The organism is Dyella flava, from assembly GCF_016904955.1.
GTDB classification, from domain to species: domain Bacteria; phylum Pseudomonadota; class Gammaproteobacteria; order Xanthomonadales; family Rhodanobacteraceae; genus Dyella_B; species Dyella_B flava.
Map to the genome: position 1 here is coordinate 1 of NZ_JADIKE010000029.1, position 55,360 is coordinate 55,360.

At 62.2% G+C, this 55,360-nt stretch carries 60 protein-coding genes and 1 pseudogene (1 of these 61 cut by a window edge); 36 read left to right on the forward strand and 25 right to left on the reverse strand.

Annotated elements, in window-relative coordinates:
• A pseudogene (locus ISP19_RS21240) lies at positions 1-168 on the reverse strand (IS5/IS1182 family transposase); the annotation flags it as partial.
• A gap of 112 nt (positions 169-280) precedes the next feature.
• Between ISP19_RS21240 and ISP19_RS04895 the strand changes: the two are divergent.
• From ISP19_RS04895 to ISP19_RS21615, 5 genes are all read left to right on the forward strand, one after another.
• Positions 281-676: a hypothetical protein gene (locus ISP19_RS04895; RefSeq protein ID WP_204680236.1), complete on the forward strand. Its 396-nt coding sequence runs from the start codon at positions 281-283 to the stop codon at positions 674-676.
• Between the two features lie 125 nt (positions 677-801).
• On the forward strand, positions 802-1,257 hold the full coding sequence (locus ISP19_RS04900; RefSeq protein ID WP_204680237.1) for a hypothetical protein: 456 nt from the start codon (positions 802-804) through the stop codon (positions 1,255-1,257).
• A gap of 243 nt (positions 1,258-1,500) precedes the next feature.
• Entirely contained in the window at positions 1,501-1,983 is a 483-nt protein-coding gene (locus ISP19_RS04905) for a hypothetical protein (RefSeq protein WP_204680238.1), read from the forward strand.
• Between the two features lie 63 nt (positions 1,984-2,046).
• Positions 2,047-2,370 (forward strand): hypothetical protein, encoded by a 324-nt coding sequence (locus ISP19_RS04910; RefSeq protein ID WP_204680239.1) that lies wholly within the window; start codon positions 2,047-2,049, stop codon positions 2,368-2,370.
• Positions 2,371-2,708: 338 nt separating this feature from the next.
• Positions 2,709-3,131, forward strand: a complete 423-nt coding sequence (locus ISP19_RS21615) for an ankyrin repeat domain-containing protein (RefSeq protein WP_204680240.1) — start codon at positions 2,709-2,711, stop codon at positions 3,129-3,131.
• A 50-nt stretch (positions 3,132-3,181) separates the two neighbouring features.
• Here the strand turns inward: ISP19_RS21615 and ISP19_RS04920 are convergent, their stop codons facing one another.
• The 3 genes from ISP19_RS04920 to ISP19_RS04930 all read right to left on the reverse strand — a co-directional run bounded on the left by ISP19_RS04920 (position 3,182) and on the right by ISP19_RS04930 (position 5,393).
• Entirely contained in the window at positions 3,182-3,454 is a 273-nt protein-coding gene (locus ISP19_RS04920; protein ID WP_204680241.1) for an XAC0095 family protein, read from the reverse strand.
• A gap of 446 nt (positions 3,455-3,900) precedes the next feature.
• Positions 3,901-4,797, reverse strand: a complete 897-nt coding sequence (gene rbsK, locus ISP19_RS04925; RefSeq protein WP_204680242.1) for a ribokinase — start codon at positions 4,795-4,797, stop codon at positions 3,901-3,903.
• Positions 4,798-4,916: 119 nt separating this feature from the next.
• Entirely contained in the window at positions 4,917-5,393 is a 477-nt protein-coding gene (locus tag ISP19_RS04930) for a hypothetical protein (protein ID WP_204680243.1), read from the reverse strand.
• Positions 5,394-5,578: 185 nt separating this feature from the next.
• On the opposite strand from ISP19_RS04930, the gene ISP19_RS04935 reads away from it, so the two are divergent.
• Positions 5,579-6,268: a glutathione binding-like protein gene (locus ISP19_RS04935; RefSeq protein ID WP_204680244.1), complete on the forward strand. Its 690-nt coding sequence runs from the start codon at positions 5,579-5,581 to the stop codon at positions 6,266-6,268.
• A 42-nt stretch (positions 6,269-6,310) separates the two neighbouring features.
• Here ISP19_RS04935 and ISP19_RS04940 read toward each other — a convergent pair whose 3' ends face one another.
• The 8 genes from ISP19_RS04940 to lptM all read right to left on the reverse strand — a co-directional run bounded on the left by ISP19_RS04940 (position 6,311) and on the right by lptM (position 12,233).
• Entirely contained in the window at positions 6,311-6,934 is a 624-nt protein-coding gene (locus tag ISP19_RS04940) for a hypothetical protein (RefSeq protein WP_204680245.1), read from the reverse strand.
• 111 nt (positions 6,935-7,045) lie between these two features.
• On the reverse strand, positions 7,046-8,386 hold the full coding sequence (hslU, locus tag ISP19_RS04945) for an ATP-dependent protease ATPase subunit HslU (protein WP_204680246.1): 1,341 nt from the start codon (positions 8,384-8,386) through the stop codon (positions 7,046-7,048).
• Between the two features lie 101 nt (positions 8,387-8,487).
• Positions 8,488-9,021 (reverse strand): ATP-dependent protease subunit HslV, encoded by a 534-nt coding sequence (hslV, locus tag ISP19_RS04950; RefSeq protein ID WP_204680247.1) that lies wholly within the window; start codon positions 9,019-9,021, stop codon positions 8,488-8,490.
• 127 nt (positions 9,022-9,148) lie between these two features.
• Entirely contained in the window at positions 9,149-9,499 is a 351-nt protein-coding gene (locus tag ISP19_RS04955; RefSeq protein ID WP_204680248.1) for a GlpM family protein, read from the reverse strand.
• Positions 9,499-10,389: a tyrosine recombinase XerC gene (gene xerC, locus ISP19_RS04960; RefSeq protein WP_204680249.1), complete on the reverse strand. Its 891-nt coding sequence runs from the start codon at positions 10,387-10,389 to the stop codon at positions 9,499-9,501. The genes ISP19_RS04955 and xerC overlap by 1 nt, the downstream gene beginning before the upstream one ends.
• A gap of 8 nt (positions 10,390-10,397) precedes the next feature.
• Positions 10,398-11,081, reverse strand: coding sequence for a DUF484 family protein (locus ISP19_RS04965; RefSeq protein ID WP_204680250.1), 684 nt, complete (start codon positions 11,079-11,081; stop codon positions 10,398-10,400).
• A 73-nt stretch (positions 11,082-11,154) separates the two neighbouring features.
• A complete protein-coding gene (dapF, locus tag ISP19_RS04970; protein WP_204680251.1) occupies positions 11,155-12,003 on the reverse strand; it encodes a diaminopimelate epimerase in 849 nt (282 codons plus the stop codon).
• 14 nt (positions 12,004-12,017) lie between these two features.
• Entirely contained in the window at positions 12,018-12,233 is a 216-nt protein-coding gene (lptM, locus tag ISP19_RS04975) for an LPS translocon maturation chaperone LptM (RefSeq protein WP_204680252.1), read from the reverse strand.
• Between the two features lie 116 nt (positions 12,234-12,349).
• On the opposite strand from lptM, the gene ISP19_RS04980 reads away from it, so the two are divergent.
• Positions 12,350-13,039, forward strand: coding sequence for a hypothetical protein (locus tag ISP19_RS04980; RefSeq protein ID WP_204680253.1), 690 nt, complete (start codon positions 12,350-12,352; stop codon positions 13,037-13,039).
• A gap of 209 nt (positions 13,040-13,248) precedes the next feature.
• Positions 13,249-13,527, forward strand: coding sequence for a hypothetical protein (locus tag ISP19_RS04985; protein WP_204680254.1), 279 nt, complete (start codon positions 13,249-13,251; stop codon positions 13,525-13,527).
• Between the two features lie 53 nt (positions 13,528-13,580).
• Here the strand turns inward: ISP19_RS04985 and ISP19_RS04990 are convergent, their stop codons facing one another.
• On the reverse strand, positions 13,581-14,057 hold the full coding sequence (locus tag ISP19_RS04990) for a GNAT family N-acetyltransferase (RefSeq protein ID WP_204680255.1): 477 nt from the start codon (positions 14,055-14,057) through the stop codon (positions 13,581-13,583).
• A 274-nt stretch (positions 14,058-14,331) separates the two neighbouring features.
• On the opposite strand from ISP19_RS04990, the gene ISP19_RS04995 reads away from it, so the two are divergent.
• A complete protein-coding gene (locus ISP19_RS04995; protein WP_204680256.1) occupies positions 14,332-15,816 on the forward strand; it encodes a RimK family protein in 1,485 nt (494 codons plus the stop codon).
• A gap of 184 nt (positions 15,817-16,000) precedes the next feature.
• Here ISP19_RS04995 and ISP19_RS05000 read toward each other — a convergent pair whose 3' ends face one another.
• Positions 16,001-16,258: a hypothetical protein gene (locus ISP19_RS05000; protein WP_204680257.1), complete on the reverse strand. Its 258-nt coding sequence runs from the start codon at positions 16,256-16,258 to the stop codon at positions 16,001-16,003.
• A gap of 112 nt (positions 16,259-16,370) precedes the next feature.
• On the opposite strand from ISP19_RS05000, the gene aroE reads away from it, so the two are divergent.
• From aroE to ISP19_RS05025, 5 genes are all read left to right on the forward strand, one after another.
• The gene (gene aroE, locus ISP19_RS05005; RefSeq protein WP_204680258.1) at positions 16,371-17,207 is read left to right on the forward strand and encodes a shikimate dehydrogenase; all 837 of its coding nucleotides are present in this window, start codon (positions 16,371-16,373) and stop codon (positions 17,205-17,207) included.
• 6 nt (positions 17,208-17,213) lie between these two features.
• On the forward strand, positions 17,214-17,471 hold the full coding sequence (locus ISP19_RS05010; RefSeq protein ID WP_204680259.1) for a YkgJ family cysteine cluster protein: 258 nt from the start codon (positions 17,214-17,216) through the stop codon (positions 17,469-17,471).
• 88 nt (positions 17,472-17,559) lie between these two features.
• A complete protein-coding gene (locus tag ISP19_RS05015) occupies positions 17,560-19,332 on the forward strand; it encodes a peptide-N4-asparagine amidase (RefSeq protein ID WP_204680260.1) in 1,773 nt (590 codons plus the stop codon).
• A gap of 102 nt (positions 19,333-19,434) precedes the next feature.
• Positions 19,435-19,731: a hypothetical protein gene (locus tag ISP19_RS05020; protein ID WP_204680261.1), complete on the forward strand. Its 297-nt coding sequence runs from the start codon at positions 19,435-19,437 to the stop codon at positions 19,729-19,731.
• 137 nt (positions 19,732-19,868) lie between these two features.
• Positions 19,869-20,405, forward strand: a complete 537-nt coding sequence (locus tag ISP19_RS05025; RefSeq protein ID WP_204680262.1) for a hypothetical protein — start codon at positions 19,869-19,871, stop codon at positions 20,403-20,405.
• Between the two features lie 3 nt (positions 20,406-20,408).
• Here ISP19_RS05025 and ISP19_RS05030 read toward each other — a convergent pair whose 3' ends face one another.
• Together ISP19_RS05030 and ISP19_RS05035 are read right to left on the reverse strand one after the other, a co-directional pair.
• On the reverse strand, positions 20,409-20,942 hold the full coding sequence (locus ISP19_RS05030; protein WP_204680263.1) for a gamma carbonic anhydrase family protein: 534 nt from the start codon (positions 20,940-20,942) through the stop codon (positions 20,409-20,411).
• Between the two features lie 35 nt (positions 20,943-20,977).
• Positions 20,978-22,738: a patatin-like phospholipase family protein gene (locus ISP19_RS05035; RefSeq protein WP_204680402.1), complete on the reverse strand. Its 1,761-nt coding sequence runs from the start codon at positions 22,736-22,738 to the stop codon at positions 20,978-20,980.
• Between the two features lie 111 nt (positions 22,739-22,849).
• Here ISP19_RS05035 and ISP19_RS05040 point away from each other — a divergent pair, with 111 nt between their 5' ends.
• The gene (locus tag ISP19_RS05040) at positions 22,850-24,907 is read left to right on the forward strand and encodes a M3 family metallopeptidase (RefSeq protein WP_204680264.1); all 2,058 of its coding nucleotides are present in this window, start codon (positions 22,850-22,852) and stop codon (positions 24,905-24,907) included.
• A 108-nt stretch (positions 24,908-25,015) separates the two neighbouring features.
• Here the strand turns inward: ISP19_RS05040 and ISP19_RS05045 are convergent, their stop codons facing one another.
• The 7 genes from ISP19_RS05045 to ISP19_RS05075 form a co-directional block, all read right to left on the reverse strand.
• Complete coding sequence (locus ISP19_RS05045) at positions 25,016-28,360, reverse strand: EAL domain-containing protein (protein WP_204680265.1); 3,345 nt, start codon at positions 28,358-28,360, stop codon at positions 25,016-25,018.
• A gap of 3 nt (positions 28,361-28,363) precedes the next feature.
• The gene (gene cheB, locus ISP19_RS05050; protein ID WP_204680266.1) at positions 28,364-29,428 is read right to left on the reverse strand and encodes a chemotaxis-specific protein-glutamate methyltransferase CheB; all 1,065 of its coding nucleotides are present in this window, start codon (positions 29,426-29,428) and stop codon (positions 28,364-28,366) included.
• Between the two features lie 96 nt (positions 29,429-29,524).
• Positions 29,525-31,873 (reverse strand): hybrid sensor histidine kinase/response regulator, encoded by a 2,349-nt coding sequence (locus ISP19_RS05055; protein WP_204680267.1) that lies wholly within the window; start codon positions 31,871-31,873, stop codon positions 29,525-29,527.
• Between the two features lie 5 nt (positions 31,874-31,878).
• A complete protein-coding gene (locus ISP19_RS05060) occupies positions 31,879-33,348 on the reverse strand; it encodes a CHASE3 domain-containing protein (protein WP_204680268.1) in 1,470 nt (489 codons plus the stop codon).
• 39 nt (positions 33,349-33,387) lie between these two features.
• Complete coding sequence (locus ISP19_RS05065) at positions 33,388-34,047, reverse strand: chemotaxis protein CheW (RefSeq protein ID WP_204680269.1); 660 nt, start codon at positions 34,045-34,047, stop codon at positions 33,388-33,390.
• The gene (locus tag ISP19_RS05070; protein ID WP_204680270.1) at positions 34,044-35,474 is read right to left on the reverse strand and encodes a CheR family methyltransferase; all 1,431 of its coding nucleotides are present in this window, start codon (positions 35,472-35,474) and stop codon (positions 34,044-34,046) included. The genes ISP19_RS05065 and ISP19_RS05070 overlap by 4 nt, the downstream gene beginning before the upstream one ends.
• Positions 35,471-35,932 (reverse strand): chemotaxis protein CheW, encoded by a 462-nt coding sequence (locus ISP19_RS05075; protein ID WP_204680271.1) that lies wholly within the window; start codon positions 35,930-35,932, stop codon positions 35,471-35,473. Before ISP19_RS05075 ends, ISP19_RS05070 begins: the two co-directional genes overlap by 4 nt.
• Before the next feature lie 831 nt (positions 35,933-36,763).
• On the opposite strand from ISP19_RS05075, the gene ISP19_RS05080 reads away from it, so the two are divergent.
• A complete protein-coding gene (locus ISP19_RS05080) occupies positions 36,764-37,651 on the forward strand; it encodes a 2OG-Fe(II) oxygenase (protein WP_204680272.1) in 888 nt (295 codons plus the stop codon).
• A 45-nt stretch (positions 37,652-37,696) separates the two neighbouring features.
• Here ISP19_RS05080 and ISP19_RS05085 read toward each other — a convergent pair whose 3' ends face one another.
• On the reverse strand, positions 37,697-38,713 hold the full coding sequence (locus ISP19_RS05085) for a class 1 fructose-bisphosphatase (protein ID WP_204680273.1): 1,017 nt from the start codon (positions 38,711-38,713) through the stop codon (positions 37,697-37,699).
• 149 nt (positions 38,714-38,862) lie between these two features.
• Here ISP19_RS05085 and ISP19_RS05090 point away from each other — a divergent pair, with 149 nt between their 5' ends.
• The 10 genes from ISP19_RS05090 (at position 38,863) to ISP19_RS05135 (ending at position 47,412) form a co-directional block, all read left to right on the forward strand.
• A complete protein-coding gene (locus tag ISP19_RS05090; RefSeq protein ID WP_204680274.1) occupies positions 38,863-39,483 on the forward strand; it encodes a DJ-1/PfpI family protein in 621 nt (206 codons plus the stop codon).
• 9 nt (positions 39,484-39,492) lie between these two features.
• Positions 39,493-39,780, forward strand: coding sequence for a hypothetical protein (locus ISP19_RS05095; protein ID WP_204680275.1), 288 nt, complete (start codon positions 39,493-39,495; stop codon positions 39,778-39,780).
• A gap of 49 nt (positions 39,781-39,829) precedes the next feature.
• Complete coding sequence (locus tag ISP19_RS05100; protein ID WP_204680276.1) at positions 39,830-40,234, forward strand: GFA family protein; 405 nt, start codon at positions 39,830-39,832, stop codon at positions 40,232-40,234.
• A 25-nt stretch (positions 40,235-40,259) separates the two neighbouring features.
• Positions 40,260-40,910 carry a glutathione S-transferase family protein gene (locus ISP19_RS05105; RefSeq protein WP_204680277.1) on the forward strand — a complete coding sequence of 217 codons (651 nt, stop codon included), beginning with the start codon at positions 40,260-40,262 and terminating at the stop codon, positions 40,908-40,910.
• Positions 40,911-41,081: 171 nt separating this feature from the next.
• Positions 41,082-41,786 carry a helix-turn-helix transcriptional regulator gene (locus ISP19_RS05110; protein ID WP_204680278.1) on the forward strand — a complete coding sequence of 235 codons (705 nt, stop codon included), beginning with the start codon at positions 41,082-41,084 and terminating at the stop codon, positions 41,784-41,786.
• Positions 41,787-41,988: 202 nt separating this feature from the next.
• Positions 41,989-42,606, forward strand: coding sequence for a ParB-like protein (locus ISP19_RS05115; protein ID WP_204680279.1), 618 nt, complete (start codon positions 41,989-41,991; stop codon positions 42,604-42,606).
• The gene (locus ISP19_RS05120; protein ID WP_204680280.1) at positions 42,603-44,255 is read left to right on the forward strand and encodes a SulP family inorganic anion transporter; all 1,653 of its coding nucleotides are present in this window, start codon (positions 42,603-42,605) and stop codon (positions 44,253-44,255) included. The genes ISP19_RS05115 and ISP19_RS05120 overlap by 4 nt, the downstream gene beginning before the upstream one ends.
• 17 nt (positions 44,256-44,272) lie before the next feature.
• Entirely contained in the window at positions 44,273-46,039 is a 1,767-nt protein-coding gene (locus tag ISP19_RS05125) for a DUF885 domain-containing protein (RefSeq protein WP_379945692.1), read from the forward strand.
• A 167-nt stretch (positions 46,040-46,206) separates the two neighbouring features.
• Positions 46,207-46,605 carry an MbcA/ParS/Xre antitoxin family protein gene (locus tag ISP19_RS05130; protein WP_204680282.1) on the forward strand — a complete coding sequence of 133 codons (399 nt, stop codon included), beginning with the start codon at positions 46,207-46,209 and terminating at the stop codon, positions 46,603-46,605.
• A gap of 114 nt (positions 46,606-46,719) precedes the next feature.
• On the forward strand, positions 46,720-47,412 hold the full coding sequence (locus ISP19_RS05135; RefSeq protein WP_204680283.1) for an RES family NAD+ phosphorylase: 693 nt from the start codon (positions 46,720-46,722) through the stop codon (positions 47,410-47,412).
• A gap of 96 nt (positions 47,413-47,508) precedes the next feature.
• Here the strand turns inward: ISP19_RS05135 and phhA are convergent, their stop codons facing one another.
• Positions 47,509-48,402: a phenylalanine 4-monooxygenase gene (gene phhA, locus ISP19_RS05140; RefSeq protein WP_204680284.1), complete on the reverse strand. Its 894-nt coding sequence runs from the start codon at positions 48,400-48,402 to the stop codon at positions 47,509-47,511.
• 138 nt (positions 48,403-48,540) lie between these two features.
• Here phhA and ISP19_RS05145 point away from each other — a divergent pair, with 138 nt between their 5' ends.
• The 10 genes from ISP19_RS05145 to ISP19_RS05190 form a co-directional block, all read left to right on the forward strand.
• The gene (locus ISP19_RS05145) at positions 48,541-49,017 is read left to right on the forward strand and encodes an Lrp/AsnC family transcriptional regulator (protein ID WP_204680285.1); all 477 of its coding nucleotides are present in this window, start codon (positions 48,541-48,543) and stop codon (positions 49,015-49,017) included.
• Positions 49,018-49,135: 118 nt separating this feature from the next.
• Positions 49,136-49,936: a lysophospholipid acyltransferase family protein gene (locus ISP19_RS05150; protein WP_204680286.1), complete on the forward strand. Its 801-nt coding sequence runs from the start codon at positions 49,136-49,138 to the stop codon at positions 49,934-49,936.
• Positions 49,933-50,952: a YheT family hydrolase gene (locus tag ISP19_RS05155; RefSeq protein ID WP_204680287.1), complete on the forward strand. Its 1,020-nt coding sequence runs from the start codon at positions 49,933-49,935 to the stop codon at positions 50,950-50,952. The genes ISP19_RS05150 and ISP19_RS05155 overlap by 4 nt, the downstream gene beginning before the upstream one ends.
• Positions 50,953-51,020: 68 nt before the next feature.
• Entirely contained in the window at positions 51,021-52,316 is a 1,296-nt protein-coding gene (locus ISP19_RS05160) for a glycosyltransferase (RefSeq protein WP_204680288.1), read from the forward strand.
• Between the two features lie 165 nt (positions 52,317-52,481).
• Positions 52,482-53,105, forward strand: a complete 624-nt coding sequence (locus ISP19_RS05165; protein WP_204680289.1) for a YbhB/YbcL family Raf kinase inhibitor-like protein — start codon at positions 52,482-52,484, stop codon at positions 53,103-53,105.
• Between the two features lie 153 nt (positions 53,106-53,258).
• A complete protein-coding gene (locus ISP19_RS05170; RefSeq protein ID WP_204680290.1) occupies positions 53,259-53,414 on the forward strand; it encodes a DUF1328 domain-containing protein in 156 nt (51 codons plus the stop codon).
• Positions 53,415-53,484: 70 nt separating this feature from the next.
• A complete protein-coding gene (locus ISP19_RS05175; protein WP_204680291.1) occupies positions 53,485-53,856 on the forward strand; it encodes an ElaB/YgaM/YqjD family protein in 372 nt (123 codons plus the stop codon).
• Positions 53,857-53,887: 31 nt separating this feature from the next.
• Positions 53,888-54,352, forward strand: a complete 465-nt coding sequence (locus ISP19_RS05180) for an ABC transporter ATP-binding protein (protein WP_204680292.1) — start codon at positions 53,888-53,890, stop codon at positions 54,350-54,352.
• Entirely contained in the window at positions 54,349-54,660 is a 312-nt protein-coding gene (locus ISP19_RS05185) for a hypothetical protein (protein WP_204680293.1), read from the forward strand. Before ISP19_RS05180 ends, ISP19_RS05185 begins: the two co-directional genes overlap by 4 nt.
• Positions 54,657-55,360 carry the 5' portion of an AI-2E family transporter gene (locus ISP19_RS05190; protein WP_204680294.1) on the forward strand. Its footprint extends 478 nt past the window's final position, so the window shows 704 of its 1,182 coding nt (coding positions 1-704); it begins with the start codon at positions 54,657-54,659; its stop codon lies beyond the right edge, outside the window. The genes ISP19_RS05185 and ISP19_RS05190 overlap by 4 nt, the downstream gene beginning before the upstream one ends.

Consider the following 55,360-nt stretch of genomic DNA (forward strand, 5'->3'; position numbering starts at 1 on the left):
GCCAGTGCTAGCGGGCTCGACGCTTTCGAACCCCAGCGTGCCAAGGTCCAGTTCTTCGACAAAGACGTCGATGACTCGAACGGGATTGTCCTCGTTGATATAGTCTTCCAGCCGCTCGGGGAAAAGCAGGCTCTGTGATCGGTCCAGTCCTTCCACGAATCGCTTCATGAGACACTCCGCCTGGGGCGAGATCAGAATAGGCGGTTCGTTTTACGGGGGGGTTTTCACACAGCCTGGACCCATAGCGGCCTTAGAACCGGGATTTGAAAGGGAGAGAAGAATGGGAAAGTGGGTTTCCGGACCGACAGGTGTGCTGATCGGGGTTTTACTTCATGTGATTGCGGGACCTCTCCACGCCAGTGACGCGAAGCCCTCCTGCGCTAGGGTCGAGAATGCAGCGGTACTCGATAGCCAGCGGGCCAAATTCAACCAAAGCCTAAAGCGACTTGGACTTACGCATGAGTTCAGTTCTTGCAAGATGCTTGTCGAATTGCATCAGGACGTCGGCGATGAAAGCTTTGGTGGCATCTGCACCCTGAATGGCACTCCCATGCGGGACATTCTTGTTTGCGATGACACGATGATTGGGAAATTCACGATTAAGGCTTGGGGCTTCGCCGAGACGTTTGAGGAAGTAGCTGCTTTTACGCAAACAAATTGTCCGGGCGGCGGCTGATTTTAGCGGAACGACCTTGTCCGCTTCCGCAATCCGAAACGGACAGTCTTAGTCACACGACAGAATCGAGTGGACAGCACAGAGTGGCTTCTCTGTGAGTCATGCCACTTGGAGGGTAAGGAGATATGTCGGAGAACTGGACCTATTTAATTCCCGACGACCCACATTTCATTCCAGAGACGTCAAAACAAGAGGCCGCGCGTCGCAAGTTTTGCGAAATCGCTCGTGGGGCAAAAGAAATCGAGCTTTCCGTTAACGAGCACGTCAAGTTTCAAGATTGCGGCGCCAATTTTGAGCGCATTCGTTGTCCGGGTTGCTGCGCCGAGATCCCTATGTCGTGGTGGCTCGCGTGCATGAAGGAAGACTTTGATGGCCAAGGTTTCAGAATTGCGGTTTATGCCACGCCTTGTTGCGCATCGAACACCAGCTTGCACAACCTCGCCTATGAATGGCCTCAGGGAATGTATCGCTTTGCTCTCGGGTCAATGAATGGGAGCTTCGGGCGGCTCGACGATGGTCATCGGCAAGAGATCGAAGAGATCCTTGGTTGTAAGTTACGAGTGATTTATCAACATGTCTGACACTTAAGGTCTGCTTCCGACCGAGGCTGTGTGAAAACAGAAAGCGGAATTTTTCATTGAGCAATGCCTGATCAAGTTCGGCGACGTAGATGCGATTCTGACGAACTCGAGATCAGTAATTCGGCCAAATTTCGTGTAGGAGGCACATCGTAAGCGGTCAACTTGCGTTTTCACACAGCCTGGACCCGGAGCGGACATGTGCGTTTTGGGGTCAATGTTGCTTGGTGGAATAGGGGAAAACTGATGAAGAAGCTCTTTTCATTGAATTGGGGTAAGCCAGAGCAAGAGGATGTCACCCTTGAGCTGGCCGAACCTTTGGATCAGGCAGCAGCGGCGCGCATCGATAGCTACGCCGAAAGCGTGCTAGCGACTTTGCGAAAGGGCGTTCCGGAGGCGAATTACGGCGGTAGCTCCGTTGATCGTCTTGCAAAGGATCTAACTGCAAATAGCTCGCGCTATTCCCCTGATCAGCGAATCCAGATTGCAAACATGTATGGAGCGTTTCTCGGGCGATCGATCATCGCTGCATATCCCGAGCTCTCTGGCACTTGGGTGCGATGGAAAGGAGACATCGGTATCGAGTTTCCCAGTCGCGGCAAGGGGCCGAGCAAGATCCTCTTCCCGATTAACAGGACATTCAAGCATATAGAGAACGGTCCGGCTGACTCGATATACGATCTCTTTTCTGCTGTTCCGGACTTCGTCAATTCCAATCCGGCGACTTAGCGCCCTGCGCAAAGTGGCGCGGATACTTCATATCGCGATGTCCGCGTCCGACCCGGAGCGGGCATGGTCAATAGACGTTTGGTCTTTCTTAAGCATCGCTGGGAGTTAGAGATGGCTGTTTCTAAGCAGGATCGATTCAAGTTCGTAAACGAGGTTGGATACGAAGCATTCCAGCTCATTACCAAGCGGATGGAAGAGCTTGGCCCAGTTGCGTTCGCAGAGCTTTTTCCTTCACTAGTAGGAGCTGCGACAGTTTGCCTTGCCAATGTGTTGGGGCAAGCCGTTGAAGCGGCAAACAATCGTTCTCTCGCGGCTGACAATCTAGTTACATCAAGCGCAAAGCAGGTCCGGTCGTTTTTACAGCCGGTGGTTGCGCAGCAATCATGAGGCGGCCTAATAGCTAACCCATGCAAACCTGTTGATCGCGTGTCATCTAACGCGGGTATTAAACGTCCGCTTCCGACCGAGGCTGTGTGAAAACACAAAGCGGAATTTTTCATTGAGCAATGCCTGATCAAGTTCGGCGACGTAGATGCGATTCTGACGAACTCGAGATCAGTAATTCGGCCAAATTTCGTGTAGGAGGCACATCGTAAGCGGTCAACTTGCGTTTTCACACAGCCTGGACCCGAAGCAGACATTCCTTGGACTTATGATTGCCCTGCCTTTACACACTTCATGGAGCGGCTATACCTCAATGGCCTAGTAAAGATTCTTCCCCAGTTGTGGATGCCGATGGCCGTTCGATGCTTTGGCACGCAGCCGCTAGCGGGCAGTTGGCCAATCTGGCCGAATGCCTGTCTGCGGGATTAGATCCAAGCGCTGGTGATAAGGCTGGGCTAACACCTCTGCACGTGGCAGCACAGAACGGCCATTTGGAAGCAACTGCCTTCCTGCTTCTGCAAGGGGCAAATGCCAACGCCCACGACAAGTACGGAAATGGACCGCTGTGGACGGCAACTCACCACGCGTGTCTTGCAGTCGCGACGGATGCAAATTTGAAGATAGTTGAGGCTTTACTGCAAGCGGGTGCAAATCCCGATCACCGAAATGTAAGTGGCAGATCTCCTCTCGATATATCCATCCGAAGCACAAAAGTTCGCGCCGTATTTGAACGGCACGATACTGGTATCCAAGGTGAACTTTAGAATTGGAATGGTCGCTTCCGACCCATCGCTGACACTGCAAATTCAGCTGATCAATGCCGCACCGGGCTTTGCCGCTCGATGTGATTGCGCTTCTCCAAATGCTCCAGGGCCTCGCCAATCAGCCCACTGATGAGTCGAAAGGAGAGTTGTACTTCCCAGCGGGGAATGGTCGTGGGCTCGCTTTCGATGGCCTGCTGGTCCTCGTCGTAGGCGACGTCGGCCATGATCAACAGCAGTTGCTGGAGGTTTTTCAGTTGGTCGTATTCTTCTGCGGTCAGCAGATAGTCGCGCGGCCCGGACGGGTCGCCGTAGATGTCTTCCATGAGTGTTCTCCACGCGCTGAGGTCGAACCGCGCGTTGCGCGCGGTGCGAAGGGCCTGCAGGAAACATCCTGCTCGTTGTGGGCGGAATCAGACGATTCCGATTGGACGATTACCCAGTTCGGGCTCGACGTCGCGCCGTCGGCGCAGCGGTGAAGTAAGGGGATTGCACCAGGGCGGGGTCACGCAAGCGTGCGGGTGCCTTAAAATCGAGCGTAGCCATCATTGACTCCGGTAATGAGTTGATTGTGGTCAGCGGATCGTTTGGGCGGCAATCCCAGGCGATCCGCGCTTACCTCACTAGTGTCGGGCGTGCCGTTTACATCTCGGGGATGGGCACGCCCGACACGCATACATTCTCATAAGTCCCTCCACGAAGTCGCGTCAGGAGAAGCGGATTTATGCCGAAGAAAAAGCTGACACGCTCTAGTCTTCGTTGATCGGCGTGATCAACTGTGCTGGCGCGCCAACAATGCATCCACTTCCGCAGGATGCGGCATGCCGCCACGTGCTCCCAGGCGCGTCACGGATAACGCCGCTGCCGCACAGGCCTTGCGCACCGCGAGTGGCAAGCCTTCATGCAGAAAGACGGCGAGCGCGGCGTTGAAGGTATCGCCGGCACCGGTGCTGTCGACGGCTTCAACATTGAAGCCGCTTTGGTGCTGCGGCTCCCCTCCTTCGCGAAACCACGCGCCTTCCACGCCGCGTGTGAGCACCACCGGGCACGGAGCGCGACGCATCAGGTCGCGAAAATCGTCATTCGGATCCGCGCCGAGCAAGGTGGCGAGTTCGTGCTGGTTCGGCGTGATGTAACGCGCGAGTTTCAACCACTCCACCGGCAATCGTTGCGCGGGTGCAGGATTGAGGATGACCGGCACGTGTTTGTGATGCGCCATGCGCAGGGTTGCTTCCACGGCTTCCAGTGGAATTTCCATTTGCACAAGCACCGTGTCGGCACCAGCGATCAGGTCTTGTGCGCGGGTGATGTGTGACGGCGTGACGTGTGCGTTGGCGCCGGGCACCACGACGATCTGATTTTCGCCGCTGGCCACGGTGATCGAAGCGGTTCCGCTGCTGCAATCTTTGATACGCGCAACGTGCTCGATGTCGACGCCTTCCGCCGCGAGCGCTTCGCGCAGTGGCTGGGCAAAGTCATCGTCACCTACCGCGCCGACCATATGCACTTCGGCGCCGAAACGCGCCGCAGCAACTGCCTGATTGGCGCCTTTGCCGCCGTGCACGGAAAGAAAGCGTTCGCCGAGCAGGGTTTCGCCGGGCGCCGGAAACCGCTGCGCCACCGTGACCAGGTCCATGTTGATGCTGCCGACGACGACAAGGCGTGTCATGGGTTGCTCTCGCGGAATTCGTTGTCAGCAAGAGCGTAAAGCCAGCGGCGGGGATGTGGTAGCCGCGGACTCATCGCACACCGACGGCGAATCGGTGTGCGATGAAAAAGCAGCGTGCGTTAGTTGCTGCCGTTGTTGGAGCTGGAGCCGCCATTACTGCTGCTGGAGCCGCCATTGTCGGCACCGCCGCCGTTATGTCCGTTCTGCATGCGGTTGCGCATCTGCTGCTTCATCTGGGTGTACTGCGTCAGCTGTGCAGGCGTCAGCACGGCGTTGATCTGGGTGTCCGTGTCCTCGCGGATGGCGTGCATTTTGGCGCGACGATCATCCTGCGACATGGAGCTGTCGCCGCGCAACGCGGTCATCTGCTGCTGCTGGTTCTGCAGGATGGTGGTGATCTTGGTGGTCTGATCGGCGCTCAGTCCCAGGCGGCTGGTCAGGCGGGAGGCCTGCTGCTGCGGGTCCGGCGCGGCATGTTGATGCCCTTGCCAGCCACCGCCGCCCGAGCCGTTGTCCTGTGCCAACACAGCGGGTGCGAGGCTGATGGCGCTTAGCGAGAGGGCCAGCAGGGCGAAACGCGAGGCGAGAGTATTCATGCAATGTCTCCAGATTCCGTGGGTGAGGCGCGCCGGCAGCCGGCAAGTGGGGAAACGAGGAACAGCGCGCGACGTTTACCACAACGCGTATTTTCTTCTTCGACCGTAAGTTCGTGCCGATCGCCTCGCCTTGAAAGACCCATGCCCGGCCCCGACGCTGTGGCTTTACGTTCCGGAATCGTTTCATGATCGAGCTGTATTACTGGCCCACGCCAAATGGCCACAAGATCACCTTATTCCTGGAAGAAACCGGCCTGCCCTACACCATCCAGCCGGTGAACCTCGGCAAGGGCGAGCAGTTCGAGCCAGATTTTCTGCGGATCTCACCCAATAACCGGATGCCGGCGATCGTCGACACGGCACCGCTCGACGGTGGCGAGCCGGTCAGCGTGTTCGAATCGGGCGCAATCTTGCAGTATCTGGCCGAAAAGACCGGCCTCTTCCTACCCAAGGACGTGCGCGGACGCACCATCGTCATGGAATGGCTGTTCTGGCAGGTCGGTGGCCTGGGACCCATGCTGGGCCAGAACCATCACTTCAATCGCTATGCGCCGGAAAAGATCCCTTACGCGATCGACCGCTATACACGCGAAGCGCATCGCTTGTATGGCGTGCTCGACAAGCGCCTGGAAGGGCGTGACTTCGTCGCCGGCAAGGACTACAGCATCGCCGACATGGCGGCATATCCGTGGACGGTGTCGTATGCCAATCAGGGCATCGACATCGACGAGTTCCCGCACTTAAAGCGCTGGTTCGAACATATTCGCGAGCGTGCCGCGACCAAGCGCGCCTATGCGATCGGCGACACGATCGAGGGCAAATTCGATCTGCAGACCGACGAGGAAGCGCGGCGGAATTTGTTTGGGCGTCCCTGACAAAGGCCACAAAAAAGCCCGCCGATTGGCGGGCTTTTTTAGTTATCGCGAAGGCTCCGTGCGGCCAACGCCGGCATCGCCTTGCAACAGCGGCGGCGGCGCACCGGCGACGGCGAGCAGCGATTGCGCGTAACCGTCTTCCATGGTGACCGTCGACACTTCGTCCCAGCTGAAGAAGGACGCCTCACGCAGCCACTCGGCATCGGGCGTGATCTCCTGCAGATTGAAGCCGTCTTCCTCGACGCTGACCAGGCGGCCGATGTAGCAGACTTCCGACTCGTCCTCGCTGTCCACATGCACGCCGATCACCGGCGCCATCGCGCTGGCGGCCTGCACCACGTCGCGGATGCTGTCGAGCGGGAAGCTGCGCGGCAGGCGCGGCACCAGGTTCTTGAGCACCAGCGCCTTCTCCATGAAGAGACTGTGCTTGTCCGGCGTTTCCAGCTCGGTGATGTCGCGATGCCGCATGACATACATGCCGTCGTAGGTGATGCCGTCGCCGACGACCCACAACAGGAAAAATTCCCGACCCACGCTGCCGACATAACCGCAGAAGCTGCCGTGTTCGAGTTCGCCGCGCCACAGACGCACCAGCTGCTGGTTTTGTTGCGCTTCGCGGAGCTGCGCACGCTGGCCGGTGGTCTTTAATTCAATGATCTTGCCCATGGCGAATATTTTACCAGAGGGGGGTCCGGCAACTTGTTTATAGCCCGCTAAGTGAAATTGGTTGTTGAATTTTTCTTTTAAAAACAGTTATCTACAAAAACTGGCGCGGCCTTACAGGATGTACCGGCTGAGATCCTCGTCGCTGACCAGGCTGCCGAGGTTTTTATCGACATATTCGGCGTTGATCAGGTAATTTTGGCCGGATTTGTCAGCAGCTTCGTAGGAGATCTTCTCCAGCAGCCGCTCCATCACGGTATGCAGGCGGCGGGCGCCGATGTTCTCGGTCCGCTCGTTCACTTGGTAGGCCACCTCGGCCAGCCGGTCGATGCCGGACTCGTCGAAGGTAAGGGTCACACCCTCGGTGCCGAGCAAGGCCACGTACTGCTTGGTGAGCGCGTTGTGCGGCTCGCGCAGGATGCGCTTGAAGTCGTCGACCGACAGCGCGGAAAGCTCCACGCGGATCGGCAGGCGGCCCTGCAACTCCGGAATCAGATCCGAGGGCTTGGCCAGCGAGAACGCGCCGGAGGCGATGAAAAGCATGTGATCGGTCTTGATCGGGCCGTACTTGGTGGACACGGTGGAGCCTTCCACCAGCGGCAGCAGGTCGCGCTGCACGCCTTCGCGGCTGACGCCCGCGCCGCCCCATTCGGAGCGCTGCGCGATCTTGTCGATCTCGTCGATGAAGACGATGCCGTTCTGCTCGGCCGCTTCCATCGCCTGCGCGCGGACTTCCTCGTCATTGAGCAGGCGCGCCGCCTCCTCTTCGATCAGCAGCGGACGCGCGGCCTTGATCGCCAGCTTGCGCTTCTGCGTCTTGTTGCCGCCGAGGTTCTGGAACATCTGACGCAGCTGCTGGCCCATTTCCTCCATGCCGGGCGGCGACATGATTTCCACGCCGACATTCATGCTGACATCGAGCTCGATCTCGCGATCATCCAGGGCACCTTCGCGCAGCTGCTTGCGCAGCTTCTGGCGCGTGTCGCTTTCGAGCGAGTTGGCCGGCGCAGGATCGTGGTTCCAATCGCTGGGCGTCTGGCGGCGCGGCAGCAGCGCATCGAGGATGCGATCCTCGGCGCGGTCTTCCGCCTGCGTGCGCACGCGTTTCATCGCCTGCTCGCGGGTGAGCTTGTAGGCGACGTCGGCCAGATCGCGCACGATCGATTCCACGTCCTTGCCGACATAGCCGACCTCGGTGAACTTGGTCGCTTCCACCTTCACGAACGGCGCGTTCGCCAACGTCGCCAGGCGGCGCGCGATTTCCGTTTTGCCCACGCCGGTCGGGCCGATCATCAGAATGTTTTTCGGCGTCACTTCCTCGCGCAGCACCGGCTCGAGCTGCATGCGGCGCCAACGGTTGCGCAGCGCAATGGCGACCGCGCGCTTGGCGTCATGCTGGCCAATGATGTAGCGGTCGAGTTCGTTGACGATTTCGCGTGGGGTCAGTTCGGACATGGTGGCTCTTCGAGCAGTAAACGGGGAACAGGGAACGGGAAAGGTGCAACGGTCGGAACGGGGTGATCTTCACCGTTCCCTGACGCTCTTTCCCGCTTCTATCAAAGCTCTTCGATGGTGGTGTTGTGATTGGTGTAGATGCAGATATCGCCGGCGATCTTCAATGCGCGCTCCACGATGGCGCGCGCATCCAGATCGGTGTTCTGCATCAGCGCCAGTGCGGCCGATTGTGCATAAGGGCCGCCGGAGCCGATGGCGATCAGGCCGTGTTCGGGTTCGAGCACGTCGCCGTTACCGGAAATCAGCAGCGAGGCTTCTTTGTCGGCGACGGCAAGCATGGCTTCGAGGCGGCCGAGGCGGCGATCGGTGCGCCATTCCTTGGCCATCTCGACGGCGGCACGCGTGAGGTTACCGCTGTGCTTGTCCAGCTTCTGCTCGAACAGCTCAAATAAAGTAAAGGCATCCGCCGTGGCGCCGGCAAAACCTGCCAGCACATCGCCCTTACCCAGGCGGCGGATCTTGCGTGCGTTGGCCTTCATCACGGTATTGCCCAGCGTGACCTGGCCGTCGCCGCCGATCACGACGCGGCCTTCGCGGCGTACCGAGACAATGGTGGTGGCGTGGAACGATTCCATGAAAATCTCCGAAAGAAAGCCTAGCTGCGAAACGTGGGGCCGTCGCACGCTTTTCCAAGATGGGTCGATCGGGAGCCCGGGCCCTAGGGCAGGTCCTATGGCCTTCTTTACCGGCGGATGTCGGGGATCAGTGCTTCTGCCACAACAACACCGCCCCGGCCGCCACCACGCACCATATACCTAACGCGACAAGCAGGGCCGGCACCAGCCGCAAACGATCGACCAGCCAATAGAGGCTTGTCAGATAAGCGAGGTAGGGCACGACCGCCCATATGCCGAACAGGATGGTGGCTTTCAGATCGGCTGTGCCGCGCTCGCTGCCGACGATGTAGTGCGCCATCAGCGCGAAGGTCGGAAACAGCGGCAGCAGTCCGGCGATGTAGTAGTTGCGCGTGCGTGACAGCACGCCAATCAGCAACACCATCAATGCGCCGATCAGCGCTTTGACCAGCAGGTTCGCGCTGGATGCGGACAACATCAGGACCCTTTGCGCCGCGCACGCGGATGCGCTGCGTCGTACACCTTGGCCAGATGCTGGAAATCCAGATGCGTGTAGATCTGCGTGGTGGCGATGTCGGCGTGGCCGAGCAGCTCCTGCACCGCACGCAGATCACCCGACGATTCCAGCATGTGGCTGGCAAAGGTATGCCGCAGCAAATGCGGATGCACGCGCTTGGCGAAACCCTGGCGCAGCGCGAGCGTCTTCATGCGTGCCTGCACGGTACGCGGACTTATCGGCGCGCCGTTGCGGCCGCGGAACACCGGCGAATCCGCTTCACATCCTTCGGCTTCACCCAGCGCGCGCAGCGCTGCAATCGCATGCCGGCCCACCGGCACGATGCGCGTCTTGCGCCCTTTGCCGAGTACGCGCACTTCACCGGCGTTTAGATCCAGATCGAGCCAGCGCAGGCCGGTCAGTTCCGACAGACGCAGGCCGGAAGAATAAAACAGCTCCAGCATGGCGCGATCGCGCCGATTCAAGGCATCGTCGCCCCCGCCTTCCACCAATGCGGTGGCTTCGTCGACGTCCAGCACTTCCGGCAATTTGCGATGGACCTTGGGGCCGCGCACGCCGGCGAGCGGATCGTGCGTCAACAAGCCTTCGCGGGTGAGCTGGCGAAACAGGCTGCGGCAGGAAGACAGCAAGCGCTGCAAACTTTTGGGCGAGAGGCCGGCGCGATGCTCCGCGGCAATGAAGCCGCGCATGCGATTGGGAATCAGCGCATCGAAGGACGTGATCTGCTGCGTCTGCATGAAACGCACCAGCTTCGCCAGATCACGGCGATAACCATCGAGGGTATGCGGTGACGCTTTGCGTTCACTGGCCAGTCGCGTGAGCCATGCATCGATCTGGCCTTGAACGTCCATGCTTGTGCTCAGGCGCCATCCCTCAGGCGCGCGAGGGCTGCGGTGACGGTGGCCGAGATCATCTTCAGGAACATCGTGCCCATGCCGGGCTGGAAATGATCCGGATCGTGACTGCCGATCGCCAGCAAACCCAGTTCGCCCAGCGGCATCACCGCGGCCGAACGAATCTCCGGCGCGTGCTGGCCGAACAGGCGATAGAGGCGTTCGGCGGAAAGCCGCCCGGAAATCGGGTCATGGTGCGCCAGGAAGTCGACAAATTCCGGCATCGACGCGCGGCCGCCCGGTTCCTGCAGCAACCAATCGGCCGGTGGCAGGCTCAGGTCGCCGAACAGCACCAGCCGGATCTGGTCGGTGCCGAAATCTTCCGCCAGCCTCGCCACCACACTGCGTGCGGCGATGGCCGGTGTGTTGGCGCGCAACACCGCGACATTGAGTTCATGCACGCGGTGCATCAGGCGTTCGTTTTCCGCTGCGATCGCCTTCAGCTCGGCCAGCTTCTGTTCCAGCTCGCCATTCTTGTCGCGCAGCGTCTGCAGTTGATAGGCCGCCAGCGATGCCACCGCGCCCTGTTCGCGTGGCATGGTCAGCAAGGTGGCCAGTTCTGGGTAGTCGCTGAGAAAGCCGGGATGCTGGCGCAGGTAAGCGGCCACATCGCTGGCTTTGATCGTGTCGTCGAGCAGGGCATTGGTCATGCGCGAAACCTCGAACCGGAAGCTTGGGACGGCAAGTCGCCTGGCCTGAGTTTGCGATGGACGCGGCTGCGCATCAATCGCTGTGTTGCGGGTCGAGCCACTCGCCTTCGTAGACGAAGCTGGCCGGGCCGGTCATCCACAGCCGTTCGCCGGGTCCGGCCCAGTCGATGTGCAGGCTGCCGCCGGGCAGGTCCACCTGCACCTGGGCGTCCACCTGGCCCCGTTGCCGCAATACCGCCACCGCCGCGCAGGCGCCGGTGCCACAAGCCAAGGTCCAGCCGGCGCCGCGCTCGTGCACCCGCAGGCGCACGTGGTGGGCGCTTAGCCTTTGAACGAAACCGGTGTTGGTGCCTTCGCGAAAGCGTGCGTGTCCGGTCAAGGCGGGACCGAGCCGGGCCAATGACGGATCAGCCAGGTCGTCCACCGTGACGACTGCGTGAGGATTGCCCATCGACACGGCGCCGATATCCAAGGCCTGACCGTCCACTTCCAGGGTGTAGCGGTCAGCCGCGTGCGGGGCATCGAAGGGAATGCGCGCTGGATCGAAGATCGGCTCGCCCATATCCACCGTGACCCGATGGGCATCCGCCAGGCGCACGGCGACCGGGCCGGACGGACTCTGGATCTGTACCGTGTCGCCCAGCGCCAACGCGCCCGCGCGATGCAGCCACGCCGCCACGCAGCGCACGCCGTTGCCGCACTGTCCCGAGGGTGAGCCGTCGGCATTCCAGATGCCGTAATAGAACGCGCTGCGGCCATCGCGTGCCGGCTCCACGCTCAGCAACTGGTCGAAGCCGATGCCGGTGTGGCGATCGGCCATGGCGCGGATCAAGGCGGGACTCAACGCGAGTGCGCCACCGCGCCCATCGATGACGACAAAGTCGTTACCGCTGCCATGCATCTTGGAAAAACGTAGTGCCATGACGTGCGACGAACTCAGTTTCCGCTCAGCGGCTTGGTGACGACACTGCTCGAACTGGCCGGTTGTGCCGCCGTGCTGGCGTGCGCCGGTGCCGGTGTGGGAGCAGGCGCGGGCTTGGCCGGAGCGGGCTTGGGCGTCGCCTGCGGGTAGTACAGGGGACCTTTGTTGCCGCAGCCGGAGATCGCGACGAAAGCGAGGCAGGCCGGCAACAGCAGGATCAATCGGCGCATGGTGCAGAGTCCTTGGGTGACCAACGCAGTATAGCCAAGCCATCAGGACGCCATCGCTGTAGCGTTTATCATGCGCACCAGCACTGCACAGGATGTGCGGGTATCTGGAGTCGTCGATGAACTGGAACGAATTACTGCGTCTGCCGGCGACCTTGCTCGCCATCCTGGCCGCGATCATCCTGATCGTCGCCCTGGTGCAACTGCTGACCGCGCGCCAGCATGTGCACGACCACCGTCCTTTCGCCGCGGCTGCACATAGCTTGCTGATGCTGATCTTCGTGGTGCTGGCCGTGTTGATCGGCGCGCTGGCCATGTCGCTGCGCGGTTACCGCTTCCTCAGCGAGGAGATTCCGGTGGTGCAGATCGACTCGCGCATCCTCACGCCGCAGCGCTGGGCACTGACGCTGACCTGGCCCGATGGCGCGACGCGCCAGGTCATGCTCGCGGGCGATGACTTCCAGGTCGACGCCATCGTGTTGAAGTGGAAGCTGCCGGCGATGCTGGCCGGCCTGCCGCCGCTATACCGGCTTGATCGCATTTCCGGCCGCTACGACGACGCCAGCCAGGAAATGACCGCACCGCGCACCGTCATTGATTTCAGCCAGGCCGGTCAGGGCGACCTGATGGATCTGAAGAAGCAATGGCCCGACTGGTTGCCCGAAGTGGATACGGTGTTCGGCAGCGCCGCCTTTCTGCCGTTGGTCGACGGCGGCCACTACAGCGTGGAGCTGATGCACACCGGCGCGCTGGTCGCGCGCCCCGACGATGTCACGCAGCAGCGCATCGGGCAGCCGCTGGGTGACTGACGGCATGGCGGTTCAGCCTCGCCCTGGCGTCATCCTGGCGTAAGCCGCAACGATCATCCGCTGCTGGAACGCAGGCCCGGCCGATGACGGATGTGCGGCTCGCCTCATCCTGCACCATCGCAAGAAATCCCTGGTCTTCATTTGTCATGGCGCAATGCTAGATTCGGCCGACCATTAACCTGCTCTGCAGACAAGAAGGGGAGACAAGCATGAAACGCTTTGCATCGATCGTGATGATGTCCGGCCTTGCCTTCGTTGCCACCGCGGCGATGGCGCAGCAACAGCCCGTACGCGACATCAGCGCCAAGCGTCACCCGAACCTGGCCCGCGCGCAGCACCAGACCGATGCGGCCTACAAGAGCATCGTCGCCGCCCAGCAAGCCAATGAGTTCGATCTGGGCGGCCACGCCCAGAAGGCGAAGGAACTGCTCGATCAGGCCAATCAGGAACTGAAGCAGGCTGCCGAAGTCTCCAACGCCAACCACTGAGTGGTGCGTGCAGAAGCGGGAAGGGCCTCCATCCGGAGGCCCTTCTCGTTTGATCACTTCAAGATCTTCTCGTAGCGATAGGCGTCCGCGCCGTCCTCGTAGAAACCCTTCACCACCGGGCCGAAGCGGTGGTAACCCAGCCGCTGATACAGGCGGATGGCGGCATCGTTATCGGGGCGGACCTCCAGGCGTAAGGCCTGGCAGCGGCGTTGGCGCGCTGCGGCCTCGGCCGCCTCGATCAACGCCGTGCCCACGCCCTTGCCGCGAGCCTCGGGCAGGCTGGCGATGGAATACAGCCGCGCCACGCGGCTGCCTTTGCGAAAGAACACCAGGGCCGTGCCAAGGAAGCGGCGATGATTGGCGCTGGCCACCAGCACGCGCGCCGAATCGCTATCCAGATGGCGGCGGAATTGCGCGCGACTCACCTGGTCACTGTCGAATGTAGCTTGCTCCAGCGCGACCAGATCATCGAGATCGGAAAGTTCGGCTCGGCGCACCCGCACGGCTGCGGTGGCTGGCGATGGGGTCATCAACGGGGCTCTCGTCAAACGCGCCGGTGCTCGGGCTGGCGCTGGTCACAGTGGGGGTCGAGTAAGGGCGGCACTGTAGTGCAGAGTGCGCTGGAAAGCATCCCGCTGTGGGCGTGCTGGAGTACCGCTCAGGCCGGTGGCGGGCCCTGCGTTTATTCTTGCTTCAGTGCACACCCTTGTGTACCCCGCCGAGGTGCAAGACACTGCGCCCTTGCGCTGCGCCGCCTCGTTCCCCTACGCGACGACGTCCCTCCTGCTGTTCCTCCGAGGTGTCATGACCCGACTCGTCATCGTCGTCGAGAAAGCTTCCGACTGGGGCTCCTACTATCCATCCGTCGACGTGGTCACCGCGATGGACTATCTGCGCGAACCGGTCGGCGGCGACGACGAACGCACCCACGTGATCAACCTGTGCCGCAGCTACAAATACCTGGGCACGGGCTATTACGTGTCGCTGCTGGCCGAAGCACGCGGGCATCGCGTGATGCCTTCCGTGCGCACGGTGAACGACTTGCGCCGGCGCTCGCTCTACGGCATCGCCATTGACGACCTCAACGCCAAGCTCACGCACTTCCTGCCCGCGGGCGGACGCGACACCACGGATTTCGGCACGCTGGTCTATTTCGGCGAGACCGCCTATCCCGCCTTGCAGGATCTGGCGCGGCAGGTATTTGAAATGTACCCCTGTCCGCTGTTGCGCATCGAGTTCGAACGCGAGCGCGTGTGGCAGATTTCGTCGGTAAAGCCGGTAGGCCTGCACACGCTGGACGATGCGCAGGAAGACGCCTTCGCCGCCGAGCTCGATCGCTTCTCGAAAAAGCTGTGGCGTAAGCCTCGCGCAAGGCGGCTGTATCGCTACGACCTGGCGATGCTGGTGGATCAGAACGAAGCCATGCCGCCTTCCAACAAGCAGGCCTTGAAGCACTTCGTCAAAGCCGGCAAGGAATTGGGCATCGAAGTCGATCAGATCGGCAAGAACGATTACCAGCGCCTGGCCGAATACGACGGCCTGTTCATCCGCGAAACCACCGCCAGCGACAACCACACCTACAGCTTCGCGCATCGCGCCGAACGCGAAGGCATGGTGGTGATGGACGACCCCAGTTCGATCCTGCGCTGTACCAACAAGATCTTTCTCAACGATCTGATGGTGTCACGCAAGCTCGCCGTGCCGCGCACAGAGATTCTGTATCGCGACGACACCAAGGGCCTGAGGGACGTCGCCGCCAAGCTCGGCTATCCGCTGGTGCTGAAGATTCCCGACGGTTCGTTCTCGCGTGGCGTGGTCAAGGTGGAAAGCGAGGACGAACTCGAAAAAGCCACCAGCGAACTGTTCCAGCACAGTGCTTTGCTGCTGGTGCAGGAATTCGTTGCCACGGAATTCGATTGGCGCATCGGTGTGCTCAACCGCGAACCGCTGTATGCGTGCAAGTACTACATGTCGCGCGGCCACTGGCAGATCTACAACCACGGTGCCAAAGGCGCGGCGAAAACCGGCAACTCCGAAACGATCCCGATCCGCGACGCACCCGCCGAAGTAGTCAAGCTCGCGCTTAAAGCCACCAGCGCGATCGGCGACGGCCTGTATGGCGTGGACCTCAAGCAGGTCGGCGACAAAGCCGTCATCATCGAAGTGAACGACAATCCGTCCATCGATGCCGGCGTGGAAGACGACTATCTGGGTGAAGACCTTTATCGCCGCATCATGCAGGAATTTCTGCGGCGCATGGAGCGCAAACGCTTAGGCATTAACAGCTAAGAGAGAGTGGAGAGGAGTGAGAAGTGAGAGAAAAGCGAGTAGCAACCGGCTCTTCTCTTACTTCTTACTCCTCTCCACTCTCTACTTAAAAAAACGCCGGCCAGCGACCACATCCCTGACCTGACCGGCGGGCCTACATCGATGCGGCGCTCCGGCCGCACCTTGCTCCACTGCCAAGCGGAATTCAGTGCCAGAGCAGGCGTGATACGTTGCGGCGGCGCGGGCGGCACGCGGCCAGCAACTGGCGCAGCAGATTGGGTTCCAGGGTGAGTGCCACGGCCAGCGGGGCACATAGCAGCCAGAACATTGGTGCCCAGCCGAGCAAGCGGGTGTGGGCGGGCACCAGGGTGGTCGCGAGCAATACGCTGCCGGCGAGCAGCCAGAGCAGGGACGCGGCCAGCAGCCGGGAATGACGATCGGAATCAGTAACCTGCGGGCGCATGGAAAACTCCGGAACGGGCGATGGGTGAAGCTTGCCGGCCGGTGATCTCATAGCTTGCGATCGGAACAGACACGCACCGTAAAATCACCATCCAGCGCAAGGAGCCCCGAGCATGTCCCGCCACCCTCAATTCGCCGTTTTCGGCCATCCGATCTCGCATAGCCTCTCGCCACTGATTCACCAGGCGTTCGCGCAGCAATTCGGCATCGCGCTCGACTACCGCACCATCGATGCGCCAGCGGACACGTTCGCCGAAGCGGTGAAGCGGTTCTTTGAGCAGGAAGGCGGACGTGGCGCGAACGTCACCCTGCCGCACAAGGCCGCCGCCTATGCCTTGGCCGACGAACGCACCCAGGCCGCCACCCACGTCGGCACCGCCAATGTGCTTACGCGCCAGGCCGACGGCCGCCTGGTGGCGCATAACACCGATGGTGCGGGCCTGGTTCGCGACCTTACGGATCGTCATGATCTGGATCTGCGCGGCCACGATGCACTGCTGCTTGGCGCAGGCGGTGCTGCGCGCGCGGTGGCCTGGTCGTTGTTCGAAGCGGGCGTGCAAACGCTCACCATCGTCAACCGCTCGCCACAAGCGGCGGATGTCGTGGCCGATGCGATCGGCGAACCGGCACGCGTGCATACGCGTTATTGGGAAGACCTCGGCAACATCGGCTGCTTCGACCTGATCGTCAACGCCACCTCCGCGGGCACCTTGGGCCAGTCGCTGACACTGCCGTTCGCACTGGCCGGCGCGCGTGCGGTCTGCTACGACCTGGGCTATGGCAAATCCGCTTTCAGCTTTCTTGCCTGGGCGCGCGCTGCAGGTGCTCTTCACGCCTACGACGGCCTGGGCATGCTGGTGGAACAGGCCGCCGATGCATTCGAGTTGTGGCACCACAAGCGACCGGATACCGAACCGGTGTACCAGCAGCTCAAAGCGCACATCGCCTGAGTGGTCATGCATTGCCGGCCTGGATGCGGCGCGTGTTGCATCGCGCCTTCGATCAGCTCGCCGATCCCCGGCATGCCCAACGGCAAGCCGGCGGGCATGCGTTGCATCCAGCTCACGGATGACAATCGTTGCGCCATCTTCGGCGATCCGCGCCGTCCGGCGGTGTGCGCCAGCCTGCGACCCGAGCCGGCCATGTGCGGGTCCGATCGCGAGCACGCCATGCGCTGGTTGACGCAGCTGGAAGCGACGACCCGCACAACGTGAAATCTACGTCGCCGCGATTTAACCCCTCTAAATTTGCGCCCGTGCCAGCGTGGGCGGACAGGGGGCATCATCCGCGGGGAGTTGCGTCATGTTGCCTGAGGGGAGTTTCCGTCGTGTCCTGGCTGCGGCCGGGTTTTCCTTGTTTCTTGCCGGTGTTGCGCAAGCGGCGCCGGGTAACAGCAGTCCCGTCGGTACGGCCAATGTGACGGTCGCCGATCCCACTGTGCCGCGACCTGCGGGCCAGCCGTGCGTGGTGCAGCTTTTCAGCAACGACAGCTTCGACAATTACAGCCCGCAGCCTTTCAGCTATACGCCGCCGACCGGTTGCGGCACGCATTGGGCCAAGGTGGTACTGGAGGGGGATTTTTCGGTCACGGCCGGTGTTCAGTACGACCGCACCGCGACGATTTTCCTGGCGGGCGTGAACCTCTATTTCGGCACCACGCAGGAGCCTTCCTCCACGCTGTCGCCGAGCTGGCATGTGGAGCGTGACCTGACCGATTACAGCGCCTTGCTCAGCAACGCCGGCCAGGGCCAGGTGTTCATCGGCAATACCGTCAATAGCACTTACACCGGCGTGCTACATGGCAGCGCGCGTTTGCTGTTTTATCCAGCTAGTGCCCGCGCGCCGGCGGCGAACGCACCCGATGCGGTGTATCCGTTGGGCAGTGACCCGATCGGCAGCACGGTTGCCTTGAACGATTCCAGCAGTCAGCTGGCCGCAACGCTGAACCTGCCACGCAACGTGGAGCGGGCTTATCTGGATGTGTTCACGCAGAGCCAGAGCAATGACGAGTTCTGGTACACCTGTGTGCCGCCGCAGTACGCAGCCGAAACCGGCGAATGCAACAACGGCAATTTCCGTGAAGCGGAGGTCAGCATCGATGGCCAGCCGGCGGGCGTGGCGCCGGTGTATCCGTGGATCTATACCGGCGGCATCGATCTGTTTATCTGGAAGCCGACACCCGGTGTGCAGACGTTGAATTTCATCCCTTATCGTGTGGACCTGACGCCTTTCGCGGGCGTGCTCAGCAATGGCTCGCCGCATACCGTGGCGGTGAGCGTGGAGGGCGCGGACAGCTACTTCTCCGCCACGGCGGCGTTGCTCGTGTATGAAGATCACCACGCCCAGCAAGTGAGCGGACAAGTCACGCGCAATACCTTGGCCAATCAACCGCCGACACCCACGATCAGCAGCACCTTGAGCCAGAATGCCGCGGGCGATGTCACCGGCGGAGTCACCACCAGCCTCAGCCGCCACTTCATCATCGAAGGCTATGCCGACACCTCGCATGGTCGTGTGACGACCACGGTGGACCAGACGGTGGCGTTTACTAATACCGAAAGCTTCAACATCACGGCCAGCATCTACGATCAAATCACCGATCAGCTCACCACGGTGCAGGGCGTGAGCCAAAGCAAACTGGGGCAGGCCGTGGTGGGCGAGTTCACCGCAAGCTTCCGCTATCCGCTCTATGTGGAGTCGGACCAGAGCACGCTGTCCGACGGCAACTATTCAATCTTCACCAAGGTCCGCCAGGGCTATCGGCAGCATACCGAGGAAGGCCTGGGCGGCCTCACGCTGTACGCGGCCCATGTGGATAACCATATCGATGGCTCTGACACCTTGGTGGTGACGCCCTCGTACAGCATCGTCAGCCACAGCGGCCAGCAGGCCACGCAAACTTTTGCGTTCGGTGATTCGCTGGGCGGCTGCTATAGCGGCAGCGTCAGTTCCGCCAACAACGTAGTGACTGCCTACAGCAGCGGCCAGGGTTGCCCCGGCCGGCAAAACCGGGTGCTGTGGTTTACCCATCCGGACGGCTCGCCCTATCAGGGCGACGGCCCGCTGAGCTGGTAACGGGCGGGAACCGGCACCTCCTCGGATGGTCCGAGGGGGTGCCGGCATGCTAGTTTTGTCGGTATATGACAGAGAGCACCACGCTCCATGGAGTCTTTACCGATGCGTACCCGTTTGCTTGCCCTTTCCATCCTTGGCGTGACCGTCGCGCTTGCCGGCTGCCATCACGCCACCCGTCCGGATGGAACGAAGGTGGAGAAGGGCGGTGTGGTCCTGATGGGTCCGTTCGAAAACTTCATCGCCACGCATCCGACGGCTGACCAGTTCAAGAAGATGTATCCGGGCGTGCAGCTGATGATGCCGGGCGCGATCAGCTCGCTGGATATCCGTTACGACAACACGCGCTTCTTCCCGCAGCTGGACAAGGACGGCCACATCATCGGTGGCGATTTCCACTGACCGATGACGTACCTGTCATATTCGACAGGCTAAGTCATTTTGCTGACATTTTGTAAGGTTAACCTGACACGACAGCGGGGCCGCCCTGTCTGCCCAAGGGCGGCGGCAACTCAAAGCAACGTCAGCGCCAGGTCAACATGCTTTCTTCCCTTTCCACTGCGCCGCATCGGCGCGGCTTGTTGTTCGGTGCGTTGGTCGCGGTCGTGGCAATTGTCGGCGGCGGATTCTGGTATGCCCACGCCTCGATCCAAAGGCCTACCGGTCACACCGCCAACGATGGCAGCGACGTCGGCATCCTGATGGGGCTGGCGGACCAGGCTTATCACGACAAGCATCTGGTGGCGCCGGTCGGCAGCAACGTCTACGAGTTCTACTTCAGCGTGCTGCAGGCTGATCCGAACAACCAGGTCGCCGTGGAGCGCCTGAAGGAAGTCTTCAAGCCAGCCTGCGACACGGTGGAAGCGACCATCAATGGTGGCGATCTCGACGAGGCGCAGCGCGAGCTGTCGCTGTTGCGCATGTATGACCCGCACAACTACAAGCTCGCCTTGCTCGGCGGCGTGCTGGATGCGCAACGCGTGATCGAGCGCCGTCAGCATGAAGCCGAAGCGGCGCGTATCCAGGCGGCGCAGGCTGCCGGCGGGCCGGCGAACTGGGTTTATCCGGCCCAGTAAACGTTATCCGGCCAGGTAAACGTCTTTCAGCCGCACGTAGTGATCCGCCGAGTAATGCAGCTGCTCGATCTGCTTGTCGGTAAGCACGCGTACGCGCTGGGCAGGATTGCCCAGCCATAGCTCACGCTCACCCACGACCTTGCCTGGCGGCACCACGCTGCCTGCGCCGACGAAACCGTATTTCTTGATCACTGCGCCATCCAGCACGGTGGCGTGCATGCCGATCAGGCAGTAATCCTCGATGGTGCAGGCATGGATCACCGCCGCGTGGCCGATGGTCACGCCTTCGCCCACGATGGTCGGAAAACCGCCGGGAGAATACGGGCCATCATGCGTGACGTGCACCACGCTGCCATCCTGCACATTGCTGCGTGCGCCGATGCGGATATGGTGCACATCGCCGCGCAGGATCGCGCCCGGCCAGATCGAAACATCATCGCCCAGCACCACATCGCCGATCACCGTAGCAGCCGGATCGACATAGGTGCGGGCACCCAAGGTGGGCGAAATGCCCTTGAAACTACGCAAATGATTCATCCGCATAGTTTAAGGCAACACTCCCAGGTATCGCCTCAGCCGGAAACCGCAAGATCATCGTCATCGGAAAGCCGGCCTTGTTCGCGGGCTTCCAGCACGCGCAGCGTCTCCTGATAGCCGGCGTCCACCGCCAGCTGCCAGTCCTTCCAGTCCAGCATGCTGACGTGCTCCAGCGGCGGGTTGATCAGCAGGTCCGCCCGCTCGATGCAGTGCAGGCTGGTCTCCTCGCTGTTGACCATCGCCGCGCGCGTCAGGGTGGAGACGATGCCCGGCCAGCCGAGGCCACGGCGCTGGCGCATCCATAGCCGCCACCACGGCGGCGTGGCGAATTCCTCGGTCTTGGCGAGCAATGCGATATCCGCGCGGATCGCCACCGCGGTGATGTGCGCGATACCGTCTTCGGCCATCACGTCGGTCGGCAGGTTGTCGACCAGCGCCCCGTCGACATACACATGCCCGTGATGCAGCACCGGCGGCAGGATGCCGGGAATCGAACTGCTCGCGCGCAACCACAACCAGAGCGGTCCGTGCCGGTGCACCACCCTGCCCTGGCCGGACAGATTGGTGGAGACGCAGAAGAACGGCCGCTCGAGATCCTCGATATCGATCGCACCGAACGCCCGCCGCAACATGATCGCCGCGCGGCGTCCGCGGGTCAGCGCGACGAACGGCAAGGTCCAGTCCGACAGTGGCTTGCCGCGCACGAAGGCCTCGTAATAGATGCGCATCATGTCGTCGATGCTCCACATATTGGCGACGCCCGCGCCGATGATGGCGCCGATGCTGGTGCCGCCGATGGCATCAAAGTCATGACCGGCTTCGCGCAGGGCGCGCAACGCACCCAGGTGGGCCAGGCCGCGCGCGCCGCCACCGGCTAGCACCAGGCCGCGCGCGTGGCCGCTGATCAGCCGAGCGATGCGCGGAATATCGCCTTCGCCGCAAATATGGTGATGCTGCAATTCGCCGCTGAATTCGCCGCGCCAGCGCCGTGCGGCACCGGGCAGCACCCGGTGCGCGGGATGGATCAGCAGCAGATGGCGCGGCCGGTGCCGCACCCGCGCCGGGTGCCCGGGCGCCGCTTCCGGCCAGGGTTTCGCAGGCTGCGCGGCGAGCGCGGGCAGCAGCAGTACATCGGCCTGGCGCAGGCAGCGCAGACGCCATGACACATCGCCGGTGCTGTCCAGATAGATCACAAAGCGCACCTGCGCCTCGCGCTCGGCGAACCAGTCGCTGCCGCGGTCGGCGCCATGCTCGGCATCGATCACCAGGCAACTGCCATAGGCTTCCAATGCCTTTGCCAGCTGCATGGCCAAGCCGCGCACGGGCACGTTGTTGTCGACCGGTAGGATCGCAAACGTACGGGGCTTGTCGGGTGGTTCGACGTGGCGTTCGCGGCGCAGCAGGCGATCCATGGCCTGCCGCGCCACTTCAAGCATGGCGCGCGGCTGGCGCTCGATCAGATGCTCGAACAGGCTGCGATCCAGCCGCAGCAATTCCGAATCGCGCAGGGCGCGCACGTTGTAACGGAACGGTTCGCCGCTGAGCAGGCTGATCTCGCCCACGCTGTCATCGGCCGAGACCTGGCGGACCAGGTCGGTGGCGCCATCGAACACTCCCAGGCTGCCGCTGCGCAGCACGTACAGTGCATCGGCCACCTCGCCCGTCTTGAACAGGTGCTGGCCGCCGGGCAGGCAGATCCAGCGCAGGTTTCCGAGCAGCGCGGTGCGTTGCGCATCGTTCATATGCGCAAAAAGGGGAGTGCGACCGAGCAAGGCGGCGACATCGGCAGGCAGCATGCGCACGATGGTACGACGCCGGCGATGACACCGTGCGTGTCATAAAGCCGCTCAGCGCCTTGATTTCGGTACCCGCCGCCAGCACGCTGTGAGACCTGAAGGAGTTTGCCCATGAGCCATAACAATCCCTTGCTGGCGGATGCCGACCTGCCGGCGTTTTCGCAGATCAAACCCGAGGATGTAACCCCGGCCATCGACGCCCTGCTGGCCGACAGCCGCGCCGGCATTGCCGCGTTGACGGCCGAGGGCGGCCCCCGTGATTTCGCCTCGGTGATGCTGCCGCAGGAGCGCCTGGAACAGCGCATTGCGCATGCCTGGTCACCGGTTTCGCATCTGCATTCGGTGGCCGACAGCGAAGCGCTGCGCAAGGTCTATGGCCCGGCGGAGGAAAAGCTCACCGATCATGCGCTGGAAGTGGGGCAGAATCGCGATCTTTACGCCGCCGTGCAGGCGGTGGCCGACGCGCCGGACTTCGCCCGTCTGTCCAGCGCGCAGCGTGCGCTGGTCGAACATGCGCTGCGTGATTTCAAGCTCTCCGGCGTGGCGCTGGAAGAACCGGCACGCTCGCGTTTCCGCGAAATCGGCGTGGAGCTGAGCAAGCTGTCCACCGAATTTTCCAATGCGGTGCTCGACGCCACCGACGCCTGGCATGAGCGCATTACCGACGAACGCGATCTGGCCGGCATTCCCGAATCCGGCCGCGCTGTGCTGCGCCAGTACGCCAAAGAGCAGGGCATGGACGGCTACCTGGTGACGCTCAAGCAGCCCAGCGTGCAGGCGGTGATGACCTACGCCGACAACCGTGGTCTGCGCGAGCGCGTCTATTGGGCCTATCAGACGCGTGCGTCCGATCAAGGCCCGCATGCGGGCAAGTACGACAACAGCGCGCGCATCGAACGCATCATGGCCTTGCGTCATGAAGCGGCGCGGCTGCTCGGTTTCGCGAATGCGGCGGAAGAATCGCTGGCGACCAAGATGGCGAGCGCGCCCGCCGACGTGTTGGCGTTCCTGCGCGACCTGGCCGCGCGCGCCAAACCGGTTGCGCAAAAAGAACTGGCCACGCTGCGCGACTTCGCTTCAAACGAACTGCAGATTGACAACCTTGAAGCCTGGGACGTTGCCTACGCTTCGGAAAAACTGCGCCAGAAGCAGTACGCGCTGGACGAAGAGCAACTCAAGCCGTATTTCCCCTTGCCGGCGGTCATTGATGGCTTGTTCGGCCTGGTGCACCGGCTCTATGGCATCAGCCTTACGCCGCGCGACAACGTCGATGTCTGGCATCCGAATGTGCGCTACTACGATGTCACCGACAAGCACGGACGCGTCTTTGCCGGTGCGTATATCGATCTCTACGCACGCAGCGGCAAACGCGGCGGTGCGTGGATGGACGTCTGCCGCGCCCGCTTCGACGATGGCGCTCACACGCAGGTGCCGGTGGCTTTCCTCACCTGCAATTTCGCGCCGCCGACCGAAGGCCGTCCGGCTCTGCTCACGCACGACGACGTGCTCACCTTGTTCCATGAATTCGGCCACGGCTTCCATCACCTGTTGACCGAAGTGCCGCTGCCTTCCGTGGGTGGCATCGACGGTGTGGAATGGGACGCGGTGGAATTGCCCAGTCAGTTCATGGAGAACTTCGGCTGGAACCGCGAGGCGCTGGATCTGTTCGCCAGGCACTGGGAAAGTGGCGAACGCCTGCCCGAGGAATTGTTCCAGCGCATGCTCGCGGCCCGGCATTTCCACGCCGGCCTGTTCCTGGTGCGCCAGCTCGAATTCGCCTTGTTCGACTTCCTGCTGCACCTGGAATACGACCCGGCCAAGGGTGCGCGCACGCTGGAGGTGCTGGAGGAGGCGCGCCACGAAGTCGCCGTATTGCATCCACCGGCCTGGCAGCGTTTCCCGCAAGCGTTCAGCCACATCTTCGCGGGCGGCTATGCCGCCGGTTATTACAGCTACTTGTGGGCGGAATTGCTCAGTGCAGATGCTTTTGGCGCCTTCGAAGAGCAGGCCGCGGATGGTCGCAGCGTGATCCACGCCGACACCGGCGACCGCTTCCGCCGCGAGATCCTGGCGGTCGGCGCCAGCCGCCCCGCGTTGGAGAGTTTTGTCGCCTTCCGCGGTCGCAAACCTGAGCCGGAAGCATTGCTGCGCAGTCACGGGTTGATGTGACGGTTCTTGTTGGTCTCCGGTGAAGACGCGTAGCTGTCCGGGGAACGTGGTGAAATCCGGTTGCGCGGGAACACCATCCCTCCCCGGCACGCCGGGGAGGGAGCGGCATCATGTCAACCGCCTCGAATTGCTCGGCGCCTGCTCGATGCCTCCAGGCAGCAGCGTCCTGTGCTCGAACAGCAGCGCCTCGACCTCCTGCGCAGGCACGGCGGGACTGTACAGGAACCCCTGGACTTCATCGCACTTGAGCATGCGCAGCAGGCGCGCCTGTTCATCGGTTTCCACGCCTTCGGCCACGACGCGCATGTCCAGCGAGTGCGCCAGTGAAATGATCGTCGACACGATGCTCTGGTCTTCAGCGCTGCTGGCCATATTCATAACGAACATGCGATCGATCTTCAGCGTATTGGCGGGCAGCTTGGCGATATAGCTGAGCGAGGAATAGCCGGTGCCGAAATCATCGATCGCCACCGACACACCCATTTGCCGAATCACCCGCAGCTTTTGGATATTCGATACGATGTCCTTCATCACCAGGCTTTCGGTGATCTCAAGCTCCAGCGCGTAGGCCACGTCGCCGTTGTCCTTAACTACATGCTCGATCAAGCCCACGAAGCCGCGGTCGTGCAGTTGCACCGTCGAGACATTCACCGCAACCTTCATCGGTCCAAAGCCTTTCGCCTGCCATGCCACGGCATCGGACACCGCTTTCTTCAGCGCCCACTCGCCTACCTGCATGATCATTCCCGTCTCCTCCAGCAAGGGAATGAAACTCAGCGGCAACACCAGGCCGTGGTCAGGATCCTCCCAGCGGATGAGCGCTTCCAGGCCATTGATACGACCGGTCTGGATGTCTATCGCGGGCTGGTAATGCAGCACCAACTGCTCGTGCTCCACGGCGCGGCGCAATTTGCTTTCCAGCGACAGCTTCTTGGTCACCATCACATTGAACGACGGTGCGTAGAACATATATTTGTTGCCGGAAACCTGCGCATTCTTGAGTGCCGACTCGGCATTGTCCCAAAGCGCGTCCGCGTCCATGCCATCCGTCGGATAGGACGCCACCCCGGCCCTGACCGACATGCTCAGTTCCTGGCCACCGATCTGAAATGGCTGGCTTTGGATGACCGAAAACACTTCGTCCAGCAGTTGCATGACGGTGACACCCTCATCGTCATAGTGCGTGGCGAGGCCGAACGTATCCGCGGAAAAGCGCGCCAGCACGTCCGTTTCACCCAGCACTTCCTGCACGCGCCGCGTGAACTCACGCAACAAGTCGTCGCCGGCCTGCCGGCCGAGGCTTTCGTTGACCCGGCTGAAACGGATCAGATCAAACATGATCACGGAAAAGCGCTTGCGCTCGTGCCGTGCGGCCTTGACCTTCTGGCCGACGCGATCGAGGAACAGCATGCGGTTGGGCAGGTCCGTCACGGCATCGTAAAAGGCCAGATAATTGAGTCGATCCTTGTTTTGCAGGTGGCTCATCGCAAACGAGATGTCATGCGCGATCTCCGTCAGCAGGCGCTTCTCCTGCGCATCGAATACGTGCGCTTCCGACGCATAGAACCCCAACACACCCACGAATGCACCCTGCATCAGCAGGGGAAACATCGCCGAGGATCGATAACCTCGCGCCCATGCCTCCACTCCCAGGGGCAGCAGGCTTTCCTTCGAGGCCAGGTTGTTGCAGATCACCGGTTGCTTTTGCAGCAACGCATGCACGCGAGACAAATCCTGCGCTGAGGAATCCTTCGCTGCGCTGAGATCGAGTACGAACCGGCACCCATCTTCATGCCCTTCGCACACCACTGGCGTGACCGTCCAGGTATTGGCGTCGAACATGCCCACCCAAGCCAGGCTGAATTTGCCAAGTTCCACGGCAATGCGGCAGGCACGCTCGAACAACCGCTTGCGCTCATGCACACGCACGATGGTCGTATTGATGCCGCTGAGCACGGCATAAAGGCGATTGAGACGGGCGATCTTTCGCTCGGCCTCCTTGCGTTCGGTCACGTCGCGCACGGCCACGGCGGCCATGGGGCTGCCATCGGCTTCCAATGGGCTAAGACTGATGTCCACGGGGAATCGCGTACCATCCTTGCGAACGCCAAGCAGATCGGTGCTTCCTGCGCCCATTGCGCGCGGCATGTTTCTCTTCGCCAAATCCATATGGGCTTGCTGCAGGATATCCGGCAGAAGCTTCTCGACCGGCTTGCCCAACAGTTCCGCTCGCGGGTAGGCAAACATCGATTCGGCCTGGCGGTTTACCAGCGCGATGTTGCCGTCCGTGCCGATCATCACTACCGCATCCGGCGCATACTCGAAAAGATTGTGAAAGCGCAGCTCCGCGCGCTTGCGCTCGGCAACCTCGGCGGTAAGCGCGGCGGTACGCTCCTCAACCAGCCGCTCCAGATGCTCGTGCAGATTGGCGCGCTCCAGTGCAATCGCTACTTGGTGTCCGAGGCCGTTAAACGTTCCCAGCTCGCTGTCCTTGAACGGCTCCGGCTCCGCAGCGGCCAGATTCAAAATACCCAGGTTCTCGCCGCCGCTCCACAACGGCACGATGGCATGGCATTGACCGTTACCCCCCGCCTGCGCCAAGCGTTCGCAGGCCTGCATGTTGGTGGGGCAATCCTGGTTGCGGTCAAGGAACCGGCGCTGGCATTCGCACATGTCGCGCGTGGCGCAGGTGTTCAGCAAGGGCTGCGGCAGATTGCGCGTCGCGCCAAGGCGGAACGTTTTATCGTCGTTCAACAAATAGATCCACCCAGCCTGTACGCCTGGCAGAAACATCGCGTTTTCCAGCGCCCGCTCGCACACCTCGCGCTCGCTCATCGCACCATTCAGCCCCTCGGCTACGTGATAGAGGCCGGCCAGGGTGCAATTGGAATCGGTCAGTTCGCGCTCGCGCACCCTCAATGCCGAGCTAAGGTGCACCGCCTCTTCGTAGACGGAGATGAGCAGATCCACGATCTGCTGCCGCTCGGCGGTAATGAAGTGCTTTTCGCCGCCCAGGTAGATTTCCACACCCATGTTGATCTTTTGGCTTCTGCGCAGCTCATTGGTCATCAGCAGATAGTCGACGCGCGCCAGCAGGTAGCTGTCCTCATAGGGTTTGCGGATGAAATTGTCGGCGCCGCATTTCAGTCCGCACATGATGTCCGATACGTCGGACAGCGTGGTGAGCAGAATTACGGGGATGTGCTGCAATTGCTCGTCGCGCCTGAGTTCGCTGCACAGCGTGAAGCCGTCCATCTCCGGCATCATCACGTCGCTGATGATCAAAGCGGGCTTGCGCTGGCGAGCCGCCTTCAGCGCCTGCTTGCCATTGCCGGTGATGGTCACCGCAAAGCCGTTTTCCTCCAGCGTATAGCGCACCCTTTCTGCCTGGGTGGGGCTGTCTTCGGCAATCAGTATTTCGACGCCGTGGTGTTTGGCTCGGTTGCTTGTCATGGATCACACTCCACGGTTGTTGCATCCGCGTTGCTTGACGACTTCGATCAGCATGCCGGCAATTCTGTCTGCGGCCAGTACATGGGTTGCGGCATCCAGCCGAATCGCTGCGCCCGGCATGCCATGCACGACCGAACTGGCCTCATCCTGAGCGAACGTGACGGCGCCTCTTTCTTTCAGCAGGCGCAGGGCGTCGGCGCCGTCGCACCCCATGCCGCTCAACAGACCGGCAATGGCAGCGCCGCCGTACACCTCGGCGATTGAGCGAAACAAAAAAGACACCGAGGGGCGCAAACCGCCTTCGGGCGGGTCCACGGCGAGCACGATCGCGTCGCCATGCACCACTCTCATCTGGTAGTCGTCGGGGGCCACATAGACGTGACCGGGCAGCATTGCATCGCCGTGACGAGCTACGTGCACTGGCAGCCTGGTTACCTCAGCCAGCCATTCGGCGAATCCCCCGATGAAGCCGGAGGTCATGTGCTGCACCACCAGCAACGGTGCGGGAAAGTCTTTCGACAGGCCCGCGAGCACGGTTTGCAGCGCTGGCGGGCCACCGGTGGATGCACCAATCGCCACAACCCGTATCGGCCTGGGCGTGCACGAACCGGCCGACGCCGGATGTACCCCGAGCGCGCCGTTGCGCGCATGCGGCCGGCGCCGTACCAGCTTTACCTCGGCCATCAGCTTCACCGTCTGCACCAGTTCCCTCGCCGTCGTTTCATACTGCGCGTGACCGATGCCCTTCGGCCTGGCATGCACGGTCAAAGCCCCGGCTTCCAGCGCCTGAAATGTCGTCGCCACCTCCTGCCCGTCGCGGCTGCCGCTGACGATCACGATGGGTGTCGGCATGGTTTCCATGATGCGGCGCGTGGCCTCCAGGCCATCCATTTTCGGCATGTGGATATCCATCGTGATCACGTCGGGCCGATAGCGGCGCACCGCGTCGAGCGCCTCCTCGCCATCGCGTGCGGTGGCGATCACCCGTATGCCGGGATCGGAACCCAGCACGTAGGACAGGAATTCGCGAACCACGGGCGAATCCTCGACGATGAGTACGGTGATCACTGAATGGGCCTCATAGGGTGACTGCTATCGGGACCCGGCAAAGTGAAAAGCGGGTGTGCTCCGCTTCGCCGCCTGGTCCGAATGCCGCCAAGAAATTCACACCAGCCTCCGAATGACTTCCAGCAAATTGCTCTGGTCGAAGCTGCTTTTCACGATGTACGCATTGGCGCCCACGTCGATGCCGCGCTCACGGTCCTCGCGCGAACCGAGCGCGGTGACCAACACCACCGGAAGATTCATCAAGTGTTCGTCGGCGCGCAGTTTGGCGGTAAGGTCGAAACCATCCATGCGCGGCATTTCCACGTCAGAAACGACCAGATCGAAGTTGCCCGTCCTCAGCGTGGTATATCCATCGACACCGTCCACGGCGGTACTGACGCGATAACCGGCCGTCTCCAGAATGCCCTTGAGCAGGGAGCGTGAGGTGATGGAATCCTCGACCACCAGGATCGACTGCTTTTCGGTTTTCGCGCTCTTTTCGCCGGGCACGCGATCCGCTGGCAGCCGCGGTGCGGTCGCATGTTTTACCGCCGACTTGAGCAGATCCGATGCATTCAGCACCAGTACGACCCGGCCGGTGCCCAACACACAGGCGCCGGCGACGTTGCGGATGCGCGCAAGTTGCCGGCCCAAGGGTTTTACCAGCACTTCATGCTCGCCAAGGATTTCATCCACTTGAAACGCCATGCGTGTACGCGCCATGGAGACAACCACCACCAACACCGCATCCGCTGGCGCGTCGTCCGTGCGAGAGCGCTTCAGCTCCAGCACGTCACTCAGCGGTATCAACGAAATGGCCTCTCCGTCGAGCGCAATCGTTTCGCGGTTTTCCACTGTGCGCACGTCGCCACGCACGACGCGCGCGACACGTGCGACATGGATGACGGGAATCACGAAGAGCTGCTCGCCCACGCGAACGATCACACCGTGGACATTGGCCAGCATCAGTGGCAGCACGATGCGGAACGTGGTGCCCTCGTCTCTACGCGATTCGATGGCGACGCTGCCACCCAGGCGCTCAACCTTTTCACGCACGATCGCCAGCCCAAGTCCGTGTCCGGAGACGTCGGTGATGATGGGGCTGGTGCTGATGCCGGATTTGAAAATCAGCATCAGGGCTTCCTGCTCGTCCACGCGCTCGGCATCCTGCGCGGAGAGGGTGCCGAGTCGGCCCGCCGCGGCTTTCACCGAGGCAGTATCGATGCCGCCGCCATCATCCGCCAGCAGCACTTCGACCTTGCCGCTATCCTTCTGCGAAACGGCCACGATAATCCTGCCTTGTGGCGATTTGCCCTTCGCAACACGCTCCGCCGGCTTGGCGAACCCATGGTCGATACTGTTGCGCAGCAGATGGATCAGCGGATCTTTTATCGCGTCGAGGATGCGTCGGTCGATTTCGATCTCGCCGCCTTGCAAGACCAGTTCCGCGTTCTTGCCTTGCTCGCGCGCCAGCTCGCGCACAAAGCGGGGGAAGCCTTCCAGCAGCGATGAAAACGGCAACAGCTGCATCTCCTTGCAGTCGTGCAGCAGACTGTCGGCCATGTTGGCCAGCGTGCGCTGGTCGTGTTCGGCAGCGCGGCACAATTGGGCCAGGCGGTCTTCCAGCACCTTCATGTGCAGTTGTTCACTGTCCAGATATTCGAGCAGCCGCGGCAGCTCACGGCGCTTGCCCGACGCACTGTCCGTAGCGATATAGCGTTCTTGGTCCTGATGGCCGACAGCCTGTTGCGCCTGCCGCGAATCGGCCAGGGCCGCACGTTCGATCAGGCGCAATACGGGCTGCAGGCGCACGCGCTGCTTCCGCCACGTTGCAAACATCGTGGCGGTCTCGCGCAGCTCCTGGGCGCGCTGGCCAGCGGCCAGGCGTGGCGCCAGCAACTCCTCCACGTGATGCATCACGGTGTCCAGCTTGGCGACGGAAACGCGTACCGTTTCAGGTGCAAGGCTGGGCAGCACTGCTGGCGGATCCGCTACGGCGTGCATGACGATGGGTTCCGGCACCGTGTGCATGTCGGTGGACATGTCCTGCAAGGCCTCGTCGAGGCGACGGGTCATGCTGGCCACCAGCGGTGGACGCCTTCCCTGCGACATCGAATCCATCGCCAGCAGCTGGCGGATGACATCGAGCGATTCATGCAGCACATTGAGCAGGGAAGGCGTCACGGCAAGCCGCTCGGCCTTTATCGCGGCGAATACGCTTTCCAGCGACTGGCATACGGCTTCGATCGACTCCAGGTTCACCGCCCTGGCTGCACCCTTGAGGCTGTGCGCATCGCGAAAGATCGTTTCGATCAGCGTTTTGGATGCCGCGCCCCGCGGTGTTTGCTCAAGCGCCATCAATCCCGACGACATCGACCCAAGATGCTCATCGGCCTCAGTCCGGAAGGTTGCCAGCAACCGTTCCATCAGGCCGTTGCCTTGCTTGCCGTCGTTGCGTGAGGCCATGCTCGTTACACCGCCGCGCGCCGGCTTCCGATCAACTCGCCCAGCCGTTGCCCCAGCTCGTGCAGGCCTTGCGCAGCCACTTCCGCCTGGCGGGTACCGGCAACATTCTGGCTGCTGGCCTGCTTGATGCTTTCCATCGCCACAACCACCTGATCCATGCCCACCATCTGCTGCTGGCTGGAGACGGCAATCTGCGTTGCTGCCTGCGCCGCCTCGGTGATGCTTTCTGCAAGCTGGCGGATGGATTCACCCGTCTCGCCGCTTTGCCTCACGCCGGCTTCCACCGCCTTGTGGCTCTGCTCGGTAGCGAGCACGGCAGAGCTGGTGGCTTTCTGGATATCGCCGAGAATCGTGCGCACCTGGGCGGTAGCCTGCTTGGATTGTTCGGCGAGGTTCTTGATCTCCTGCGCCACCACACCAAAACCCTTGCCTTGCTCGCCGGCCTTGGTCGCTTCGATCGCGGCGTTGACGGCCAGCAGGTTGGATTGCTCGGCCAATCCGTTGACGGCGGCAATGATTTCGCCGATCGCCTGACTCTGCTCGCTCAGGCGCACGATGCTCTCGGCCACCGATTCCATATGCTCCTGGATGCGGTGCATGCCCTGCACCGTATCGCCCACCGCACCGCGGCCGCTGGCGGAAACACTGGAAGCCTTCTGCGCGCTTTCCTGTACATAACGCGCTTTCTGGCTCGCCAACTGGGCCGTCTGCTTCACCTCCTCCACCGTCGCGGTGGTTTCGCTGACGGCAGTGGCGGTTTGCACCGCGCTGGACGCGACCTGGGCGGTGGTGGCGAGAATCTCGGCCGCCGAGGAGGCCAGCCTGCCGATGCTTTCCCGCAATTCGTGCGTGATCGCGCGCACGATCAAAAAGCCGAGGAGCGCCAGCACCAGGCAGGCAAGCGGTATACCGTAGGCGATGCTGTAAATGGCGCCGCTGGATTTGGCGTTGACCTCGATGTCGCGTTGATCCAGCGTCGCCCTCGCCTTGCGTGACATGTCGCCGATCACGGTACGGATGCTGTCCATGGTGTTCTTGCCCTTGTCCGTCGCCACGACTTTCTCGGCCGCGTCGAATCCCTGGGCCTGCCGCAGCGTGATGGTTTCCTTCAGCTCGTCGGATTTCGCTGCTATCAGCGATTGCAATTGATCGAGCTCCTGCAGCTCGTCCGCATTGCTGTCGAGCAGGCCGCGCAGGTTCTGCAAGTATTTGGCAACGTTGGCGCTACCCGTGTTGTACGGCTCCAGGTAGCGATCTTCGCCCACGATCAGGTAGCCGCGCTGTCCGGTCTCCATATCCTGCACCGAGGACAATGCGCCGGCGAGATTTTCGATCACCAGATAATCGTGCGATCGCTGCTTCACAGCCTCTATGTAACCGCTGGCATTGCGGTAGGAAACGGCGCCCAACACCACAATGATCAACAACGCAAGGGCATAGCCAGCGCTGATCTTCATTCCCACGGTCAGTTTCATAGCGTCTCCCTCGTTCGCCAAGACGAAAGATCTCGTGACTTACTGTTCGTGCACTTGCTCGTTCACAACAATGTTCGTGTCGGACAGCAGTTTTTCGCCGTCCAGAATCACCAGCCGGCTTTCCGTCAAACCCTTCAGATAGGCGTCGCGGATGTTCGCCAGCGTGGGCAGAGATGGCTGGATCTCGCCGATACGCACCCGACGCACACCGTTCACGGCATCTGCCAGTACGCCAAGAACCATGCTGTCCATTTGCAGCACGATGACCTTGTTGAGATCGGTGAGTCCTTGTGCGGGCAGCTCGAAAAACACCTTGATGTCGATGACCGAAAGAATCTCGCCACGCAGATTGATGATGCCCAGTACGAACGGCGGCGCGCAGGGCAACGGCGTGAGGCTTTCCAAGGGATAGATCTCACGCACATAGCGCGACTCGATGGCATAGCGCTCGTAGGCCAGCTGGAACTCCACCACCTCGATACATTCGTCGGCGGGCTCTTCCTGCCCGGCTTCGGCCGCCAGCGCCTGCGCCCGCGCCATCAGAATGCCGCGACTCTCTTCGGGCGTGGGTTGCCACCCTTGCTCAATGGCCGCGCGGGCGGTGGCCAGGCGTCGCTCCAGTTCGCGATAGTCGATGGCCGCTTTCTCCACCTTCCCCGACGTGGATGGTTTGGCTGATGTGCGATCGTTCCCGTTCATGCGTCAGCCGTTCCGAGTTTGGAGAAACTGCAGAGCACAGAGTTCGTGATATCGGCGAGGCGTCCGGCGCTTAAGCCCTCCGATTCAGGAACGATTTCGTCCGGCGGAAGGGCGCGCAGCAATTCGAGCACGTTCCTGAAGTGCCGTGCCGCCTCACGCTGTTGCCCGCACGCCAGATGCAACTGGCCCAGTGCGAAATACGCGAGCACAAAAGCGCCGTCCAGATACAGCACGCGCGCCAGCGAACGCATTGCCAGGTCGAACTGTCCCTGTTCCTGTTGGATCAGCGCGCGCAGATACTGCGGCAGCGGATCGAGCCGATTGGCGGCGATCGCCTTTTCGCAGCAGGCGTCCGCCTCGGCGAGCCGGCCCTGGTTGGCGTAGTCCCTGGCCAGACGGCAATCCGCCGGGGAGATGGTTTCGCGACGGCTCATCGCGGTTACGCGTGGCGGCGTCGACACGACGGGCTGGGGCAACGGTATCAGCGCCTCGACGGCGTGCGCGGGTGCGGCGCATGCATGCGCCAGCTGCACAGCCTCCATGGGGTGCGTCGTCAGCAAGGGTGAGGAGCCCGGAACGCTGCCCTTGCGATAAAAGATGGCACCCGGAAATTCGACGGCGGTCAACCCGGGGTACGACTGCACCGACGTTTCGGCGGGCGCAACGATCAGCCAGCCGCCATCGACCAGCGTGTCACGAAGATGGTCAATCACCTTCCTGGCCTGTGCCGCCGTGAAATACATCAGCACATTGCGACAGATGACCACGTCCATGGCGTTGGTGTTGTTGCTCAGCGATGGGTAGACGTCATCGACGAGGTTGAGATAGGAAAAGCACACCCGCTTGCGTATCGGCGCGTGCAATTCGAAACGTCCATCGGCACAGGGATGGAAATAACCTGCACGTACCCAGTTTGGCGTGCTGCGGAATGACCATGACCCGTAAATGCCCCGGGCCGCCTTACGCAGAAAGGCCGGGTTGATATCGGTGCCCAGGATGGTCACGTGCCAATGGGCGGGATCGGGAATCAGCCGGTTAAGCAGGATCGCGATCGAATACGCTTCCTCACCCGTGCAACAACCCGCGCTCCAGATGCGCAGGCGGCGTTCGCCGTTCATCCGTGCCTGGATCAGCGCGGGCAGCACATGCTGCTCAAGCGCGTTGAAACAGGATTCGTCACGAAAGAAATAGGTTTCGCCGACGGCCAGGTGACTGGCCAGTATTTCGATCTGGTTGCGCGTCGGAGGCGTGGCGAGCAACCAGCGCGCGCAGGACTCGGCGTCGGGCATGCCAAAGACCGGTGCGGCGGCCTTGATGCCGCGCTCGATATCGGCCCAGCGATGGGGAGGAAAGTTCAGCCCCGTGCGCGCGGCGAGTAATTCGCTCAAACGTGACAATAGCGGGGGCGTGAAGGCGAGCTGCATCATGCGCCCCGGTTACCTTCCAGTGCGTCGTCCAGGGATGCCGCTTCGTCCAGCGAAAGAAAGGCATCGAGGTCGTGCAGCAGGATCAAGCCATCCTTGAGCTTGATGACGCCTTCCACATAATCGGCACCAGGCAGAATGCGCTGGGCCTCGATCACGTCGTGGTCACCGCATTCGACGATGCCCGCAACACGGTCCACCACCAGGGCAACGGCGCGCTTTGCGGTGCGCGCGAAGATAAGCTGGTCTTTCGGCGCAACCTCCCGTTCCGGTAGATGGAACCGGCGCCGTACATGGATGACGGGAACGATCTGCCCCCGCGCATTCACGACGCCCAGCACAATGTCAGGAGCGTTGATGAGTGGCGTGACACGTACTGCATGCACGACGCTGTCGACCGCGGACAGGCGCAGCGCATAACGCTGTTCGTCGAGCACAAAAGCGACGTACTGATTGCGCATGTCGATCTACGCCCCCCGTATGAGTCGGCCGATAGCCACGAGCATGGCGACCTGAAGTTGCTCTCATTTATTCAGTGCATCCGCGTTGCGAAAAAACGCGTGGCCCGAATTAAGTTCAGGATGGAACGACTCGTAGCTTTCCCAGCTGGCTCAGCACATCGAACGCCTGTCGCGGCTATACCTGTTTGCGACAGGTAAGCACACGCTATACCTCGACAGATTGGCAATCAATATGCGTAGTGCCTGGAATGTGCACATGGTCAAAGCAAATTCAAACAATCCATGCTAAGCGTCAATTCGTCTATATCGTGCTGATATCGCAGGGTGGGGTGCAGATATTAAGTTCGCGTGGATTTCGTGTAGACATGGCGTCGTTATTGCCTTGGCTAATGAATCCATTATTCCAAGTGCGCACATCCCGAGGCGCTATCCGAAACTGCTCCGTTGGTGGCAGTTGCGGTTGCACTTCTGGAAGGTTGTCCAGGCCGAAACGCTCCGGGTCGTCCTTCTGACCGAGGTCCGCTATGGCCCTGGATAATCATGTGTACCCATCCGGCTGCCCGGGACCGCACAGTCTTCCAGACGGTGCCCGGCGTTGGAATCCAGGCCGCCTCCACGTACCCGTCAAAGGATTGCCGTACAACGAGGAGTCGACTTTCGAGGGGCGAAGGGCGCGCGACTCCGGCCAATCCCGCGAGATGATCAGGTCTGCAACTTGGCGGGCTCCCCACGATCACCAAACAAGTTCACAATCAGCCCATCCCGCCCGGCCAGCCCTGGCAGCAAGACCAACTAGCGAATCGACAGCCATGTAGACCTGAGGAGTCTGCGATGAACGCGATTACCCAACTGCCGCCGGAATGGCATGACTGGATCCGCGAAAATCTTGCGCGTGGTTGCGCGCCGCAAGCGTTGATCGACGACATGGTGCGCAACCGCTTCGATCCCATCTTCGCGCGCGCGGCGGTCAACGGCGTGATGACCAACAGCGGACCCATGACGGCGCCTTTCGAAGAGAAGCCGAAAGCCGCAGCGGGCTATGCCTACGAAAAACCGCGCCTGCCGGCCGGAAACCTGATCCGCACCTCCGACCGCGACGTGCGCATCGTCACGCGCGTGCATCGTCCGATGATCGCCGTGCTGGATGGTGTGCTCAGCGAGGAAGAATGCGACGAGCTGATCCGTCTATCGGCGAACAAGATGCATCGTTCCACCACGGTTGATCCGATCAGCGGCAAGCATGAAGTCATCGCCGACCGCAGCAGTGAAGGCACCTTCTTTGCCGTCAACGCCGATCCGTTCATCGCGCGGCTGGACCGGCGCATTTCCGAAGTGATGGACTGGCCGGTTGAAAACGGCGAAGGCCTGCAGGTGCTGCACTATAACGTAGGCGGCGAATACAAGCCGCACTTCGATTATTTCCCGCCGGACGAACCCGGCAGCCACGTGCAGATGACCATCGGCGGCCAGCGCGTCTCGACCCTGGTGATGTATTTGAACGAAGTGGCAGAAGGCGGCACCACCATCTTCCCCGAGATCGGCCTGGAAGTCGTGCCGAAAAAAGGTTCAGCCGTCTATTTCGAATACACCAACAGCTACAACCAGCTTGATCGCCTCACCTTGCACGGCGGCTCGCCGGTGACGCGTGGCGAGAAGTGGATCGTGACGAAGTGGATGCGTCAGCGGCGGTATGGGGAGACGGCTGCTTCCGCTACGTGACACGCAAGGGTGGCCACGGCGGCCACCCTTCGAACATCCGGCGCTTCAGCCCTGCGCGCCGTCCGCCACCAGGTGGTAATGCGTGGCGACTTCGATTTCGTTCTTCGAACCGAGGAACACCGGCACGCGCTGGTGCAGGCCGGTCGGTTGCAGCTCGAGGATGCGCTCACGACCCGTGGTCGCCGCACCGCCGGCCTGTTCGATGATGAAGGCCATCGGATTGGCTTCGTACATCAGGCGCAGCTTGCCGCCCTTGCTCTTGATCTTGGCGTCGAGCGGATAGAAGAAGGTGCCGCCGCGGGTGATGATGCGGTGTACGTCGGCCACCATCGAGGCGACCCAGCGCATGTTGAAATCCTTGCCGCGCGGGCCGTCCTTGCCGGCCAGCAGTTCGCCGATATAGCGCTGCATCGGTGGTTCCCAATGGCGCTGGTTGGACATGTTGATGGCGAACTCCGCGGTTTCCTCGGAAATGCGGATGTCGCGGCGGCTGAGGATGAAGCTGCCCACTTCGCGATCGAGCGTGAATTCGTGGGTGCCGTGGCCGAAGGTCAGCACCAGCACGGTAGCCGGACCGTAGACCACGTAGCCGGCAGCAAGCTGGGTGGTGCCCGGTTGCAGGAAGTGCTCGGTTTTTGCGTCGGTTACACCGTCCGGGCAGCGCAGCACGGAAAAGATCGTGCCGACCGAGATGTTCACGTCGATGTTCGAGCTGCCGTCCAGCGGATCGAACAGCAACAGATGATTGCCCTTCGGATACATGTCGGGAATCGGCTGCGGATCTTCCATTTCTTCCGACGCGCACGCGGCCAGCTGGCCACCCCAGGCGTTGGCTTCCAGCAGGATTTCGTTGGAGATCACGTCCAGCTTCTTCTGCGCTTCGCCCTGAATATTGCCGGTGCCGGCTTCGCCCAGCACGCCGCCGAGGGCGCCTTTGTTGGTGGCCACGGCGATGCGCTTGCAGGCGCGCGCAACCACTTCGATCAGCAGGGACAGTTCGGCGTTGACGCGGCCGGCGCGGCGCTCCTCGATCAGGAACTGAATCAGCGAAATGGACTTCATGGTGAACCCGCGAGCAAAGGGACTGCCATTTTCCCGACTCTGCCTTACGGGCGCCACACACCGGGCTGAACCGGGCGTCAGCCTGCTGCTGACAACACGCTGGCAGTAGCGGGCGCGCAAGCTCTCATTATCGAAAAGGAGGAACGATCATGCGCGATGTGGTGTATGTGCTGGTTTTCGAGGGGTTTGCCGATTGGCAGGTGGCGCTGGCTTTGAGCGAGATCCGCCGGCCGGGGGATTGGGAGGTACGCAGCATCGGTTTCAGCCGTGCGCCGGTGACGTCGATGAGCGGCTGGCAGGTGTTGCCCGATAGCAGCCTCGATGAGCTGGATCGGGATGCGGCCGCTTTGCTGATCCTGCCCGGTGGTCATCTCTGGCTATCCGCGCAGGTCGAGCAAACGGCCAGCCTCGCGCTGGATGTGCATCGCGCCGGCGCACCGGTGGCGGCGATAGGTGAGGGTGTCTTCGCCTTGGCCCACGCCGGGCTGATCGACGATTGCCGCCATACCGGCAGCTGGCCCGGCCAGATTGCGCGTGAGGTGCCGGGCTATGCGGGCGAGGATCAGTACGACGCCAACGTGCTGGCAGTGAGCGACGGCGGTGTGATCACCGCCAGTCATCTGGGTGGGATCGAATTCGCGCGCGAAATCATCCACACATTGGATCTGTATACCCGCAGCGATCGCGAGCATTGGTATCGGCTGTTCAAACACGCGGTGCTGCCGCCGTGGCTGGCCAGCGAAAGCGTCGACGTTGCACGGGCTGCATGAGGTGCTGACATGGCTAACTGGATCGACAAGGTTCTGACTGCATATCGGCCGTTGTATCTGCGCGGCCTGCTGATGGATGGGCAATACAAGCTGCCGACGGTGACGAAAAATCCGCCGGTGTCGGGCAAGCGGCTGATTTCGCTGCGACCTGCCTTTGCACCGGGCCGCCGGCGTGTGTTGGTGGCCACCGCAACGGCGGCGGTCGTCGGGTTGTTCACGCACTCCGCACTGACCGCAGGCGATGAAGCGCCAGCGGCGTCGGCGACGCCATCAGATACGCCGACCGATAAGCGTTGAGATCGGCGCAAACGCTTTTTCACAATGTTGTCTTGCAAGGAATCCCGTCATGCAAAAGACCTATCACGGCAGCTGCCACTGTGGCGCAGTGAAACTCGAAGCGGATATCGATCTGGCGCAGGGCACCGGGCGCTGCAATTGCTCGATCTGCGCCAAGACGCGCGCATGGTGTGTGATCGTCAAGCCGGATGCCTTTCGCCTGATCAGTGGCGAGAACGATCTTTCCGACTATCAGTTCGGCTCCCATAGCATGCATCACCTGTTCTGCCGTCATTGCGGCGTGCGTCCCTTCGGCAAGGGTCATCTGGATGTGCTGGGCGGTGATTTCTACAGCGTCAACATGGCCTGCCTCGATGATGCCGAACCGATCGAACTGATCGAATCGCCGATGCACTTCGCCGATGGCCGTCACGACAACTGGCGTAGCGCGCCCGCCGAAACACGGCACCTATAGGCGTGCAGATAGAGAGGTACGCAGCATGAAACCGAATATCAGCGATGGTTCCGATCGCAAGGTGATTTTCTTCCACGCCCCACAAAGCCGCTCCGGCGGCACGCTGGCCTTGCTGGAAGAATTGAGTGCTGACTACGAACTGCATCTGCTCGATTTCAAAAAAGGCGAGCAGCGCCAGCCGGCTTATCTGGCGATCAACCCGATGGGCAAGGTCCCGGCCATCCTGCATCGCGATGTGCTGGTTGCCGAACAACCCGCGGTATTTCTGTATCTGGCCGAGCTCTACCCCGAGGCGCGGCTGGCGCCGCTGATCGGCGATCCGCGGCGTGGTCCGTATCTGCGTTGGTTGGTCTATTACGGTTCGTCGTTCGAGCCGGCCGTTGTCGATCGTTCGCAGAAGCGCGAACCGGCGCCACCGATGACGTCGCCCTACGGCACCTGGGATGACGTGCTGAACACCATCCACGCGCAACTTGCCCGAGGTCCGTACCTGCTGGGTGATCGCTTCACTGCCGCGGACGTGCTGTGGGGCATCGCCTTGCACTGGACGACCTTGTTCAACCTGGTGCCTGAAACACCGGATATCCGCGCTTATATCGAGCGCGTCATCATGCGCCCGGCGATGCAGCGGGCGGCGGCCAGGGATGCCGAATTCGTTGCCCAACAGGCGGCGTGAACGGGCCATGCAGTACGTCGCCCGCGCAGCGGAAGTCACGATGGCCGCTCCCCTTTCCGGAGAGCGGCTGGTCCAAGGTTTCGTGCAGCACCCTGCTGTCTCAGATGCTGCGAAAACCTTGCATGACTTCGGACGCTGGCCCACGCCCTTCGCCTGGGCGATCATGTACCGATGCGCCGCGCCGATCGACTCTTCCTCATCATCAACGCCCTTCGCGGTCGCCGCACCGCATTGCAGGCGCGTCAGCTGGCGGAAACGCTCGGCGTCTCCTTGCGCACCGTCTATCGCGACGTGGCCGACCTGCAGCTCTCGGGTGTACCGATCGAAGGCGAGGCCGGCGTCGGCTACGTGCTGCGCAAGGGCTCGGATATCCCGCCGCTGATGTTTACCGCCGAGGAGCTCGAATCGCTGGTGGTCGGCACGCGCTTTGTGCGCGCGTTTGCCGGCGAGAAGCTGGCGGCCGGCGCCCAGGCGGCACTGGTCAAGATCGAGGCAGTGTTGCCGCCTGAGTTGCGCGAACGATCCTCGCGCACGCGTATCTATGCGCCAATCTGGCGCGATGAAGAATCGATCGCTTTCGCAGCGCGCATCGATCAATTGCATGCCGCGATCGAAACCCAGCATGTATTGCGCCTGCAATACCGCGATGAAATCGGGCGAGAAAGCGAACGCGAGGTGGAACCGCTGTGCCTGGCCTTCTGGGGTGGCAAATGGACGCTGGGTACCTGGTGCCGGCTGCGTCGCGATTTCCGCAATTTCCGCCCGGACCGCATCGTGCGCATGGATGAAACCAGCGAAGTATTCCAGAGCGGGCCGGATCGGGATCTTGGCTCCTACCTGCAGGCGATGCGCGGCTATTACGCCGGCCTCGAATAGTAGGTTAGGTAGGTTGGGTTAGCGCAGCGTAACCCAACGGAATTCGATCGAAGCGATAAACATCGTTGGGTTACGCTGCGCTAACCCAACCTACCCAACCTGCTCCCAGCCGTTCCGACCTATCCATTGCGGGGCGGTCCCATCCCCCATGCCCCGCTGTTGGGCTACCCTGCACGGACTTCGGTCACTGCGGGAGTCCCTCATGTCGTCAGGCGTGCGTCATCCTCTTTTGTCCATTGCGCCAGCCAGGCTGCGCCCGACCCAAATGACGGTGGGCAAGGCCGAGGTGGCGGAAAAGCGGGCCGATTGGGAACGGCTCGGCAAGAAAAAGCGCAAGCAGATGCTGGCCGAGCACTGGTTTCCGGGCGTGCTGGGGCCGAAGAACCAGGTCTATATCGTCGACCATCACCACCTTGGACTGGCTTTGCTGGAAGAAGGCGTGAAGGAAGTGCCGGTGATGATCCAGCGCGATTTCTCCTGGCTGGAGCTGCCGGTGTTCTGGCACACCATGGAATTCAACCGCTGGGCGCATCCGTACAACGAGCAGGGCCAGCGCGAGCTGTACGACGCCATCCCGGGAAAACTTGCCGACATGCGTGATGATCCCTATCGCACGCTGGCGGCAAAGGTTCGCAACGCCGGCGGCTATTCCAAGGATGCGACGCCCTATTCGGAATTCCTCTGGGCCGACTTCTACCGGCGCAACATGAAGCTCAAGCAGGGCCACGTCACGCCCAAGGCGCTGAAGGACGCGATGATTTACGCGCATTCGCACGACACCGCGTACCTGCCTGGCTGGAGCGGTGTGATCATGCAATGAGCGCCGCGCCGGCTCGTCCCTCGATCGACCTGGTCGACCTGCTCGCCGGTCTGGCGATTGCGGGGCTGCTGCTGCCCGAGGCGGTCGCGTACTCGGGCATTGCCGGCATGCCGCCGCAGGCCGGTGTGATCGCACTGTTCATCGGGCTGGTCTGCTACGGATTGCTCGGCACCAGCCGCTTTGCGATCGTTTCGTCCACGTCCTCGTCGGCTGCGGTACTGGCGGCCGGCACGCTGGCCCTGGCCGGCAATGCGGTCGATATACGCATCGCCATCGGCGCAACTCTGGTGCTGTTCGGTGGCCTGTGCTTTTTGATCGCCGGATTTGCGCGGCTGGGCGGCCTGTCGCATCTCATCGCACGTCCGGTGTTGCGCGGCTACACCTTCGGCCTCGCCATCGTGATTGCCTTGAAACAGCTGCCGCATCTGGGCGGTTGGCCGGATCTGCACGGTGATTTCGTGCCGTTGCTGATTACCGATCTGGTGCGCACGTCGGACCAGGTGCATGCCGTCACGCTCGGCACCGGTGTCGTGTCGTTGGCTTTGCTGTTTCTGTGCGAGCGGGTGCGTCGCCTGCCCGGCAGTCTGCTGGTGATCGCATTAGGCGTGATGGCTTCCGGTTGGCTGGCCGCGCACGGCGTGCCGCTGACCGGTGCGATCAATCTGCATATGAGCCTGGGCATGCCGGCCTGGCCAGCCGGCGGGCAGTGGCTGCCCAGCGTGGAATTGGCGGCGGCATTGCTGCTGATTCTGTACGCCGAGTCATACAGCTCCATTCGTGGCTTTGCGCTCAAGCACAACGATCCGGTCAATGCGAACCGCGACCTGCTGGTGCTCGGTGTGGCCAATGTTTTATGCGGCCTGTTGCAAGGCATGCCGGTCGGCGCCGGCTATTCCGGTACCTCGGCCAACGAAGCGGCCGGTGCGCAATCGCGCTGGGCCGGCCTGGTGGCGGGCGCTACCGTGTTGCTGATGGTGCTGTTGCTGCTGCGCTGGATCGAACGCATTCCGCTGGCCGTGCTGGCGGCGATCGTGATTCATGCGGTTAGCAAGTCGTGGCGATTGTCGGTGTTCAAGCCCTATCTGCAGTGGAAGCGCGACCGCCTGCTGGCGCTGGCTGCGGTCGTGGCCGTGTTGTCGCTGGGTATTCTCAACGGCTTGCTGGTCGCCATCGCGTTCAGCCTGATCATGCTGCTGCGGCAACTGGCCGCGGCGCGCCTGAGCGTGCTGGGACGTCTGGCCAACGGACATGATTTCGTCGCTATCGCCCAGCATCCGACAGCGGTGCAGCCGGCGGGCATGCTGATCCTGCGTCCAGAGGAACCGCTGTTCTTCGCCAACGCAGAGTCGATGATGAGCATGGCGCGCGGGCAGGTCACGCAGCGCAAGGATCTGCAGCAGGTGATCCTGAGCCTGGAGGAATCTCCCGATCTGGACAGCACCGCGCTGGAAGCGCTCAGCGATTTTTCCAGCTGGCTGCAAGCGCTTGGCATCGCGCTGCACGTGGCGCGCCTGAAAGACGAAACGCGCAACCTGCTGCTGCGCGCCGCCCTGCCCCAGCTTTCGCCACAGGCACTCAACAACTGGAGCGTGGAAGATGCCGTGTCGGCATTGGCCGGCGCACCTTCGTCAACGGGGAATCCTAAGTAGTGAACGCCACCACACGCATCTGCTGCCTGACTTTGGGATTGGCACTGGCCATTCCGGCGCTGGCGCAAGAAAACGCCGACACGCACTTCCGGCAGATCTATCAGCAGGAATGGGCATGGCGTACCGGTCAGTCGGGCATCAGCGCATCGGGCGAATCGCAGCCCAACACCGGCCGCCTGGACCAGGTCGATGCGAAGAGCCAGCAGGAGAGGCTGGATTATTGGCAAAAAGTGATGAGCCAGCTCGACGCCATCGACGTGAAGCAGCTCACGCCCGCCGAGCAGGTCAACTACGCCGTGTATCGCGAGCAGATCCACAACTTCATCGCCGATGAGCAATTCAAGCAATGGCAGATGCCGTTCAACAGCGATTCGGCGTTCTGGAGCGAACTGGACGACGATCTCGGCAGCGATAGCCTGCGCACCGAAACCGACTACCGCCATTACGTCGACCGGCTCGGCCAGGTACCGGCTTATTTCGACCAGGAAATCGCCAACATGCGCGCCGGCCTCAAGCGCGGCTTCAGCGTGCCGCGCGCGGTATTGAATGGACGTGATGTCTCGATCGCTTCCGTGGCCGACGCCAAGGACCCCACGCAAACCTCGTTCTATGCGCCGCTGCAACACATGCCGTCGAACATTCCGGCGGCGACGGTCGCCGCCATTCAGGCCGATGCGCGGGAAAAGATCAGCAAGGACGTCATTCCGGCCTACGCCAAGCTGCTCACCTTCTTCCGCAATGAATACGTGCCGCAGGCTCGCACCACGCTGGCCGCCGAAGCGCTGCCGGATGGCAAGGCCTATTACCGCCAGCAGATCCGTGAATACACCACGCTCGATCTCGACCCTGACAGCATCCACCAGATCGGCCTGGAGCAGGTCGCCAAGATTCACGCGGAAATGCTGCAGACCATGCAGCAAACCGGCTTCAAGGGCAGCTTTGCGGATTTCCTGCATTTCCTGCGCACCGATCCGCAGTTCTACGCCAAGACGCCGCAGGAACTGCTGGATAAGACGGCCTGGGTCACCAAGGAAGTGGATGGTCAGTTGAGCCGGTTCTTCGGCCACCTGCCGCGCGAACGTTTCACCATCGAACCGGTGCCGGCCGATATCGCTCCGTACTACACCTCCGGCCGTGGCGGCCCGGACGTCTATCTGGTCAACACCTACGACCTGCCCTCGCGTCCGCTGTTCAACATGCCTGCGCTGACCCTGCATGAGTCCTATCCCGGTCATGCGCTGCAACTGGAATTGGCCGAAGAAGAGCACGACCAGCCCGCGTTCCGGCGTAACGGTTACATCTCCGCCTACGGCGAGGGCTGGGCCTTGTACTCGGAATACCTCGGCAACGAGATGGGCATCTACAAGACGCCTTATCAGCGTTTTGGTTATCTCACCTATCAGATGTGGCGCGCCTGTCGCCTGGTGGTCGATACCGGTATCCATCATCTGGGCTGGACGCGCCAGCAAGCGATCGATTACATGACGCAGAACACCGCGCTGTCCGATCGCGAAATCGCCAACGAAGTGGATCGCTACATCAGCTGGCCGGGGCAGGCGCTGTCGTACGAACTGGGTTATCTCAAGATCCTGGATCTGCGCGCCAAAGCGGAAAAGGCGCTGGGACCGAAGTTCGATATCCGCGCCTTCGACGACACCATCGTGTCCACCGGTTCGGTACCGCTGCCGGTGCTGGAGCAACGCATCGATCGCTTTATCGCGGACGGTGGCCCCGAGCCGGACTACGGCTGCGACTGCTCGAAAGCCACCAAAACCGCACCCTGACCTCAAACTCACACCCGTCGCCCCGGCGCAGGCCGGGGCCCAGCGCCTGTTGCGCAGAGATAGCCGCGAAGCAGGGCTGAACGTCGATCTCCACCGCCCCCAACTGGACTGGTCAAAACTTCACCAATAGAGTATTGTCTTCACAAACTCTACCAGGAGAGTTTGCTATGACCGCCTATCCCTTGCCCAGCACCGAGCCCGCCGAAGGCCTCAGCGGCCCTGCCCTGCGCAGCTTCTTCAAACTGGCGGACCTCTGGAATCTGCGGATCGCCGAACAGCGCAGGCTGCTGGGCGATCCACCCGAATCCACCTTCTACAAGTGGAAGCGCCAGCAGGACGGCGTGCTCGGGCGCGACACGCTGGAACGCATCAGCTATCTGCTGGGCATCTACAAGGCGTTGCAGATTCTGTTCCCCGATACCAAGCAGGCCGATGCGTGGCTGCACAAGGCGAATCAGGCGTCGTTGTTCGGTGGACATTCGGCGCTGGAACGCATGTTGTCCGGCAACGTCGCCGACCTGTATGTGGTGCGGCAATATCTGGATGCGCAGCGCGGCGGTCATTGATCGGTCGGCACACAAACGGTGCCGCTCGTCGCAGTCGGCGAGAGCACGCCCGGGCACACTCTGAAGGCAAAAAAGAAGAACACGCATCACAGCGACTCGTGCCGCGGAATATCCATGCCTAGCAAAACGCCGCCCATTCGACGCATCCGCTGGAGTCAGGCTTATCGCATCGTGCCGAGCCGGTTTCCGCCGGTCGGATTGTTCGATCGCATCGCCGATCCTGCCGACCTTGACGCGGTCTTCGCGATCGAAGCGCTGACCAATCCGCGCCTGCGCGAGGAAGCCAATACCTTGCGCCTGGTTCCGCCCGAACGCCGTATCAGCGGCCCCGGGTCGACGCCGGTGATGGCGGCCTTCACGCATCTGAATCCGGAGGGCAGCCGTTTTTCGGATGGCAGCTGGGGCGTGTTTTACGCCGCGCGCAGCGTGATCACCGCAGTGGAAGAAACCGTGTATCACCGCGAGCTTTTTCTTGCCGCAACCTCGGAGCCGGCCTGCGACATCGAAATGCGCTGCTATCGCACCAGTATCGACTGCAAACTGCACGACATCCGCGGCGGCTGGCCTGAAGCGCATGATCGCGATGACTACAGCGCAGGCGTCAAGCTGGCGCGCGAGCTACGCCAGGACGGCTCCAACGGTATCGTCTACGACAGCGTGCGCCATCGCGGCGGCGAATGCCTGGCGGCGTTCTATCCCGATGTGGTTGCGCCTTGCGTGCAAGCCCAGCACCTGACCTATCGCTGGGACGGCAAACGCATCGCAAAGGTGTTCGAAGTCAGCGAGATGAAGCGCGCCAACCCGTAAATGGGCGTGCACGCGCGTTGATTTGCAGCTAGCTGGTCAGCGGCGCCCGGTCCCGGCGTGCGCCGGGACGACGAACAGTAACGACCCGACTGGAAATCAGGTATCCGCGTCGGTGGCAAAGCCTTCGCGCGTACCACGGTTGAACACGCGGTCACCGTCGAGCACATCGGCGGCCGCATGTGCGGGAAGCGACTTGAGCTTGGCGTAGATCGGCGTGAAGTCAGGCCGGGTCGCTTCGAACAACTGCTCGAAGCTGTCGATCACGAAATAGGTCTGCTGATAGGTGTCGATGCGGTAGCGCGTGCTCATCACGCGTTCCAGGCCAAAGCCGATGCGGTTCGGCGCGGGCGCATCCAGGCAATAGATCGACTCGCCCTTGGAGCTGACGATGCCCGCGCCATAGATGCGCATGCCTTCGTCGGTGTTGATCAGGCCGAATTCCACCGTGTACCAATACAGGCGCGTGAGGTTCATCAGCGCCTCCGGCCCGATCGCGAACGCCTTCATGCCGCCACGCCCGTACGCCTGCATGTAGTCGGCGAAGATCGGGTTGAGCAGCAGCGGCACGTGGCCGAACAGATCGTGGAACAGATCGGGCTCGCTGAGGTAGTCGAGCTGGTCCGGTTTGCGGATCCACCAGCTGACCGGGAAGCGGCGGTTGGCCAGGTGATCGAAAAACACCTCGTCAGGCAGCAGGCCTTCGACCGCGACCAGTTCCCAGCCGGTGGTCTCGCCCAGCACCTTGTTGAGCTCGGAGAACTTCGGAATGCCACCGTCGCCCAGCCCGAAGCGCTCCACGCCGGCCAGGAACTCCTTGCACGCGCGGCCGGGCAGCAGCTCGCGCTGGCGCTTGTACAGCGTGTCCCAGACCTCGTGATCGGTGCGGGTATAGGACTCCCACGGTTGCTCCACCACGCCGGTGGCGTAGACCGGCACGTAGCCGCGATCGGTCTGCTGGTGTTCGACTTTGCGTGGCGCGGTGTTATCCATCGGGGGCTCCGGTGTGCTTCAAGATCTGCCCGGAAAGCATAAGGCCAACGTCCCGCACGAAGCTTGTTTTATTGCAGGATAAACCCTCTTGGATGCAATATTCGTGCGTCTACAGCCGGATATATCGGAGAATCATGCATGGTGACCCTGGATCGCACCGACCTGCGCATCCTGGCCGTGTTGCAGGGCGAAGGCCGGATTACCAATGCGGAACTGGCTGAACGGGTCAGTCTTTCGCCCTCTGCCTGCCTGCGCCGCCTGCAGCGGCTGGAGGAAGAGGGCATCCTGATCGGCTATACCGCGCAACTGGATCCCGAGGCGGTGGGCCTGGGCTTGCAGGCGTTCGTCCGCGTGCAGCTCACCAAGCACGAGGCCGAAGCCATCGAGCGCTTTGTGCAGCACGTGAACACCTGGGATGAAGTGGTGGCCTGCTATGCGCTCACCGGCGACATGGATTACCTGCTGCACATTTACGTGGCCGACCTGCAGCACTTCTCGCGCTTCCTGCTCGACCGGCTGCTCAACGCCTCGGGCGTGGCGGACGTGAATTCAAGCTTCGTGCTGCGCACGGTGAAACGTTCCTCGGCGCTGCCGCTGGCGCAACTTGAGCGCTGAAGGGCCATTGGAACATTCGGCTCATCAAAACAATGGCCTGCGCGCTTGAAACGCCACAAACACAGTGCGCGAGCGTATTGCCGACTTACGCGCCGATTAACGATAAAATGATGTACTGATGAGTATCGAAGCCGTTTCCACCCCCGACCGAGACCTGCTGCGCCCGCTGCGTTATCTGTGGCGGGTGCCGTTGTTATTGCTGCACGTCGTGCTCGGCGTCTTGCTGTGCGCCCTTATCCTCAGCTGGAACCGTCACGGCGTCATGAAGGACGAGCGCGAGCCGTTCACCCATCGCATGATCCGCGTGTGGTCCACCGGGCTGATGCGCATCTTCGGATTGCGTTCGGTGCGCGTCGGCAAGCCGCTGCCGGATGCGGCGCTGTTCGTCGCCAACCACACCTCGTGGATCGATATCGAACTGCTGCACAGCCAGCGCGCCGCCTGCTTCGTCGCCAAGGCCGAGATCGCCAGCTGGCCGCTGGTCGGCTGGCTGGCGGCCAGCGGCGGCACCATCTTTCATCGCCGCGGCAGTAATCACTCGCTGGCCACCGTGATGCAGGTGATGGTCGAGCGGCTGGGCGAAGGCCGCTCCGTGGCCGTATTTCCGGAAGGTGGCACCGGGCATAACGGCGTGTTGAAGGTTTTCCATGCGCGTATCTTCCAGGCCGCGCTGGATGCACAGGTGCCGGTCCAGCCGGTGGCCCTGCGCTTTGCGCGCGACGGCAAGCGCCAGGTCGACGCCGGCTTCCGCGAAGACGAGAACTTCATGCAGAACTTCCTGCGCCTGCTCGGCGGCGCGCCGATGGATGCGGAAGTGCATTTTCTGGAACCGGTACCGACCAGCCAGGATGGCCGACGCCGTATGGCCGAGCTGGCGCGCGAACGCATCGCTGCCGCGCTGGAGGATCGAACGGCATGACGCTTCCAACAGGGCGGGATTTCCGCCCGCCGTGGCCACTCACCAGCGGCCACATCCAGACCATGCTTTCCTCCAGCGGCGTGCGCCGCGGGCTGCTTCCGCGCCGCGCCTACAAGGTGCTGGAAGGCGCCGAACCGATCATGGTGGACGGCGGCGACGGCGTGCGCCTGACCGGCGCCTACACCGCGCAAACTGCACAGGCCACCCCGCGCGGTCTCGCCGTACTGTTCCACGGCTGGGAAGGCAGCGTCGATTCCACCTATGTGTTGCAAACCGGCAGCCGCTTGTTGGCGGAGGGCTGGGACATCTGCCGCTTGAACTTCCGCGACCACGGCGACAGTCATGCGCTCAACGAAGCGCTGTTCCACTCCTGCCGAATCGACGAGGTGGTGCACGCGGTCGGCGATATCGCCCATCGCTGGCCATCGCGGCCTTTGGCGCTGGCAGGTTTCTCGCTGGGCGGCAATTTCGCCTTGCGGGTGGCCCTGCAGGCTCCGCAGAAAGGCATCCCGCTGAGTTATGCGCTGGCGGTGTGCCCGATCATCGATCCGGGTGAAGGTCTGTTCTCGCTGGAAGAATCGGCGCCATGGTTCTACCAGGCGTATTTCATGAACAAATGGCGCCGCTCGCTACGCGCCAAACAGGCGGCCTTTCCGCATCGCGAATACTTCGAGCTGCAGGAACTGAAGCAAAACCTGCGCGGCCTGACCGAAGCCCTGGTATTGCGGCACACCGACTTCGGTTCCTTGCAGGCGTATCTGGACGGCTATTCGGTAGCCGGTCATGCACTGACGGCCATGCAGATCCCCGCCACCATTCTCACGGCGCGCGATGATCCGGTGATTCCGGTCGACGCTTTCGAGAAGCTGGAGTTGCCAAGTAACGTGGAGCTGGACATCGCCGCCTATGGCGGGCACTGCGGTTTTATCCGCGGCTGGGACATGACCAGCTTTTGCGACGACTACATCGCCGCGCGTTTCAACGCCATCGCCGAAGCACGTTCGCCGATCACCTGATGCGCGCTGCAATGCCTGAAGGCTTGCTGCATCATGTCTGGCGATCAACGTCAGGCCGATAACCACCTATGCGTCCAGCCCATATCGTCATCAACACGTTTGGCTCGCTGGGTGATCTGTTTCCCTTTCTCTCGATAGGCTGCGCGTTGCATGCACGCGGGCACCGCGTCACGGTTGCCACGCATGCGGTGCATCGGGAAGCGATCGAGCAGGCAGGCCTGCGCTTTGCCGACGCCAGCGGCATACCGCTGCCGGAAAACTTCTCCGAATTTACCGAGCGCGTGTTCGATCCCGTGCGTGGACCGCGTCTGCTGATACGCGATGTGGCGGCTGCCGATGTGCGCGTGAGCTACGAGCGCCTGCAAGTGATCTGCCAGGATGCCGACGTACTCATCACCTCGACACTGGCCTTTGCAGGACACATCCTGGGTGAAACGCTAAGCGCAGCCGGACGGCTGGATTGGGTATCCGTGGTGCTGGCGCCGTGCAGCTTTCTGTCCATCCACGAGCCGCCCATCGTCGGCATGAAGTGGGTCGACACCCTCACGCGTGGTCCGCTGCGCGGCAAGCGCCTGCTGGATTATCTGACCTGGTTGCGGGTACGCAATTGGACCGGCCCTGTGCGTGCGTTTCGGCGCCAACTCGGGCTGCGCGGCGAATCCACGTTGGGCAATCCACTTCAGCGCGGCCAGCATTCTCCCGACTGCGCGCTCGCCTTGTTCTCGCCCAGGCTCGGGTCCGCGCAGGCGGACTGGCCATCGCATGTGCGCATCACTGGTTTCGCGCATTACGCACAACCGGGCGCGAAGATGGATGCCGGGTTGGAAGCTTTTCTGCGCGCGGGCACATCGCCGCTGGTGTTTAGCCTGGGCTCTACCGCGGTACATATCGGCGCCGATTTTCTGCGCGAAAGCATCAAAGCCTGCGAGCAGCTGGGACGCCGTGCGGTGCTCTTCACCGGCTCGCCCGAGGTGCGCGCGCAATTGCCGGCGTCACTGCCTGCCTTCGTGCATGCGGTGGAGTATGCGCCGCATGCGGCGGTGTTCCCGCATGCCGCCGCGATCATCCACCACGGCGGCATTGGCACCAGCACCGAAGCACTGCGTGCAGGCCGGCCGATGCTCGTCGTACCGCACGGTTTCGACCAGTTCGACAATGCCGAGCGCCTTAAACGCCTGGGCGTAGCGCATGCGATTGCCTCGCACGATTATCGTTGCGAGACGGTGCTGCCATTGCTGCAGGATCTGCTCGACGATCCCGGCTATGCCCAGCGCGCATGGCGCTGCGCCGAGACAGTGCGCGCGGAACATGGCGAACGCGTGGCGGCCGATCTGATTGAAGCCAATCTGCGCAAACGCCTTTAGCCCGGCGCAATCTGCGGCCAGTGCTGTCACGGCCGGATCATGACGCTTGCGTTAAGCTCCGCCCGCCCCCATGGGGATGCCGGCATGCAGCGCAAACACCGATTTGCGTCAGCTTGAACAAGCCCCCACTTCGAAAACTTTCCCTTCGCATTACCGGAGATTTCTATGCAGCTACGTAGCGACAACTTCCAGCATGGCCAGCCGATTCCGTCCAAGTTCGCCTTCTGCAAGCCGGGCAATCCAGTGGCGCTGTCGGACAACTACAATCCGCATCTGGCCTGGAAGGATGCGCCCGCGGGCACCCGCTCTTTTGTGCTCACCTGCATCGATACCGATGTGCCGACCAAGCTCGATGACGTCAACAAGGAAGGCCGCACGGTACCGGCCGATCTGCCGCGCGGGGAATTCGTGCATTGGCTGATGGTGAATATTCCCGTCGAATGCGTCGAACTGGCGGAAGGCGCGTGCAGCGACGAGATCACGCCGCGTGGCAAACAGCAGCCCTTCGGTCCGCCCGGCAGCGTGCAGGGCGTGAACGATTACACCGGCTGGTTTGCCGACGATGCCGACATGGGTGGCAGCTATCTCGGCTACGACGGCCCCTGCCCGCCGTGGAACGACCCGCTGGTTCATCACTATCACTTTCGCGTGTATGCACTGGATACGGACAAGCTCGCACTGACCTCCGGCTTCACCCTCGCCCAACTGCATGCCGCCATCAGCGGACATGTACTGGCCGAAGCGGTGCTCACCGGCACCTATAGCCTCAATCCCAACGTACGCGCCTGACCCTCAGGCAGGCCGCGATGATGAACGTCATTGCAAAACGTAAATCGAAGTAAAAGTTGCACGGAGCAACCTTCACGCCCGGACAGCACGCGATGTGGCACATGAAGAACGGGGCGTGCGTGATGACGCCCCGGCTTCACAAGGAGCGCTGTCATGCTGCACTACGTCCTGGTTTTTCTGGTTATCGCCGCCATCGCAGCCCTGCTTGGTTTTACCGGTATTGCCGGTACCGCCGCCTGGATCGCCAAGGTACTGTTCGTGCTGTTCCTGATCCTGGCTGTACTCGCCTTTCTCAGGCGCGCAAACTGAACGACACGGTGATCGTTCAGCCATCCGGCCGGCAACCCGTTACAGTGAACACTCGCCATCGGAGAACCTCATGAACAAAGAAGTCCAGGCGCAGGAGCCGCAAGAACGCGACATCCACGAGCGTATCGACCAGGGCGCGGAGCGCATCAAGCAGGCCACATCCGAAGCGGTCGCCAGCGGCAAGGAAAAATTCGGCCGGGTGGCTGATCACGTCGAGGAAGGCCTGCATCGCGCCACCGACAAGGCCGCCGAGGCCGCCAGCCGCACCACCGACAAAGTATCCGACGCCAAGGAGCGTGGCCGCGCCGCTTACGACCAGGCGCGCGATCGTGCCGATGAATGGCTGGACGACGTGCGCGACTACGTGCGCGAGAAGCCGGTTCAGGCCGTCGCCATCGCATTGGGCGCCGGCTGGCTGCTTGGCCGTATTCTTCGTCGCTGATTGCTGCAACTGACAGCACGGAGGCGGGGCCATGCACGATTCCGTGCGCGATAACGAGGCGGCCGGGCAAGCCGGGCCGCCACCCGAGCAGGCGCCAGGCGGCCTGCTCGATGATCTTGCCCAGGTAGCGCAGGCGGTGCGCCAGCTGTTCGGCGCACAACTGCACCTGCTGGCGGCCGAGTTGGGCCTGGCGCGCAGCGCGGTGTCCTGGCTGCTGGCCGCGGGCCTGGTGGCCACGGTGACCGGGGTCGGCCTCGGCCTGACTCTGCTCGGCCTGATCGGATTGCTGCTGGCCAAGTGGCTGCATTCCTGGATCCTGGCCTTCCTGGTGCTGGCCGTGCTTGAAGCGCTGTCATTGTTCGGCGCCATCCTGTTGTTCCGCCGCTGCATGCACTGGATGAGCCTGCCTGCCACGCGGCAGGAATGGCGTGCGATCATGCGCGATACCCTGCAGAAGGCTGAGCAGGATATCGAGGCACGCAAGGGGCAACCGTGAGCAGTTTGTTCAGGCATATCGAGAAAGTGCGCAGGGCGCAGGCGCGCGTGGCGATCCACCGCGACGAGCTGGCCACCCCGGCGGCGGCGCTGCTGGCGCGCGGCCACCGTTATCCGCTGACCACGGTCGGCACGGCCGCCGGCGCGGGTTTCGTGTTGGGCAGCCTGGGTGTCGGCGCGCTGCGTGTGCCGGGCCTGGCCTCGATGATCAGCACCGGCATCGCAGATATCGTGGCGCACGGCACGCGCCTGATCGCCGAACTGGCCATGGACGATAACGACCACGACCAAGACAGCAACGACACATGACCGGCATCGAGCCCGCGGCATTGCCGAGCAATGCGCCAGCGGCCGGAGCACCACAGGGAAGCGTGCCGGCCCCGGCGGCCGCTGCGGTCGTCACACCCAAACAGATCACGCAGGCCACGCAAGGCGTGCATCGCCTGCGCGGGCACATGCGCGCGATTCGCGCGACGCTCAACGCCCTGCTGATCCTCGCCCTGCTCTACACCGTCACCATCGTCAAGGCGTTGGTCATTCCGCTGGTGCTGGCGGCTTTTATCGGGCTGGCATTGAATCCCATCGTGGCCCGCGGCACGCGTCACCACATCCCGCGCTGGCTCGGCGCGAGCGTGCTCATGATCACGCTGATGGCCGGCATCGTCACCGGTATGAGCATGCTGGCCCAGCCTGCTGCCAGCTGGCTGCACAGCGCGCCGTCCACCATTCGCAGCTTCATTCCCAAGCTGGAACACATCACGCGTCCGATCGAAGCCGCCGGCCGCGCGACGCAAACCCTGGTCAACGGCCATCCCGCGCGTCCGGATAACGGGCAGAGTCCGAGCGACGTGGCGTTCAGCGTATGGGACGTCATCACCAACGCGCCGAAGGTGCTCGCCGCAGTGCTGACCGTGCTGCTGCTGGTGTATTTCTTCCTCGTCTACGGTGACTTGATCCTGCGGCGCCTGGTCGAAATCGCGCCCAGCTTTGGCTATAAGCGTCACGCCGT

Coding starts and splice junctions, on each gene's coding strand:
- ISP19_RS05155 (WP_204680287.1), top strand. CDS start 49,933: ATGACGCTTCCAACAGGGCGGGATTTCCGCCCGCCGTGGCCACTCACC.
- ISP19_RS05095 (WP_204680275.1), top strand. CDS start 39,493: ATGGCTAACTGGATCGACAAGGTTCTGACTGCATATCGGCCGTTGTAT.
- ISP19_RS04955 (WP_204680248.1), bottom strand. CDS start 9,499: ATGTTGTCCGCATCCAGCGCGAACCTGCTGGTCAAAGCGCTGATCGGC.
- ISP19_RS05085 (WP_204680273.1), bottom strand. CDS start 38,713: ATGAAGTCCATTTCGCTGATTCAGTTCCTGATCGAGGAGCGCCGCGCC.
- aroE (WP_204680258.1), top strand. CDS start 16,371: ATGTCCCGCCACCCTCAATTCGCCGTTTTCGGCCATCCGATCTCGCAT.
- ISP19_RS05175 (WP_204680291.1), top strand. CDS start 53,485: ATGAACAAAGAAGTCCAGGCGCAGGAGCCGCAAGAACGCGACATCCAC.
- ISP19_RS05110 (WP_204680278.1), top strand. CDS start 41,082: ATGCGCCGCGCCGATCGACTCTTCCTCATCATCAACGCCCTTCGCGGT.
- ISP19_RS05040 (WP_204680264.1), top strand. CDS start 22,850: ATGAGCCATAACAATCCCTTGCTGGCGGATGCCGACCTGCCGGCGTTT.
- ISP19_RS05100 (WP_204680276.1), top strand. CDS start 39,830: ATGCAAAAGACCTATCACGGCAGCTGCCACTGTGGCGCAGTGAAACTC.
- ISP19_RS05115 (WP_204680279.1), top strand. CDS start 41,989: ATGTCGTCAGGCGTGCGTCATCCTCTTTTGTCCATTGCGCCAGCCAGG.
- ISP19_RS04920 (WP_204680241.1), bottom strand. CDS start 3,454: ATGGAAGACATCTACGGCGACCCGTCCGGGCCGCGCGACTATCTGCTG.
- ISP19_RS05035 (WP_204680402.1), bottom strand. CDS start 22,738: ATGCTGCCTGCCGATGTCGCCGCCTTGCTCGGTCGCACTCCCCTTTTT.
- ISP19_RS05130 (WP_204680282.1), top strand. CDS start 46,207: ATGACCGCCTATCCCTTGCCCAGCACCGAGCCCGCCGAAGGCCTCAGC.
- ISP19_RS05060 (WP_204680268.1), bottom strand. CDS start 33,348: ATGAAACTGACCGTGGGAATGAAGATCAGCGCTGGCTATGCCCTTGCG.
- ISP19_RS05015 (WP_204680260.1), top strand. CDS start 17,560: ATGTTGCCTGAGGGGAGTTTCCGTCGTGTCCTGGCTGCGGCCGGGTTT.
- ISP19_RS04940 (WP_204680245.1), bottom strand. CDS start 6,934: ATGGGCAAGATCATTGAATTAAAGACCACCGGCCAGCGTGCGCAGCTC.
- ISP19_RS05170 (WP_204680290.1), top strand. CDS start 53,259: ATGCTGCACTACGTCCTGGTTTTTCTGGTTATCGCCGCCATCGCAGCC.
- ISP19_RS05090 (WP_204680274.1), top strand. CDS start 38,863: ATGCGCGATGTGGTGTATGTGCTGGTTTTCGAGGGGTTTGCCGATTGG.
- ISP19_RS05160 (WP_204680288.1), top strand. CDS start 51,021: ATGCGTCCAGCCCATATCGTCATCAACACGTTTGGCTCGCTGGGTGAT.
- ISP19_RS05180 (WP_204680292.1), top strand. CDS start 53,888: ATGCACGATTCCGTGCGCGATAACGAGGCGGCCGGGCAAGCCGGGCCG.
- ISP19_RS04990 (WP_204680255.1), bottom strand. CDS start 14,057: ATGACCCCATCGCCAGCCACCGCAGCCGTGCGGGTGCGCCGAGCCGAA.
- ISP19_RS05030 (WP_204680263.1), bottom strand. CDS start 20,942: ATGAATCATTTGCGTAGTTTCAAGGGCATTTCGCCCACCTTGGGTGCC.
- ISP19_RS05020 (WP_204680261.1), top strand. CDS start 19,435: ATGCGTACCCGTTTGCTTGCCCTTTCCATCCTTGGCGTGACCGTCGCG.
- lptM (WP_204680252.1), bottom strand. CDS start 12,233: ATGCGCCGATTGATCCTGCTGTTGCCGGCCTGCCTCGCTTTCGTCGCG.
- ISP19_RS04905 (WP_204680238.1), top strand. CDS start 1,501: ATGAAGAAGCTCTTTTCATTGAATTGGGGTAAGCCAGAGCAAGAGGAT.
- ISP19_RS05145 (WP_204680285.1), top strand. CDS start 48,541: ATGGTGACCCTGGATCGCACCGACCTGCGCATCCTGGCCGTGTTGCAG.
- ISP19_RS05070 (WP_204680270.1), bottom strand. CDS start 35,474: ATGATGCAGCTCGCCTTCACGCCCCCGCTATTGTCACGTTTGAGCGAA.
- ISP19_RS05000 (WP_204680257.1), bottom strand. CDS start 16,258: ATGCGCCCGCAGGTTACTGATTCCGATCGTCATTCCCGGCTGCTGGCC.
- ISP19_RS05010 (WP_204680259.1), top strand. CDS start 17,214: ATGCATTGCCGGCCTGGATGCGGCGCGTGTTGCATCGCGCCTTCGATC.
- ISP19_RS05045 (WP_204680265.1), bottom strand. CDS start 28,360: ATGACAAGCAACCGAGCCAAACACCACGGCGTCGAAATACTGATTGCC.
- ISP19_RS05080 (WP_204680272.1), top strand. CDS start 36,764: ATGAACGCGATTACCCAACTGCCGCCGGAATGGCATGACTGGATCCGC.
- ISP19_RS04965 (WP_204680250.1), bottom strand. CDS start 11,081: ATGACCAATGCCCTGCTCGACGACACGATCAAAGCCAGCGATGTGGCC.
- ISP19_RS05055 (WP_204680267.1), bottom strand. CDS start 31,873: ATGGCCTCACGCAACGACGGCAAGCAAGGCAACGGCCTGATGGAACGG.
- ISP19_RS05150 (WP_204680286.1), top strand. CDS start 49,136: ATGAGTATCGAAGCCGTTTCCACCCCCGACCGAGACCTGCTGCGCCCG.
- phhA (WP_204680284.1), bottom strand. CDS start 48,402: ATGGATAACACCGCGCCACGCAAAGTCGAACACCAGCAGACCGATCGC.
- ISP19_RS04980 (WP_204680253.1), top strand. CDS start 12,350: ATGAACTGGAACGAATTACTGCGTCTGCCGGCGACCTTGCTCGCCATC.
- ISP19_RS04900 (WP_204680237.1), top strand. CDS start 802: ATGTCGGAGAACTGGACCTATTTAATTCCCGACGACCCACATTTCATT.
- ISP19_RS04995 (WP_204680256.1), top strand. CDS start 14,332: ATGACCCGACTCGTCATCGTCGTCGAGAAAGCTTCCGACTGGGGCTCC.
- ISP19_RS04930 (WP_204680243.1), bottom strand. CDS start 5,393: ATGAATACTCTCGCCTCGCGTTTCGCCCTGCTGGCCCTCTCGCTAAGC.
- ISP19_RS04935 (WP_204680244.1), top strand. CDS start 5,579: ATGATCGAGCTGTATTACTGGCCCACGCCAAATGGCCACAAGATCACC.
- hslU (WP_204680246.1), bottom strand. CDS start 8,386: ATGTCCGAACTGACCCCACGCGAAATCGTCAACGAACTCGACCGCTAC.
- ISP19_RS05105 (WP_204680277.1), top strand. CDS start 40,260: ATGAAACCGAATATCAGCGATGGTTCCGATCGCAAGGTGATTTTCTTC.
- dapF (WP_204680251.1), bottom strand. CDS start 12,003: ATGGCACTACGTTTTTCCAAGATGCATGGCAGCGGTAACGACTTTGTC.
- ISP19_RS05065 (WP_204680269.1), bottom strand. CDS start 34,047: ATGAACGGGAACGATCGCACATCAGCCAAACCATCCACGTCGGGGAAG.
- ISP19_RS04895 (WP_204680236.1), top strand. CDS start 281: ATGGGAAAGTGGGTTTCCGGACCGACAGGTGTGCTGATCGGGGTTTTA.
- ISP19_RS05120 (WP_204680280.1), top strand. CDS start 42,603: ATGAGCGCCGCGCCGGCTCGTCCCTCGATCGACCTGGTCGACCTGCTC.
- ISP19_RS04985 (WP_204680254.1), top strand. CDS start 13,249: ATGAAACGCTTTGCATCGATCGTGATGATGTCCGGCCTTGCCTTCGTT.
- hslV (WP_204680247.1), bottom strand. CDS start 9,021: ATGGAATCGTTCCACGCCACCACCATTGTCTCGGTACGCCGCGAAGGC.
- xerC (WP_204680249.1), bottom strand. CDS start 10,389: ATGGACGTTCAAGGCCAGATCGATGCATGGCTCACGCGACTGGCCAGT.
- ISP19_RS05075 (WP_204680271.1), bottom strand. CDS start 35,932: ATGCGCAATCAGTACGTCGCTTTTGTGCTCGACGAACAGCGTTATGCG.
- ISP19_RS05165 (WP_204680289.1), top strand. CDS start 52,482: ATGCAGCTACGTAGCGACAACTTCCAGCATGGCCAGCCGATTCCGTCC.
- ISP19_RS05025 (WP_204680262.1), top strand. CDS start 19,869: ATGCTTTCTTCCCTTTCCACTGCGCCGCATCGGCGCGGCTTGTTGTTC.
- ISP19_RS04910 (WP_204680239.1), top strand. CDS start 2,047: ATGGTCAATAGACGTTTGGTCTTTCTTAAGCATCGCTGGGAGTTAGAG.
- rbsK (WP_204680242.1), bottom strand. CDS start 4,797: ATGACACGCCTTGTCGTCGTCGGCAGCATCAACATGGACCTGGTCACG.
- ISP19_RS05135 (WP_204680283.1), top strand. CDS start 46,720: ATGCCTAGCAAAACGCCGCCCATTCGACGCATCCGCTGGAGTCAGGCT.